General features: G+C 60.2%; 33 protein-coding genes, 1 rRNA gene and 1 pseudogene. 7 read left to right on the forward strand and 28 right to left on the reverse strand.

Annotated features, from left to right (window positions below):
* A pseudogene (locus BMY54_RS30765) lies at nt 1-259 on the forward strand (IS481 family transposase); the annotation flags it as partial.
* Nucleotides 260-329: 70 nt separating this feature from the next.
* Here BMY54_RS30765 and BMY54_RS29050 read toward each other — a convergent pair.
* The 7 genes from BMY54_RS29050 to BMY54_RS29080 all read right to left on the reverse strand — a co-directional run bounded on the left by BMY54_RS29050 (nt 330) and on the right by BMY54_RS29080 (nt 7,447).
* Nucleotides 330-698: a glyoxalase superfamily protein gene (locus BMY54_RS29050; protein WP_038357449.1), complete on the reverse strand. Its 369-nt coding sequence runs from the start codon at nt 696-698 to the stop codon at nt 330-332.
* 117 nt (nt 699-815) lie between these two features.
* Nucleotides 816-2,273, reverse strand: a complete 1,458-nt coding sequence (locus BMY54_RS29055) for an N-acyl-D-amino-acid deacylase family protein (protein WP_093442297.1) — start codon at nt 2,271-2,273, stop codon at nt 816-818.
* A gap of 1 nt (nt 2,274) precedes the next feature.
* On the reverse strand, nt 2,275-3,135 hold the full coding sequence (locus BMY54_RS29060; protein WP_093442302.1) for a MurR/RpiR family transcriptional regulator: 861 nt from the start codon (nt 3,133-3,135) through the stop codon (nt 2,275-2,277).
* Between the two features lie 15 nt (nt 3,136-3,150).
* Nucleotides 3,151-4,500, reverse strand: coding sequence for a GntP family permease (locus BMY54_RS29065; protein WP_093442405.1), 1,350 nt, complete (start codon nt 4,498-4,500; stop codon nt 3,151-3,153).
* 339 nt (nt 4,501-4,839) lie between these two features.
* Nucleotides 4,840-5,733, reverse strand: a complete 894-nt coding sequence (locus BMY54_RS29070; protein ID WP_093442307.1) for an NAD-dependent epimerase/dehydratase family protein — start codon at nt 5,731-5,733, stop codon at nt 4,840-4,842.
* A gap of 103 nt (nt 5,734-5,836) precedes the next feature.
* Nucleotides 5,837-6,748, reverse strand: a complete 912-nt coding sequence (locus BMY54_RS29075; protein WP_093442312.1) for a LysR family transcriptional regulator — start codon at nt 6,746-6,748, stop codon at nt 5,837-5,839.
* 108 nt (nt 6,749-6,856) lie between these two features.
* The gene (locus tag BMY54_RS29080) at nt 6,857-7,447 is read right to left on the reverse strand and encodes an NADPH:quinone oxidoreductase MdaB (protein WP_093442316.1); all 591 of its coding nucleotides are present in this window, start codon (nt 7,445-7,447) and stop codon (nt 6,857-6,859) included.
* A gap of 184 nt (nt 7,448-7,631) precedes the next feature.
* Here BMY54_RS29080 and BMY54_RS29085 point away from each other — a divergent pair, with 184 nt between their 5' ends.
* Complete coding sequence (locus tag BMY54_RS29085; protein ID WP_093442320.1) at nt 7,632-7,946, forward strand: putative quinol monooxygenase; 315 nt, start codon at nt 7,632-7,634, stop codon at nt 7,944-7,946.
* On the opposite strand, the gene BMY54_RS29090 is transcribed toward BMY54_RS29085, so the two are convergent.
* Nucleotides 7,936-8,700, reverse strand: coding sequence for a sulfite exporter TauE/SafE family protein (locus tag BMY54_RS29090; RefSeq protein ID WP_093442324.1), 765 nt, complete (start codon nt 8,698-8,700; stop codon nt 7,936-7,938). The genes BMY54_RS29085 and BMY54_RS29090 overlap by 11 nt on opposite strands.
* A gap of 216 nt (nt 8,701-8,916) precedes the next feature.
* Between BMY54_RS29090 and BMY54_RS29095 the strand changes: the two genes are divergently transcribed.
* The 3 genes from BMY54_RS29095 to BMY54_RS29105 all read left to right on the forward strand — a co-directional run bounded on the left by BMY54_RS29095 (nt 8,917) and on the right by BMY54_RS29105 (nt 11,039).
* Nucleotides 8,917-9,798 carry a LysR substrate-binding domain-containing protein gene (locus BMY54_RS29095; RefSeq protein WP_093442329.1) on the forward strand — a complete coding sequence of 294 codons (882 nt, stop codon included), beginning with the start codon at nt 8,917-8,919 and terminating at the stop codon, nt 9,796-9,798.
* Between the two features lie 55 nt (nt 9,799-9,853).
* Entirely contained in the window at nt 9,854-10,429 is a 576-nt protein-coding gene (locus tag BMY54_RS29100; protein WP_016984258.1) for an NAD(P)H-dependent oxidoreductase, read from the forward strand.
* Nucleotides 10,430-10,628: 199 nt separating this feature from the next.
* Nucleotides 10,629-11,039 carry a MerR family transcriptional regulator gene (locus tag BMY54_RS29105; protein ID WP_034154373.1) on the forward strand — a complete coding sequence of 137 codons (411 nt, stop codon included), beginning with the start codon at nt 10,629-10,631 and terminating at the stop codon, nt 11,037-11,039.
* A gap of 69 nt (nt 11,040-11,108) precedes the next feature.
* Here BMY54_RS29105 and BMY54_RS29110 read toward each other — a convergent pair whose 3' ends face one another.
* From BMY54_RS29110 to BMY54_RS29160, 11 genes are read right to left on the reverse strand one after another with little or no spacing between them, the layout of a single operon-like run.
* Complete coding sequence (locus tag BMY54_RS29110) at nt 11,109-13,724, reverse strand: efflux RND transporter permease subunit (protein ID WP_093442408.1); 2,616 nt, start codon at nt 13,722-13,724, stop codon at nt 11,109-11,111.
* A 33-nt stretch (nt 13,725-13,757) separates the two neighbouring features.
* Nucleotides 13,758-14,594: an outer membrane lipoprotein-sorting protein gene (locus tag BMY54_RS29115; RefSeq protein WP_093442334.1), complete on the reverse strand. Its 837-nt coding sequence runs from the start codon at nt 14,592-14,594 to the stop codon at nt 13,758-13,760.
* A 57-nt stretch (nt 14,595-14,651) separates the two neighbouring features.
* Nucleotides 14,652-15,950 carry a DUF1302 family protein gene (locus BMY54_RS29120; protein WP_093442337.1) on the reverse strand — a complete coding sequence of 433 codons (1,299 nt, stop codon included), beginning with the start codon at nt 15,948-15,950 and terminating at the stop codon, nt 14,652-14,654.
* A 2-nt stretch (nt 15,951-15,952) separates the two neighbouring features.
* Nucleotides 15,953-16,717, reverse strand: coding sequence for an SDR family NAD(P)-dependent oxidoreductase (locus BMY54_RS29125; protein ID WP_077570926.1), 765 nt, complete (start codon nt 16,715-16,717; stop codon nt 15,953-15,955).
* Nucleotides 16,714-17,451, reverse strand: a complete 738-nt coding sequence (locus tag BMY54_RS29130; RefSeq protein ID WP_093442345.1) for a 3-oxoacyl-ACP reductase family protein — start codon at nt 17,449-17,451, stop codon at nt 16,714-16,716. Before BMY54_RS29130 ends, BMY54_RS29125 begins: the two co-directional genes overlap by 4 nt.
* A 9-nt stretch (nt 17,452-17,460) precedes the next feature.
* Nucleotides 17,461-20,331 (reverse strand): aminotransferase class III-fold pyridoxal phosphate-dependent enzyme, encoded by a 2,871-nt coding sequence (locus BMY54_RS29135; protein WP_093442350.1) that lies wholly within the window; start codon nt 20,329-20,331, stop codon nt 17,461-17,463.
* 54 nt (nt 20,332-20,385) lie between these two features.
* Entirely contained in the window at nt 20,386-21,594 is a 1,209-nt protein-coding gene (locus tag BMY54_RS29140) for a beta-ketoacyl synthase N-terminal-like domain-containing protein (protein ID WP_093442353.1), read from the reverse strand.
* Nucleotides 21,591-22,886, reverse strand: coding sequence for a beta-ketoacyl-[acyl-carrier-protein] synthase family protein (locus BMY54_RS29145; protein ID WP_093442356.1), 1,296 nt, complete (start codon nt 22,884-22,886; stop codon nt 21,591-21,593). Before BMY54_RS29145 ends, BMY54_RS29140 begins: the two co-directional genes overlap by 4 nt.
* Nucleotides 22,883-23,941: a beta-ketoacyl-[acyl-carrier-protein] synthase family protein gene (locus tag BMY54_RS29150; protein WP_093442360.1), complete on the reverse strand. Its 1,059-nt coding sequence runs from the start codon at nt 23,939-23,941 to the stop codon at nt 22,883-22,885. Before BMY54_RS29150 ends, BMY54_RS29145 begins: the two co-directional genes overlap by 4 nt.
* Nucleotide 23,942: 1 nt before the next feature.
* Nucleotides 23,943-25,217, reverse strand: a complete 1,275-nt coding sequence (locus BMY54_RS29155; RefSeq protein ID WP_093442363.1) for a beta-ketoacyl-[acyl-carrier-protein] synthase family protein — start codon at nt 25,215-25,217, stop codon at nt 23,943-23,945.
* Nucleotides 25,218-25,225: 8 nt separating this feature from the next.
* Entirely contained in the window at nt 25,226-25,795 is a 570-nt protein-coding gene (locus tag BMY54_RS29160) for an acyl carrier protein (RefSeq protein WP_093442366.1), read from the reverse strand.
* 512 nt (nt 25,796-26,307) lie between these two features.
* Here BMY54_RS29160 and BMY54_RS29165 point away from each other — a divergent pair.
* A complete protein-coding gene (locus BMY54_RS29165) occupies nt 26,308-26,652 on the forward strand; it encodes a cupin domain-containing protein (protein WP_003177747.1) in 345 nt (114 codons plus the stop codon).
* A gap of 163 nt (nt 26,653-26,815) precedes the next feature.
* On the opposite strand, the gene mmsB is transcribed toward BMY54_RS29165, so the two are convergent.
* Both mmsB and BMY54_RS29175 read right to left on the reverse strand, forming a co-directional pair.
* The gene (gene mmsB, locus BMY54_RS29170; protein ID WP_093442369.1) at nt 26,816-27,718 is read right to left on the reverse strand and encodes a 3-hydroxyisobutyrate dehydrogenase; all 903 of its coding nucleotides are present in this window, start codon (nt 27,716-27,718) and stop codon (nt 26,816-26,818) included.
* A gap of 10 nt (nt 27,719-27,728) precedes the next feature.
* Nucleotides 27,729-29,255 carry a CoA-acylating methylmalonate-semialdehyde dehydrogenase gene (locus BMY54_RS29175; RefSeq protein ID WP_093442372.1) on the reverse strand — a complete coding sequence of 509 codons (1,527 nt, stop codon included), beginning with the start codon at nt 29,253-29,255 and terminating at the stop codon, nt 27,729-27,731.
* Nucleotides 29,256-29,404: 149 nt separating this feature from the next.
* Here BMY54_RS29175 and BMY54_RS29180 point away from each other — a divergent pair, with 149 nt between their 5' ends.
* A complete protein-coding gene (locus BMY54_RS29180; protein ID WP_093442376.1) occupies nt 29,405-30,352 on the forward strand; it encodes a LysR family transcriptional regulator in 948 nt (315 codons plus the stop codon).
* On the opposite strand, the gene BMY54_RS29185 is transcribed toward BMY54_RS29180, so the two are convergent.
* From BMY54_RS29185 to rrf, 7 genes are all read right to left on the reverse strand, one after another.
* A complete protein-coding gene (locus BMY54_RS29185) occupies nt 30,349-30,801 on the reverse strand; it encodes an outer membrane lipoprotein YfiB (RefSeq protein WP_093442412.1) in 453 nt (150 codons plus the stop codon). The genes BMY54_RS29180 and BMY54_RS29185 overlap by 4 nt on opposite strands.
* A gap of 47 nt (nt 30,802-30,848) precedes the next feature.
* Nucleotides 30,849-32,117, reverse strand: a complete 1,269-nt coding sequence (locus BMY54_RS29190) for a diguanylate cyclase DgcN/YfiN (protein WP_093442383.1) — start codon at nt 32,115-32,117, stop codon at nt 30,849-30,851.
* On the reverse strand, nt 32,114-32,689 hold the full coding sequence (locus BMY54_RS29195; RefSeq protein WP_093442386.1) for a regulatory sequestration protein YfiR: 576 nt from the start codon (nt 32,687-32,689) through the stop codon (nt 32,114-32,116). The genes BMY54_RS29190 and BMY54_RS29195 overlap by 4 nt, the downstream gene beginning before the upstream one ends.
* A gap of 119 nt (nt 32,690-32,808) precedes the next feature.
* The gene (gene recD / locus BMY54_RS29200) at nt 32,809-34,917 is read right to left on the reverse strand and encodes an exodeoxyribonuclease V subunit alpha (protein WP_093442390.1); all 2,109 of its coding nucleotides are present in this window, start codon (nt 34,915-34,917) and stop codon (nt 32,809-32,811) included.
* Nucleotides 34,914-38,603, reverse strand: coding sequence for an exodeoxyribonuclease V subunit beta (gene recB, locus BMY54_RS29205; protein ID WP_093442395.1), 3,690 nt, complete (start codon nt 38,601-38,603; stop codon nt 34,914-34,916). Before recB ends, recD begins: the two co-directional genes overlap by 4 nt.
* A complete protein-coding gene (recC, locus tag BMY54_RS29210; RefSeq protein WP_093442400.1) occupies nt 38,600-42,052 on the reverse strand; it encodes an exodeoxyribonuclease V subunit gamma in 3,453 nt (1,150 codons plus the stop codon). Before recC ends, recB begins: the two co-directional genes overlap by 4 nt.
* A 154-nt stretch (nt 42,053-42,206) precedes the next feature.
* Nucleotides 42,207-42,294, reverse strand: a 5S ribosomal RNA gene (rrf, locus tag BMY54_RS29215); the annotation flags it as partial.

Raw genomic sequence — 42,294 nt, forward strand, 5'->3', positions numbered from 1 at the left:
GGCATCTGTCTATCGCCCGTCGATACGCGCTTATCCCGGTTACTTGCCTGCGCTTGAATACGGTTCCGATGTTGAAGTACGTAAGGTTCGGTCAAATGGGGAAATTAAATGGAAAGGACAGCTGATTTTTCTAGGAGAGGCTCTAATTGGAGAGGACATCGCGTTGAAGGAAGTGGCTGATGACGCTTGGGAACTGTACCTTTGCAGCCACTGTTTAGGCAGGCTTGAAAGAGGCGCCAAACGCGTTTCAAGCCTGTAAAGGTGTAAACGATGTCCCCGGTCTAATTTGTAAAGGATGTACCGGTCTCTACAGTGAGGGGCTTTTCAGCTCAGAGACAAATCGCGTTGGTAAACACCAGCCGATTACCAAACGGATCAACGATCGTCATGTCCTGACTCCCCCACGGCATCGCCTGAATGCCCGGATGCGAAAACTTGTAATCCTTGGCCTCCAACTGCTGCTGAAACGCCTCCAGCTCATCCGTCTCGATCCGCAGCGCCGAACCCGGACACGCGTCGCCATGATGCTCGGACAAATGCAGCACACACTCGCCACGCGACACCTGCAGATACAACGGAAAATTCGCCTCGAAGCGATGCTGCCAGTCGATCTTGAAACCCAGAAAATCGACGTAAAACTCGACAGCTTTGGCTTCATCGAAGATCCGCAGGATCGGGGTGGTTTTGCCGAAGCTCATGGGGTGCTCCCTGACTGGTTGGCCCGACAGTGTAGACGGGGTGGATGTCAGCAATTCGGCCTGTTGATGACTTTCTTTAATCTCAGAGTGCCACCATGAGACGTGGCGCCATCAGAATCAATGAAACCCTTGGCGCAAATCACCCTCGCGTGCCAGAAAACGCCCTTCTCTCCTGCCATTCGCCTGTCCATCGCGGTAACTCAACACGCCATTGATCCAAACCCCATCAATCCCCTGCGCAGCCCGCTGCGGATCACTGAAGTCCGCGACATCACGCACGGTCGCCGGATCGAACAGCACCAGATCCGCCCAATAGCCTTCACGAATCTCACCGCGTTCCTTCAAACCAAATCGCGCCGCCGACAATCCGGTCATCTTGTGCACGGCGGTGTGCAGCGGGAAAAGCCCGACGTCACGACTGAAATGTCCGAGCACCCGTGGGAAAGCGCCCCACAGGCGCGGATGCGGGAACGGATCTTCGGGCAGTCCGTCAGACCCGACCATCGACAACGGATGGGCGAGGATTCTTCGTACATCCGCCTCGTCCATGCCGTAGTACACCGCGCCGGCCGGTTGCAGGCGTTTCGCGGCATCGAGCAGCGGCAGATTCCATTCGGCAGCGATGTCGATCAGGTCGCGACCGCTGACCTCGGGGTGCGGCGTCGACCAAGTGATGGTGATGCGATGCGCATCGGTGACTTGCTTCAAATCCAGTGTCGATGAACTCGCCGCATACGGGTAGCAATCGCAGCCGACCGGGTGAGTTTTGGCGGCCTCTTCCAATGAGGCGAGCAGTTGCGGACTGCGCCCCCAGTTGCCGACGCCAGCACACTTGAGGTGGGAAATAATCACCGGTGAACGCGAGTGACGACCGATGCTGAACGCTTCATCCATCGCCTCCAGCACCGGGGCGAATTCGCTGCGCAGGTGCGTGGTGTACACCGCGCCGAATGCCGTCAGTTCTTCGGTCAGTTGCATCACTTCATCGGTGGAGGCGTTGTAGGCGCTGGCGTACGCCAGACCTGTGGATAAACCCAACGCACCGGCCTCAAGGCTTTCGCGTAACTGTTCGCGCATCGCCGCGATTTCTTCTGGCGTCGCGGTACGGAACAAATCATCCAGATGATTGCTGCGCAGCGCCGTGTGGCCGATCAGTGCCGCCACGTTCAGCGTGGTATTGGCCGCTTCCACCGCCGCGCGGTAATCGCTGAAGCGCGGATAAACAAACGCCGCCGCTGTGCCGAGCAGGTTCATCGGATCCGGTGGATTGCCCTTCAATGTCACGGGCGAAGCGCTGATCCCGCAGTTGCCGACAATCACCGTGGTCACGCCCTGGCTGAGCTTGGGCAGCATCTCTGGCTGACGAATCACCACCGTGTCGTCGTGGGTGTGCACGTCGATGAAGCCCGGCGCCAGCACGCGGCCGGCGGCGTCGATTTCTTCGGTTGCCGTGGCGTCGTGCAAGTCACCGATACGCTCGATGCGGCCCTCGCGAATCGCCACGTCGGCGCGGTAACCAGGCACGTTGCTGCCGTCGATGATCAGGGCGTTGCGAATCAGCGTGTCGTACAGCATGTCAGTCTCCCAGCGGCAGGTGATCGTCGCCGCCACGGTATTCGTCGAGGGCGAGTTTGATCCGCCGCAAACGTTCTTGATTGTCTTCAGGATTGGCCAGCGCCAGCTCGGTCGCCAGCACATCGATGGCGAGCAGCATGCCGTAGCGGGCCGCCGTCGGTTTGTAGATGAACGAGGTTTCCGCGCCTTGCAGCGGCAGGACGATGTCGGCCAGTTCTGCCAGTGGCGAGTCGGCGCGGGTGATCGCCAGAATGCGCGCGCCGTAGTTGCGCGCCAGCTCGACAGTCTCGAGCAATTCCGGGGTGATGCCGGTCAGCGAGCAGACGATGAGCACTTGCTCGGCGTTCAGGCTGGCGGCGGTGACGCGCATCATCACCGCGTCATGGCACACGGCAATCGGGTAGCCGAGGCGCACCAGGCGTACCTGCAATTCGTCGCTGCACAGGGTCGAGCAACCGCCCATGCCGAAGGCGTGAATCATCCGTGCCTGACCGAGCATTTTCACCGCATCGGCAAAGCGCGATTCGTCGAATCCGGCCAGGTGCTGGCGCAGCGTGGTTTCAATGTCGCCGACGATCTGCCCGTAAAACGCCGACTGCTCAGGCGTGCCCGCCGGGTCGAGAAAACGGCTGCCGACGCCGCTGGCCTGAGCCAGTTGCAGGCGCAGATCACGCAGGTCGCGGCAGCCCACGGTGCGGGCAAAACGCGACAGCGTGGCGGTGCTGACTTCGGCGCGTTGCGCGAGGTCTTCGAGGCTGGCGCTGGCGGCAAAACCGACGTCGTCGAGCATCAGCCGGGCGATGCGACCTTCGCCGGCGCTGAAGGAATCCTGGCGGGCGCGGATCTGATAAAGGATGTCCATGGCGACAGGCTCCGGTTACAGCAGGTAAGAAAGGCCGACGGTCAGGCCGAACGCGACCAGCGAGATCAGCGTCTCGAGCACGGTCCAGGTCTTGAACGTCTGCGCGACCGTCATGTTGAAGTATTCCTTGATCAACCAGAAGCCGCCGTCGTTGACGTGGGAAAAGATAACCGAGCCAGCGCCGGTCGCCAGCACCAACAGTTCAGGGTGTGGATAACCCAGACCAATGGCCACTGGCGCGACCACGCCGGACGCGGTGGTCATGGCCACGGTCGCGGAACCGGTGGCGACACGCATCAACGCCGCGAACAACCAGCCCATGATCAGCGGCGACAGGTGGAATTCGTGGGCGAGACCGACAATCTGATCGGTGACGCCAGCCTCCACCAGAATGCGGTTCAAGCCACCGCCAGCACCGACCAGCAGGGTGATACTGGCGGTAGGTGCCAGACATTCGTTGGTGAATTTCAGAATCGATTCACGGTTGAAACCCTGGGCGATACCCAGCGTCCAGAAGCTCAACAAAGTCGCCAGCAGCAGCGCAATCACCGAGTTGCCGATGAACAACAGAAACTGATTGAAACCGCTGCCCGGGGTAGAAATCAGGTTGGCCCAGCCGCCGATCAGCATCAGCACCACCGGCAACAGAATGGTCGCCATGGTGATGCCGAAACCCGGCAGTTTGTCGCGCGGTTCGCGGTCGAGAAATTGTTTTTCCAGCGGGTTATCCGCCGGCAATTGAATGCGCGGCACGATGAATTTGGCGTACAGCGGACCGGCAATGATTGCGGTCGGAATGCCGATGGCGATCGCATACAGCAACGTCTGCCCGACCGATGCCTGATAAGCCTGCACCGCGAGCATCGCCGCCGGGTGCGGCGGCACCAGCGCATGCACCACCGACAGGCCGGCGACCATCGGCAGGCCGACCATCAGAATCGACACGCCAACGCGCCGTGCCACGGTGAACGCGATCGGCACCAGCAAGACAAAACCGACTTCGAAGAACAGCGGCAAGCCGACCAAGAAGGCGATGCAGACCATCGCCCAGTGCGCGTTCTTCTCGCCGAATTTATCGATCAGCGTGCGCGCCATCTGCTCGGCGCCGCCGGACTCGGCCATCATCTTGCCGAGCATCGTCCCCAACGCAACCACCAGCGCAATATGCCCCAGCGTCTTGCCCACCCCGGCCTCATACGCCCCCACTACACACGACGGCGGCATCCCCGCCACCAGTGCCAGGCCGATGGAAATCAAGGTGATGACGATGAACGGATTGAGCCGGTAACGGGCGATCAACACGATCAGCGCAATGATGGCGACGGCGGCATAGACCAGCAGCCAATAGCCGAAGGAAGGCGTCATGCGGTACTCCTCGAAAGGGTCACGTTCGAATGGGTTGTGAAACTCATAAATCATTTCGAGATCGAGATTTCAAACCGCATGAAAGTAATTTTCGTGGAGAGGCAAGGCGTGTCGCTAATGGATATGTCTTGTCGTGATTAATGAAAATTTCGGGGTGGGATTTACATACTTTTTCGGTGAACGAGAAACCAATGTGGGAGCGAGCCTGCTCGCGAAGGGGGCTTCACATTCAACATCTTTGCCGACTGATCCAGCGCTTTCGCGAGCAGGCTCACTCCTACAGTTTGATCGCATTCTTCCAGACAGAATGCGCAAAACCTGTGGGACGTAGCGTACGGATCACACCATTTCGTTACGAATCCATTCAACCACCGACGTGCGTTTCGGTGCCCAGCCCAGCAGTTCGCGGGCGTGTTTGCCGCTTACGCGGCTGTTGGAGCCGAGGCCGTAGTTGGCCATTTCGTAGCCCCATTCGGCTTCGGCGTCTTGCAACGGCCAGTCTTGCGGTTGACCCAGGTTCAGGGCTTCGGCCATGGCGGTGGTCATGTCGATGAACGATGCTTCGCCGCTTTCGACGAAGTAGAAAGTACCCGGTACGTTCTTGGTCAGCGCCAGCAGGTACAGGGCGACGACGTCTTCGATGTGCACGTTGGACCAGATGTTCTGGCCAGTGCCAACGTGGCGCACCACACCGCTTTTACGCGCCTGTTTGAGCAGACGCGGCAATTGCACGCTGTCGCGGATAACGCCCAGGCTGTGGCCGTAGATCAGCGTGTTGCAGATCACCGCCGAGTTCACGCCGTCCTGCGCCGCTGCTAGGATCAGGTTATCGATTGCCACGCGCGCTGCTTTGTCGACAGTCGGCTCTGGCAAGTTGTCTTCGTAGTAGATGACATCGCTGGACTTGCCGCCCGATGCATCGCCGACGATGCTCGAACCGCTGGTGTGCAGGAACACTTTGCTGGAACCGCGCAAAGCATCGAGCAATGCTTCGACGGCGCCGCGATGGTCGCTGCTGGCGGCGTTGATTACAGCGTCGGCAGCACGGGCCTGTTCGGCGAGCAATGCTTTGTCGTCGAGGGTGCCGATGACCGGGCTCATGCCCAGTGCCTTGAGCTCAGCCGCTTGTTCAGGGTTGCGCACCAGACCGGTGACTTGATGCCCGGCCTTGACCAGACCGCTAGCGATGGAGCCGCCGATAAAACCGGCAGCGCCGGTGACGAATACGTTCATGGAGAAACTCCCTGCGTGAATAAGTGATGGGTCGAGTATCGGCCTGTGAGTCCGAGGGAAAAACCCGCCCTCGACCAATTCACTCTTGCGCAGAGGTCACGAATCAGCCCTTGAAATCGGCGCTGGCGTAAGCGGCGAGTTTGCTCTGGATAAAGTCGAGAAAACACTGAATGCGCAACGCCAGTTGCGAGTTCCGGTAGTACACGGCGTTGATCGGCTGGCGATAACCGCTGTTGAATTCAGCGAGCAAGACTTTCAGGCGCCCGGCCCGAATGTCATCGATGGTCATGAAGTGCGACAGGCAGGCGATGCCCTGCCCTTCCAGCGCCAGATGGCGCACGGTCTCGCCGCTGGAGGCGCCGATCGCCGGGTTGATTGGCCAGCGGTCACCGTGCACGTAGCGCAGCGGCCATTGGTTGAGGCCTTCGTTCTGGGTGAAGCCGAGCAAGGTGTGTTCGCTCAAGTCCGCGACTTGCTGCGGCGCGCCATGTTTTTTCAGGTAAGCGGGACTGGCGACGATCAGCAGCGGACTGCAACCGAGCGAGCGCGCATGCAGCGTCGAGTCAGCGAGGGTGCCGATACGGATGGCGATGTCGGTGCTTTGTTCCAGCAGGTCAATGATCAGGTCATTGCTGTTGAGTTCGAGCTGGATGTCCGGATAGAGGCGGCGGAATTCGTCGATGTACGGGACCACTGCGTGGAGCATGAACGGTGACGCGGCGTTGATCCGCAGGCGCCCGGACGGCGTTTGCTGGCGCGAGGACAGGCGTTCTTCAAGTTGTTCCATCTGATCGAGAATCAGCTTGGCCTGCTCGAAGAAATACTTGCCCTCTTCGGTCAGATCCATGCGCCGCGTGGTGCGGTTGATCAGTGTGGTGTCGAGTTTGGCTTCCAGCTTCGACAGCGTGCGGCTGACCGCCGACGGCGTTTGCCCGACCTGTTCGGCGGCAGCGGAAATCGAACCGCATTCGATCACGCAGACGAAAATCTGCAACTCATCGGATCTGGCTTTCACGGGTGTCCTCTTTGAAATCGCCAAGATCGCAGATGACTGCAACTCTCTGTAGGAGCTGCCGCAGGCTGCGATCTTTCGCTGTTACCACCGATAGTAGCCCGAAACCATTCAGGCCTTCAGACCAAACACCTCGCTCAGATGCTGCTCATAACGCGCCACATCAGCCTCGATGTTCGGCCGCTTCATCACATCCACACAAAGGAACGTCGGCAACCCGGTCATACCGAGAAACTCGTTGGCCTTGTGGAATGGGAAGTACACCGCGTCGACGCCTTTAGCCTCAAAGAAATCCGTCGGGTCATCGAAGGCTTGCTGCGGTGCGTTCCAGGTCAGCGACAGCATGTATTGCTTGCCCTGAATCAGACCGCCGCTGCCGTACTTCTGCGACGCATCGGAACGGGTGCGGCCATCGCTGGCGTAGAGGCTGCCGTGACCTTCGGTGAAGACTTCGTCGAGGTACTTTTTCACCGTCCACGGTGCGCCCATCCACCAGCCCGGCATCTGATAAATGATCACGTCGGCCCAGAGAAATTTCGCCACTTCTTCGGCAATGTCGTAGCCCTCGTCGATGAAGGTGGTTTTCACATCGAAGCCGCCGCGATCCAGCACGCTCAACGCGGCTTCGTGCAGGGTGGCGTTGTAGCGACCGTCAGAGTGGGCGAATTTTTTACCGCCATTGAGCAACAGCACTTTTTTCATGAGAAAGCCTCGGCGCAGCCATTGGGCTGGATGGAGAAGGGAAACTGGAATGGCGGCAGATTAACGATCCGCCTCGCGCGGAATAAGGCCTGATTGTGCAAAATACATTTGATTAAAAAGCACGAATCCATCACCGATTGTTGCAATAAAATCCGCGGCATTCTGAATGTGAGGAGTCGTTGTGATGAGTGAACGCTTGGGTTTTATCCTGCACGCCAAGACCCGCCCGGAACAATCCGAGGCTTTCGAAGCGCTGTTTCGCGCCTACGTCGAACCGAGCCGCGCCGAGCCAGGTTGCATCGAGTACCACATGCTGCGTGATAAGGAAGATCCGACGCTGTTTATCTTCTACGAGATCTGGGCCTCCCAGGCGCACCTGGATGTGCATTCGAATTTGCCGCACATGAAGGCTTTCTTTGAACAGCGCATGGACTATCTGGAGCGCGATTTCGATATCCGCCAGATCGAAATGCTCAGCGAAGCCTCAGCTAACCGCTGATCAACAAGTGCGCGCCGAGCGCGCCCATACCGACAAAGAACACCCGTTTGAACAACACGGCGCTGATCCGTTCGCGCAGCCATTGGCCCAGCAACATACCGAGAATGGCCGGGATCAGCGCCAGCAGCGAAGCACTCAGTTCGCCGCCACCGAGGGCGCCACGCCAGAGCAATCCTGCGGCCAATGCCAGCGTCGAAACGGTGAATGACAGGCCCAGTGCCTGCACCAGTTGATCGCGGTTCAAGCCCAGCGCTTGCAGGTACGGCACCGCCGGAATCACGAAGACGCCGGTGGCCGAGGTGATTACGCCAGTGATCAAACCGCACGCCGGACCCAGCCAGCCTTCATGGCGCGGATTGACGCTCAGCGTTGGCAGAAACAAACCACTCAACGCATAGAGCAATAACGCCGCGCCCAACCCGCGCACCACCCAATGCCCGCCCGCCATGCCGATCGATAACGTGCCTATTCCGCTGCCGAGGAAAATCATCAGCAGCATCGGCCAGAGGCGTTTGCTCAGTCCTTTCAAGTGCCCGCCGAATGCCAGTTGCCAGACATTGGTCAGTGTTGCCGGGATGATCAGCAACGCGGCTGCCTGCGACGGTGCCATAGCCAGACCGAGCAAGCCCATGGCGACGGTGGGCAGGCCGAGGCCGATCACGCCTTTGATCAGGCCGGCGAGGATGAACGTCAGGATGACCAGTAAGGACAGGGCCAGACCGAGGTTTTGATAGAATTCCGCGAGTGTGTTCATGGCGCTACTGTGCGCCAGTCGGGGTTGGCTGAAAATCTGCCATATACTGAGAGTGCCTCTCTTTTAGCAAGAGGCTGATTATTCCATTGAGGCTTCTGGCCCATTCGCGAGCAGGCTCGCTCCCACATTGGATGTGTGTCGTACGCAACTCCCTGTGGGAGCGAGCTTGCTCGCGAAGGGGCCAGCCCGAACACCCTAAAACCAGAGGCCACCCTCATGCACTTCGACCTCACCGACCTGCGCCTCTACCTGCACATCCTCGACACCGGCAACATCACCGCCGGCGCCGTCCGCAGCCATTTATCCCTGGCCGCCGCCAGCGCCAGAATCCGCGCAATGGAAGCCTCGCTCGGCATCGATTTCCTCGAACGCGGCCGTCGTGGCGTCACCCCGACGCCGGCCGGTAAAGCGTTGGCCCAACACGCACGCATCCTCCTGCAACAAGCCGAACGCCTGCAGCAGGATCTGGCCGACTATGCCCAAGGCGTCAAAGGTCAGGTGCGTTTGCTGTGCAACACCACGGCGATCACCGAATACCTGCCGGAAGTACTCGCGGACTTCCTGCGCGATCATCCCAATCTCGACATCGACTTGCAGGAGTTGCCCAGCGCGCGCATCACCCATGCCTTGCGCCAAGGCGCGGCGGACCTCGGGATCGTCTCCGATGCGGTCGACACCCACGGTCTGCAGACCCGGCCCTTTCGCGACGATCCATTGGTGCTGATCCTGCCCCCTGAGCATGTTTTGGCGAGTCAGGCGTCGCTGACGTTTGGTGAAACCCTGGCGCACGACTACGTAGCGCTTGGCAGCCACAGCGCGTTGGCGATTCACCTGGAGGAACAGGCGCTGCACATCGGCCAGCGCATGTCGATCCGGATCCGTGCCGATGGCTTCGAGGGCGTCATGCGCATGGTGGCGCGAGGTGCGGGGCTGGCTATCGTGCCCAAGGTGGCCATCGAACGCTGGGCGGCGGTGCACTCGGTAACGTGCCGGCCGCTGGACGAAGTCTGGGCGCATCGCACCTTGCAACTGTGCGCACGGGACTTCGACCACCTGCCCGGTTACGCCCGGGCCTTGTTTGATGCGCTGGTGCCTTGACTCTACCGCTAGGGGCAGACTCTATCCTGTGAGCTTCATTTCAGGAGTACACACAATGAGCAAACGAATGCTCGTGATACTGGGTCACCCCTCCACCGACAGCTTTTGCGGGGCATTGAGTGAGACTTACGTTCAGGCCGCCAAGGACGCCGGGCATGACGTGCGGCTGCTGCGTCTGGATGCGCTGGAGTTCGACCCGGTTCTACACGAGGGTTACAACAAGGTGCAGCCGCTGGAGCCGGACCTGCTGCAAGCCCAGGCCGATATCACCTGGGCCGAGCACCTGACATTCGTCTATCCGATCTGGTGGGGCGGGATTCCGGCGCTGTTGAAAGGCTTCGTCGACCGGATTTTCCTGCCGGGTTTCGCCTTCAAATACCGCGAAGGCAAAGCCTTCCCCGACAAGCTGCTCAAAGGCCGCACCGCGCATTTGCTGGTGACCATGGACACGCCGTACTGGTACTACAAATGGATCTATGGCATGCCGGGGCTGAATCAGATGCGCAAGACCACGCTGGAATTCTGCGGCATCAAGCCACTGAAGACGCTGACCTTCGGGCCGATCCTTGGCTCCAAGCCAAACCAGCGCGATGCCTGGCTGGAAAAGGCGCGCGTGACCGCCGCCGTCTAAGGCTTTCCAGCCGCCTCAACTGACGGCGCACAAGCCGCCGTCAGTGCCTCTTCGGGCTCCCTTCTCGAGCCCGTCCGTCGCCTGTGCACGTCATTTACGCGCAGTTGCCATTTTCAGATGGTATTGGACATATAATCGCCGCCGATCCGGCATGACGCCCGATCGCGCTACGCTATGTTTGACCATCGAGACGGACCTTATGTATATCGGCAAAGCCGCCCAGCTGTCGGGCACCACAGTCAAAAGCATTCGCCATTACGAAGAAATCGGCCTGTTGCCCGAGCCCAAGCGTGAAGGCAAATACCGTATCTACAGCCAGCAAAGTGTCGAAGTGTTGACGTTCATCAAGTGCGCCCAGCAACTGGGCTTCAAGCTCAAAGAGCTGCAGGTGATCCTCAACAACTACCGCGGCGACGAATTCCCGTGGGACATGGCGCAACGAGCCATTGCCGAAAAAAAAGCCGAACTGGTGACCCAGATCGGCGATTTGCAGCAATTGCATGATGGCCTTGAGGCGTTTGAACACAACCTCAACGACGCCCGCCAGGAATGTCAGTTCGAGCGCATCGCCCGCTATGGCGAAAAAAACCCGGTCAATACACTGAACTGAAAACCCTGCTGCGCCGCATGACCGGGTTCGCCCGTCGTCTCAGGGCAGGCGCGCCCGGTCGTTGGCGAATCAGCCCGGTACCGCCTCCCCTTCTGTGCGCAGCGCTTGAACCGGCGCATGCACCGGCGCAATCGCCGCAAAGAACCACGGCGATACCAGTGTCACCAGGACAATGGTCATGACCCCGCTGGAAAACAGCGCCATCGCCACCAGTGCGCCGAGATCGACAATCGGCTTGAAGTCGGAAAACAGCAGCGCCATGAAGCCTACGGAGAAGATCACCACGTTGATCACCGTCGAGCGGCCAACGCTGTGCATCGCCTGCAAAATAGCCGCGTCGATCTCAATGCCCTGCTGCACCAGCAACTTGATGCGCGACAGCAGGTGCACCGCGTAATCCACCACGCCGACCACCAGGAACGTCACCAGCGTCGTGCCGATGTTCAGCTCAATGCCGAACAGGAACATGAAGCCATAGACCGTCACCGACGTGGTCAGCAAGGTCAGCATGCCGAGCACACCGAGGCGCACCGACTTGAGCCAGTACATCATCATCAGCGTGACGACCAGCAAGGCCAGGGAAAAACTCAGCACCTGGCCCTGAGTGATTTCCTGCAGGACGCCCGTCCAGATCAACGGCGTGCCGGCGTGGGTCACCTCCAGGTTGGCCGGTTTATTGACCAGCAACCAGGCATCGAGGCGGTCGAGCATGCCCTGATAGTCGCTGGCGACGGACGAGGTCATGGTGTACAGGGTCAAGGCCTTGGAGAAATCGGCGTTGAGCACGTTGTTCAGGTCCGAACCGCCGCCGTTTTCGAACAGCATCACGTGCTGCTCGATCAGCGAATTGCCCGGCACTTCAAACTGCTCGACCTGCCCGTCGTCATTGACCGAGGTGACCTTCTCCACGGCATTCGGCACCCGCAGATACTCCGGGTTCATGTCGTTGAGCACCAGGTTCATGCGCTTGACGTACGTGGCCAGCGAGTAGCCGTAACTGACGTTCGGTTGCTGCTTGATGAAGTGGTCGAGCTTGTCGATGAACTGCACCACTTCGGTGGTCAGCACGCCGCGCGGCTCTTTGCTGTCGATCGCGATCCAGCCCGGCGCCGTGCCCGCTACTTTGGCGTGGTTGATGAACTGATCCGACACGCGAATGTGGCTTTCCGGCTTGAAGTAAGCGATGCCGGAGTCTTCGATATCGACGCGGAAGGTGAACACGGTGGCCAGTGCCAGCAGCGGCAGAATGACCATCAGGATCGGTTTGCGAAAGCGGATCATCCAGGCACAGAACGCCACCAGGTACCGCGAGATGATCGATTCCTTGTGTACTTCAGCCTTGGCCTGCTGCGGCTGATCCTTGCCCCAGATCGCGATCCACGCCGGAATCAGCAGCAGCGAAATGATTAACGCTGCCGTCAGACCGATCGACATGAACACGCCGAAATTGCGGATGCTGACAATGTTGTTGGTGGTGGAAATCATGAACGTGGCGATGGTCGTCACGGTCGTCAACACCACCGGCACCACCATCAGACGCTGGGTTTCACGGTTGGCCTCACGATTGCTCTTGCCTGCGTTTTTCTGCTCGTAATATTCAGCCATCACGTGGATCGCATCGGAGCAGCAAATGGTGAAGAGGAACACCGGCAGCACACTGGTCAACAGGTCGAACGGCACCCGCAACAGCGCCATCAGGCCCAAGGTCCAGATGGTGCAGAACAGAATGTTGAACAGCGGCAGCAGCACGCCCAGTGGTTTGCGGAAGAAGAAAGTCAGCAGCAAGGTAATCAGCAAAAACACGATCGGAAACAGCACGGCCAGGTCATGATCGATGATCTCCTGCTGCGCGGCGATGAAGATCGGCATGCCGGCAATGAAGATTTCGTCCTTGTACTCTGGGTGCTCGGCCTGATATTGCGCGACGATGCCGCGCACGATCTGATAGGCGCGCAATTGCGCCTGAGCGTCGTCCTGCTTGGTGCCAAGTTCGGCCACCAGCATCGCGACTTTCTTGTCCTTGGACACCACCCCGTCGACCATCAATTCGTTGCCCATGATCTGCGACTCGACCAGCGCAGGGTCCATGTCATAGGCATTCAGGGTTTTGTGGATCAACAGCTCGCCGTCGTCGGTCAGGACGATGTTTTCCAGGTCGCCCATCGAGGCCATTTCGCGGATCGGGTTGATCCGCTCGGCGAGAAAAGTCAGGAACAACTGATCATGGGCGTCCCAGTTCTGGCTTTGGGCATGATCACGCAAGGCCTTGGCGTTAGCGTAATCGTTCTGCGAAAAGCCACCCTCGAGAATGTCCCGGGTCAACAACTGCGCACGGCTGTCGTCTGCATGCCGGGCGACGATTTGTGCCAACTGCTCCTTGTCGGCATCGTTGGCCAGAATCATCTTGCGCACTGATTGCGACATCGAAAACAGCGCGTTGAGCGTCGATTTGTTGAACACCGTTTGCGGGTTGTTCAGCGCCACCATGACCGAGTCGAACGTGCCGGTGAACTCACCCTGCAAATCGATGATGGTCTTGCGCGCCGGGTGGCTTTCCTTGAGCAGATAAGGGTTGGTGTCGGACACCAGCGCGCCCAGCGTATAAGTGAAATACGCCGTAATCGCCACCAGCAGGAAAACAATCGCCCGCGCATAGCGCTCGACGAAATTCAGATATCTTTCCATGATCATGCGGTTCCAGGTCGTCGGGGTCGGCGCTTAGCGGGCAGACACGGCAAAGTCCGGCAGGTCACCGGTTTTCAGCCCGCGTTTGATGGCGGTCTGGGTGAAGAGGCGGTCTTCCAGAGAAACGTTGTACTGCAACTGGTTGAAGCGCATTTCCGAACGCGTGCCGTCGATGAAGTGCTCGGTTTCACTGAGCACGATGCTGTCGATCGAGTCGATGGTCGCGACTTTCTGCGTGCGCATCTGCTTGATCAATACACCTTTTACGTCGAAGAAATCCTGACGCATGACCAGGAAATTCTGCTTGTCGATCCACACCTTCAGCTTGTTGTAACCGGTCTTGGCCAGCACTTCGGGGGACGCCGGTTCGCGCTCGATCACGTAGCAGTCGCGGCCCTTGATCTGTTCTTCGCCGACGAGCTTCTGCGAGTAATCCTTGACGCGGATCTTGTCCAGATCGGCGTACGAGTACTCACTGCCCATGAACGAGCCACGCTTGTCGGTGGTGGAGATGCGGCGGGTCTGGCGGCTGACTGGCAGGTACATCCACTGGCTGTCTTCCAGGCCGAGGGTTTCGTGCGGGTTTTCGATGTGGAAGGCCACGTCACGGACGTCAGTCGGCGCGGAAAAGTACATGCTGAACTTGTCGCTGTCCGGGTAATCCTTTTGCAGATAGGTGAACTCGCGAACCCGGGTATTACCTTTCTTGTCATGCAGGATCAGCGAAACCTGGGACATGAAGCTGTTCCCGTCATTGCGATCGCGTACCTGACGGATGATCTCATCAGCATTGCCAGCCTCGGCGGCACTGGCGCAGGCGCTACCGAGGATCAATGCGGCGGTGGTCAGACTTTTCAAAAACGGCAACATAACAACTTCCTTTTCGTTGGATGAGTGCACCTGCGCGAGCGCGGCAGGCGTGATGGGTCAGAACAGATAACCGGCCGACAGCCGCACTTGATCGCGCTTGCTGTACTCGCCAAAAGACCTGTCGGGTTTGCCGAAGAACACATCCACTTCCAGGCCGAGCTTGATGTAGTCCACCGGCTTGTAGGTGAAGATGCCTTGCAGCAATGCGTTGTCCTGAAACGGTGGTGAGGCAGCAGCGACCAGACGACTCTTGAGGCGGTCCTGCCAATGGGTGCCTTCGGCCGACAGGGTGAACAGCGGTTCGCGTTTGTCCTGCAACATGCCGTCCTGCCAGTCGAGCAACACCTGCTCCTGCCATTGCGCGGAGATCAGCCAGTCGCGCAACAGGTAGTCGACACCCAGCAGTGACTTGACCATAGGCGTGCTGTCCGCACCGTAGGCACGCGTCGGATTGGTCACTCGCCAGTTGTCGAAATACGCCACCTCGCTGCGCACCACGATGCTGTGCCCGGCGTCGATCGCCAGCCCGGCACCGCCCATGGTGTAACGGGGAAACTGCCGTTCCAGCCGCGTACGGCCGTCGTCGGCGAGGCCTTCGACCGCGTACACCGGGTCCTGCTGACGCGCGCTCAAGGCGACAAAACTGGTGTCCACCGCGCCGATCCGGCCGTTGGCGCTCAGGCCATAGGAATAGCCCTTGTCGCCGTCATAGCCGGGCTTGGAGTCGAGCAGGAAATACTGCGGGTCCGGCGTAGCAAACAGTGGCGCGGCAAATTCACTGCCCTCAACCGGCGCCTGGTTTTTCACGAAGTCAGTGATCCACAGCGCCTCCAGTTCCCACTCGCCCACCGGTTGCGCAAAACGCACCATGGGCACGGCGATGCGGCTGTCTTCGAGCAGCGGCGTCAGACCGTCGCGATAGTCCAGCGGGTTGATCTGATCGAGCACGCGCAATTCATCCGCGCGGCCCCAGACCACTTGCTGCCAGCCCACCGTCACTTCGCCGTCACCCAGCGAATGGCCGACGTAGAGGTGCCGCCAATCAGCGTCGAAACGGTACTTGTCCCGCGCCCGTTCGCTGTACGGATTGTTGCCGTCATAGCGCGCGTCGTAACGCACGCGCCCCTTGGCCTTGTAGTACCCACCCTCCCAGTTGTCTTCCAGGTTGGCTTTGAAATACACGGCTTTTTGCGTGACCTGATCGTCGCCGTGCAGACGCATGGCCGTGGCCACGCCGACTTCACCGTCGGCGTAATCGGGCTTCAGATCAGCGACGGTAAATTCGGCCATCGCGGCGGGCGCAGTCATGCACGCCCACACCGCACCCACGATGTGACTGTTGTGAAATCGAGGCATCGCTACATTCCCAACCCGACACCGCCATCGATCACCAGACTCTGGGCGGTGACCCCGCCAGCCTCGGGGCTGGCCAGGTAACGCACCATCGCCGCCACTTCTTCGCTCTGGATGAAACGGCGCATCGGCAGTTTCTTCTTCGCGTTGCGTACGATCTGTTCCTGGGTCAGCCCGGCAATCGCCGCTTGCGTCGCCAGTTCACCCTGCAACATCGGCGTGTCGATCCACGCTGGCAGAATCGCGTTGACGGTGATCTGCCGCGAAGCGAGATCCAGCGCCAGCGCCTTGGTCATGCCGACGATGCCGTGTTTGGACGCGCAGTACGCGGTGTTGCGCACCTTGCCGGCACGACCGAGGATCGACGACATGTTGATGATCCGCCCACGGTCGGGCATCAGCGCCAGACACAACGAAGTCACGTAGAACGTGCCGTTGAGGTTGACCGAAATCACCTTGTGCCAGTTGTGCAGATCTTCCGGTTCGTTCTCGTTGCAGATGCCGGCGCTGTTGACCAGCACATCGACGTATTCGACTTGCGAACCGAGGGTTTTAAAGAACGCTTGCATGGCCGGCAGGTCGGCAATGTTCGCCGCATGGGTTTCGACCCGCGCCTTGATCTGCTCCTGTCGCTCGTCGACCCAGCGTTGCAGTTCGGCCAGATCGAGATCCAGCAGGATCAGGCGATTGTCTGCGTCGGCGGCAAAGTTCTCGGCAACCGCGCGGCCGATGCCTTTGGCCGCACCGGTGATCAGAATGGTCCGGCTCATGGCATTTTCAACCCGCCGTTGACCGACAGGACCTCCCCGGTCAGATACAAACCGCGATCGGCGAGGTACAGCACCGCTTCGGCGATTTCTTCCGGTTCGGCGTAGCGTTTGATCAACAGACGCGACTGGATTTCTTCTTCCTGACTGCCGATCAGCGCCGTACTCATCTCGGTCTTGACGATGCCCGGGGCGACCGCGTTGACGCGAATGTTGCGCGGCGCCAGCTCCACCGCCAAGGCACGGGTCAAGGATTCGACCCCGCCCTTGGCGGCGGCATAGTTGCTTTGGCCTTTGCCGGGCTTCTGCGCCGCCACCGAACTGATGTTGACGATGCAACCGCTGCGCTGGCGCAACATGCCCGGCACCACCTGCTGACAGCAGAGCATCGTGCCAATCAGGTTGGTCTGGATCACCTCGACCAGGTCGCGCGCCGACATCGTCGCGAGCAAGCCGTCACGGGTGATGCCGGCGTTGTTGACCAGCAGATCGATACGCTGAAAATGCTGATCGACCCGTTCGAAAAACGCCTTGATGCTGTCGCCGCTGCTGACATCGCACTGCAATGCCAGACAATCGATGCCCAACGCCTGTACCTCATCGCGCAAGGCCATCGCCGCGACTTCATCGCGCACGTAACTGAACGCGATCTGATAACCCGCCCCGGCCAGGGTCTGGACAATCGCCCGACCGATGCCGCGACTGCCACCGGTCACCACTGCTACTTTATTCGGCATGACCGTTCCTTAAAGCGAGTTGTCGGTTTTGAACTGCGCGAGGCTGAAGCCATGAGTCGCCGCCAGTGCACGAATCTGCTGCACTTGCTCGCGGCTGATGTCGCCGTAGGAGTAGTGCTGTTTCATCCCGGACAGGCCCATCAGCACCGACTCGGCCATGCACGCGTACAACTGACCCTGTTTGAGATAGGCGCGAACGTTTTTCACCAGGCCATCGCCCAGCGGCGTCTGCACGATGCCGCCGTGCATGTAGAGCACGTCGGAGCGTTGGCTAGCGAGGTTCTGGTCAACGTTCAGCGGCACGGCGATGTCGCAGATCACGCTGTTTTCGGCGAAGTGTTCGGCAAAGAGAAACGGCTGCGGTGCGTTCGCTGCGCAGAGCACGATGCGTGCCTGTTTCAGCACATCAAGATCGTTGCTGACGGTGATGAAGGCGTTCGCGCCCAAGCGTTCTTCGACCAGTTTCGCTACGCGCAGCCCCAGATCGGCACTGCTGCCGTGGGCCTGCAACAGCGCATCGATTCCATCAATTTGCTGCAGGCGACGGGCGAGGCGATCGTGTTCGGCGACACCCTTGAGGATCGCGCGAGCGGCTTCGGCATAAATCTGTTGAGCGGTTTTTTCCAGACGACGCAGGGAACCGTCGCGGCCGCTGCCGATGAGGATCAGGTGCTCGACACTGGTCGATAACAACGAGGCATAGGTCGAGGCGATGTTGCCCGCCGCACCGACCACCGCAGCGGTCTGCTCGCCCAGCTCAAGGCCTTGCTGCTTGCAGCCCTGTTCGATGGCTTCAAGGCCCATGCCGATGGTCAGTGCATTGCCGGAAGTCAGCGCCATGTCAGGGATCTGCAGCGCTTGGCAGTTGTTGGTGACGATCGAGGTGTACATGCCCAGCCCGGCGACGGTGTAGCCATCGGCGCGGGCATCCTTGATGCGGTTGCCAACTTCTTCGCGGATGGTTTGCAGATCACCGCTAGCGATATACGCCGCCATGGCATCGGAATCCATGCACAGCGGATACAGGGTGAATTCCACGGCGGTGCCGAGTTTCGAGCGAATCTGTACCGGGCCGATTGGCGCGGCACGGCGCTCGGGGGCCATGCGTTTGATGAACTCGCGTTTCTGTTCAGCGCTCAGGGTCGACAGTGAAGGATCGACGTCGCTGAGCATGTCCGAATCAATCAAATGGTTGATGAACGCCACGCGGGCCACCACGCGCACGTTCTCATCAGACTTTGGGCGGGTTTCGGCCTCCTTGAAGCTGACCTCACGCGCCGGTACATCAGCGATGCTGTCGGCGCACACCCCGGCGGCCAGCGGGAAGGCATCGCGGCGGCGCAGCATGTCGCAGACTTTCTGCAAAGAACCGATCAAGCCGTCGATTTCTTCGAAGGTGATGCACACCGGCGGTTCCAGACGAATCACATTGGCGTTGCTGCCCGACGGCGCCACGCGCAGGGATTCGAATTGCAGCAGGTAACCGGCGATGATGTAGCCCAGCGCATCGTTGTACTGCGCCGAGGCCTGAACCAGTGAACTGGTGCCGGTCAGGTCGTGCAGTTCGAAGCCCAGCAGCAAGCCGCGCCCACGCACGTCGGCGATGACGTCCGGGTACGCTGCTTTGAGTTCCAGCAGCGAAGCCTTGAGGTACTCGCCCTTCTTGTTCACGTCCTTGAGCATCGCGCTGTCGTTCTCGAACAGACGGCGCAAGGCCGACAGGGCGATATGGCAGGACGCGTCATCTTCGGCAAAGGTCGAACTGTGGATGTAGCTGAAATCGTTTTCGTAGTGGCTGGCGCGAATCACCGTCGCGGCGATTTTCATCAGGCCACCGCCGAGCGCTTTCGACAGGCAGTAGTAATCACCCTGCAAGTTGAAATGGCTGGCGCCAAGCAAGGTGCCGGTGCGGCCGAAACCCGATTGCACTTCGTCGATGATCAGCGGGCATTGCTGCTCGTTGCACAGACGCCGCAGGCCCAGATAAAACTCATTGGCAAACTCGTTGATGCCGCCCTCGCCCTGAATCGGCTCAAGTAATACGGCGGTGATCGCACTGAACGCTTCACGGCGCACCTGCAGGGTTTCGCCGCTCCATTCCAGGCTCAGCCAATGACGGATATGACGGGCCGGCAGCTCTTGCAATTGCTGGGGTTGCTGCGGGTCGATGAACTCGACGTTGAGGCCGAAACGGGCGAACGGCTTGCGGTACTGCTTGCCATAGGTCAACTGAACGGTGTTCACCAGTTTGCCGTGGAAGCTGCCGCGCACAGCGAGGAACACCGGCTCGACATGCAACTGCGCCAGGTTGTGCTGACGCACAGCTTCGGCCACTTGGCGCACGGTGACGCAGGATAGATTCTGCGGCAGCAGGCCGGCGGGCAAATCGAGATCGTCGATGTCCAGTTCGACGTAAGCCTTGTCGCTGGCAACCAGATTGGCGAGGGCGAAATCACGCTCGTCGAATTGCTTCTGCAGGTTTTTCTGACGACGGTATTCGGCGTGCTTGACGGCGATCTCCACCGACTCGGCGCCACTGTTGGAGAAGGTCGAAATATAGCGTTCGCTGTTGTTCAGCTCACGGTTGAACGCTTCACTGAGCTCACGCCCCAATTGACCGGCCGCACCGCGCACCGACATCTGCGCATTGAACGGCACATCGGCACGCAGCAGGTCGACGAGCTGATCGACAAATTGCGGATCGTTGTGGCCATACAGCGCGGCGCCGTAACCGCCGAGGAAGTCGGTGACGGTCACTTCATCGCCCTGGCGGTCGCGGTAAAACAGTTTGCTGCCCAGCGCTCTGTGGAACTGGCATTCGAGGCCCAGAGCCTGCATCAATTCAACGAATTTCGGCCGTACGTAATCGCGGTAATCCATGACAGTTCTATCCCTTGAGTAAAAAATCAGCTGCGTTTCGTTGCGTGCCGACGGTCAGTCAGCCGCGTGAAATTCGAGTTGGTAACCGGCGCTAAAACCGTTGTCGTCGCGGTTGATGACCAGGCAATCGTGGAGCACGGCATCGCGCGGCCCGCCGATAACGAACGGCAGATGCGCATCCAGTGGTTGCTCCAGGCCACTGACCGGCGGGATGCTCTGCGCCTGCAAAGCCAGCCGGGCAAAGATCAGGTCAACCAGGCTCGGTGCACCACTGAGCATGCCGGTCAGCGGCGTGCTGCTGGTGATGTGCGCGGCGCCGGTTCGCGCCAGCGTGCGGGCCAGATCGGCATCCTTGTGCGGATCGCCAGTGGCGCTGCTGATCAGCAGATCCACCTGTTTGTCCGGCAAGCTCAGCGAGTCCAGACGCGGATGGGCGAACAGTGCTGTCAGGCAGGCTTGCGGCCCGGCCGGCAGATCATCGGCGCGGCGCAGTACCAGCGCCGCCGCACCTTCGCCGGCAATGCCGCCACGGCCCTGGCGATCAAAGGCACGCAGGCTTGGCGAACCGTCGGTGCTGATCACCCCCGCCTCGGCCAGTGCGGCGAGGGCCAGCGGATCCAGTTCACTACCCGCGCCCACCACAATGGCCGCATCGATCCGACCGCTCTGCAACGCCGCGCAGGCTTCGCGCAGCGCCGCCAGATTGCCGGCCACGCCTTGCATGTAGGCGTTGCATTCGCACTCAAGCTTCAAGGCCAGACTGACGACGCCGAGCAAACCGTTGCTCAGGCTCTTGAGCACCAGAAACGGATCGAGCGCGCGCTCCTGCAACACACGTTTGGCCAGACGCTGCATGTCGGCACCGCTCTCGGTCTGACATTCGTGCAGCAGTTCACCGTAAGACGCGAGCGAGGGATGGGTGTAACCGCCCTGGCAGCAATAGAGACCAAAACGCACGTTGTCGCGGCCCGGTTCAAGCTCGGCCTCGGCCAACGCCTGGCGCACCGCACTGACGCCCCAGATCACCGCCGGCGGGCAGTAACGCTGGAGGTTTTGCGCAACGTCCTGACGGCTACGTTGATGATCTCGATCAGCGATGTGCCCGAACGCAGTCACCCGCTCGCTGCGGAACAGCGACGAGTTCAGGGGCGAGATTGCGCTGCGCCCTTCGCGGGCCGCCGCCCAGAAACCCTCAACGCCCCAGCCGGTGGGCAATACACAACCGCTGCCGGCGATCGCGACACGTACAGTGGCGTCAGTCATTTTCCATGCTCCCGATATTTGCCAAGGGCCAGCGAGGTATTGAGGCCACCGAAACCAAAGGAATTGCTCAACGCGTAATCCACTCGGCGGCTGACGGCTTGCCCGGCGCAGTAATCCAGATCGCACTGTTCGTCAGCGTCATGCAGGTTCACCGTTGGCGTGACCAGATCGTTGAGGCAGGCCAACGCGGTGACGATGCATTCAGGGGCGCCAGCGGCCGCGATCAGGTGACCGAACTGTGATTTGTTGGCGCTGACGGCCAGGGTTCGATAATGCTTGTGCTCGGCGAACACGCTTTTGATCGCCAGGGTCTCGGCCACGTCATTGAGCGGTGTCGAAGTGCCGTGGGCGTTGATCAGATCAATCTGCTGCGCGCGCAAACCGGCGTCGTCCAGAGCGGCCTGCATAGCCAGTGCCGCGCCGCGTCCTTGCGGTTGCGGTGCGGTGACTTTGTAGGCATCCAGACTGCTGCCGAAACCCAATACCTCGGCATACGGCGTGGCGCCACGGGCCAAGGCATGTTCGAGGCTTTCCAGCACGACAAAACCACCGCCCTCGCCGGCAATCAGACCGCTGCGGTCACGATCGAACGGACGGCACAGATCCGCGCCCCAGCGCTGCTCGCCCGACGCGGCGCCGAGTAGATACAACGCGGCCATGGTGTCGAGGTTGAGCACCGAGTCGGCGCCACCCGCCAGCGCAACGCTGACTTCTCCGCGACGAATCATCTGGAAGGCATTGCCAATGGCTTGTGAAGCACCGGCACAGGCACTGCTGATATTGATCACCGGTCCTTCACAGCCCAGGTCGTCGGCGATTACCCGCGCCAGACGATCGTTGCTCTGGCGCAGTGAGCCATCGGCATTCACTTGCCCGGCCCGTGGCATCAGGTACGACCAGCTCGGGGTGCCACCATTCGGGGCTTCGGTCAGCAGCATGTCGGCGAGCATGTGCTGCGGTGCTCCCGAGGCACACAGCACCGCCGCGCCCCGCAACTGTTCGGGCTGCAAGCCGCTGTCACCGACTGCCTGCGTGGCAGCCACCCAGCCAAACCGACTGCGCTTTTCCAGCGGCATCGTCCAGGCCGGATGGCTTTGCAGTTTTTCCGGCAACAGGCGCATGTCGACAGGCGCTGCATAACGCACCGCGAACGACGCCTCTTGCAAGTCGTCCGGCTGCCATGCCCGCACGCAATGTTCGGCGCCGAGCATTTTTTCCCAGAGGGTCTGCCATTCGAAACCGAAACCGGTGACGGCACCCATGCCGGTGATCACAATCCGTGTCGCACTCATGCGTGCTTCTCCATGGTTTCACTGGCCAACAGCAATGCGCCCCAGTGACCGGCGCGAGTGTGGCTGACGAGCAGCGTGTAACCCGGTGCCGCCGCCGTATCACCGCTGAGATGCAAAGTCAGTGCGGCCTCTGTCAGCAAGCCGCTGGCGCCCAGTTCGCCGGTCATGGCGCGAGTGCTGCGAATCTCGCGCGGGAAAGCTTCGAGCAACTTCATCACTTGCCCGTCAGCGCAATTGCCGACGATATGCTCGACGTCGCCGACCCGCAGTTTTTCGACGCTCAGGACCTGATCGATGACGCGCCGACCCACCGCCACAGAGCGTTGCGGATCGTTGCTGTAACCGCGCGCAAATCCGGCAATGCGCACGGCGTGTGCCGCACCCGGCGGCGGTGTCGACGCCAGCAACAGCGCGGCGGCGCCCTCACCGAAAATCGCTTCGTTCGCCTGATCGGGCTCGCGCAGATACAGGGCTGGGGTCAGGTTCGGGCTGCTGCTGACCACCAACGCGGCGTCGGCATGTCGCTCGCCAATCTGCTGGCAAGCTTCGATCAGCGCATCCAGCCCGGCGTTGTCCTGAGAACAAAATCCACCCATTGGCCCATGGCAATTCAATGCTTCAGCCACATAGGCCATGACGCTGCTGTTGAGCAGGGTCAGCGCATGCAGGGGCGGTGTGTTGGCCAATAACTGCGCCAGGTGTTTTTGCGGCTGTTCGATGATCGCCTGCACCGCATCCCAGCAAGGACTCGGCGCGTCGACTTCAGGAATGGCCGCTGTCAGGGCAATGCGTGAAGCGGGCAATTGCAGCGCCGCCAGCGCTGGCGCCAGCCGTGCGGCGCAATGCAACAGCCGTAAGCCCTGCGGTTCGACGCTGCGCTGGATCTTGCGATCAAACAGATCACTGGCCAGTCGCGGCGTCGGCAAGGCAAACGCCTGACGCTGTGCGTCAAAGGCCAGCGGTTGCGCCGCGCAGGGTGTGCCGAGCAAGTCAGCACATTCACTGCCCGCCACATTCAGCACCGCAGCGGCATTCAGGTAGATGGCTCGGTTCATGTCATGCCCTCCCCAGAACCAGCGAGCTGTTGATGCCGCCAAAGCCGAACGAGTTAGACATCACCACGCTGATCGGCTGTCGCACCGGCTCGCTCAAGAACTTCAGCGAAGGATATTCGGCACGCTCGGGGTCGTAATTCAGGGTGGGCAACAGCACACCGTCACGCAGGCTCATCAGCGACAGCACCGCTTCGATCGCGCCACTGCCTGCCAGGGAATGCCCGATGGCGGACTTGTTGGCGGTGAAGGTCATGAAGTCCTGGCAGCCGCCGAACAGACGCTGCAACGCCAACGCTTCACAACTGTCATTGGCCTGCGTGGAGGTCCCGTGGGTGTTGACGTGTTGCACGGCGCTGCGCAGCAGCCCGGCATCTTCGATTGCTGCTTCCATGCATTCCTCGTATTTACTGCCATCGCGGCTGCTGGAGGTCATTTTCTGTGCCTCGCAGACATTTGCGTACCCCAACACCCGGCCCAGGGGCGCAGCCTTGCGCCGCTGTGCGTGTTCAGCAGATTCGAGAATGACCATCGCCGAGCCTTCGCTGAGGACAAAACCGCTACGGTCAGGCATAAACGGGCGGCTTTGTTCGCTCGCCGGCAAGTCGGCCTGACAGAGCGCGCCGAGGCTGTTGAACATGTAATAAGGCAGTTCGTTGGCCATCAGTTCGACGGCGCCGCAGATAGCCAGATCGATCTCTCCGCGCTCGATCGCCCGGTAAGCACTGCCGATGGCCATGGTGCCGGCGGCACAGGCATCGGAATGGGTCGAGATGTGATCGCGGATGCCGAGCCGATCGGCCAGGTGCTGCGTCTGTTGATCGACCCGCCGGGTGAAAGTCGCGCTGGACGCTGCCGGACTGTCCAGCAGACGGTCGAGGTCGACGCGTCCGGCCTCATCCATGCACCGGCTGAGCCGCTGCAGGTCGTGGCTGTCGGCACAGTACTTGTTGGCGCCCAGAAACAGACCGCTGCGACTGTGGGCAAAGTCTGCCGGTGTCAGACCGGCATGCTCCAGCGCCTGTCGGGCAACGTATTCGGCCAGCACACTTTGCCGTGGGTGCAGCGCCGCGTTGCCACCGAAACCGGCCCCGATGCGCTGCCACTGCGTATCGTCGATAAAACCGGCGGCGCTGTTGTTGAATCCCAGCGCCTTGAACCGAGGATGTTCGCGGACACAGGATTGCTTCCGGCAAATCCGCTCGAACAACGTGGCAGCGTCCAGCGCCATGGGCGCCACCAGACCGAACCCGCTCACATAGACTTCTCGTGCCCGCATGAGAACTCCTACACCGCTTCTTTGGTGTGAGTGGTGACAAACTGCTCAACCAATTGACGCGACACTTCATCGCCATCCGCCGGCACCAGACGTGCACTGCACGCGCCGCAGACCACTTGTTGGCGCTCGTTCAGAACCGCTTGGTGAGCGTTGCAATCCGGGCACGCTGCCGGCAGATAGTTGAAAAGATTGCGGCACTGGTTGGCCCAGTTACGCACGGTGGTCGCCGCGAAGACCTGAGCCGGTTGCATGCCTGCCTTCAGTTGATCCGGGGTGTAGGCGCTGAGGCTTTGCTCAAGCAGGTGCTTGCCACTTTCGGTAATGCGACCGTTGGCGAGAAACTCGCTGGCATCCCCGCAAACCGCCACCGCATGGTCAAGCACGCTGGTTTTCGGCAGTGTGCAGCCATATTGGCGGCCCAGCTGGAAGCTCAGGTCGACGATGTCCAGCGAGTCGGCACCGAGGTCTTCGACGATGCTGCTGTTTTCTTCGATGTCAATCGCATCCATCACCAACAGCTGTGCGAGGATTTCGCGAGTGCTGGCAACGACATGTTCCAAGTCCAATGGATTGTTCATTTCTATCTCCCTATATGTCGTGACTACTTCATGAATTCGACTTATGAAAAGTAACTTTTCCCACAGCAACTTCTCACGCGGCGGGAATCTAAACTCTGCCCTTAAGGGGAGAGTCAACGAACTATTCAAGGTTTTTTTACAACTCGAAAAAAGTCTGCAAACCCCCACTGAAACCGCACCTCCTTGTTGCGGTGAGCGACTTATTTACTTAACAAAGACGGGGTATGGTGGGGCGCCCGCGGTATCAGGCAGGTTGACTATCGAAAGCAACTAAGGACGCAACGGAACAGACGTACTAAAAGTAAAAACCAGACAAGTAAAATAGTTATAACTTCATAGCCTTTGTTTTAGATCAATACTGCCGTTAATTGATTTTGCTGGAAGGTTTACGTCTCCATTCGTAAAACCTGGCAGCGTTTCTGGATATCTGCATGTCGAGCACAGACATCTGGGCCAAGGCACGGCGCTATAGGGTGCAGCTTCCGTTTGATCGCCTTGTCTGGAGCCGACACATGACCGCCCCTATCACCGTTCTACGCGACACTCATCCGCTGCCGGTACTCGATGCCTGCAAATGGGAAAAACTCGAAGGCGACCCGCACACCGTCAACCTCAACGCCTACACCAGCGAAGACGGCAGCAAGATCATGGGCACATGGATCTGCACACCGGGCAAATGGCGCGTCGATTATGTGAAGTGGGAGTACTGCCATTTCCAGGAAGGCTACTGCGTGATTACTCCGGACGGCATGGCGCCGATTCATCTGCGCGCCGGCGATATTTTCGTGGTTGAGCCGGGGATGAAAGGCACGTGGGAAGTGGTCGAGACCGTGCGTAAATATTTCGTGTTCGCCTGATGCAAAAAAGCCGGGAGATCACCCGACGTGATTTCCCGGCAAACAATGTCTGATATACGCAAATCCCCTGTGGGAGCGAGCCTGCTCGCGAAAGCGGACCGTCAGTCACTTCCTTGTTGAAGCAACCGCCGTCATCGCGAGCAGGCTCGCTCCCACAGTTTGTTCAGCGCTGCCCTTCAATTGCAGGCTTGCGATAGCTGTTGATGATCGCCGAGAAGTCTTTCCCGCCGTCACCGCGCTGACTCATCGCCTGATACAACTGCTGCGCTACCGCGCCGAGCACCACCGGTTGGTGCGCCTGACGCGCCGCTTCGGTCGCCAGCCCCAGATCCTTGAGCATCAGTTCCGCACCGAACCCACCGGTATAACCACGCGAGGCCGGCGCCGTTTCGACGATGCCCGGCCACGGGTTGTACATCTCCGAACTCCAGCAACGCCCGGTCGAGCTGTTGATGATCCCGGCCAGCACCGAGGTGTCGATGCCCAACGCATCGCCCAGCGCCATCGCTTCGCTGACACCGACCATCGAGATCGCCAGTAGCAGGTTGTTGCAGATCTTGGCGATCTGCCCGGTGCCGACTTCGCCGCAATGCACAATGTTGCGGCCCATTTGCGCCAGCACCGGTTGCAGGGTGGCGAACAGTTGCGGGGTGGCGCCGACCATGAAGGTCAGCGTCCCCGCCGTCGCGCCACCGGTGCCACCGGACACCGGCGCATCGGCCATGGCCACGCCTTGTTTCGCGGCAGCGGCCGCTACATCGCGGGCAGTCTGCGGATCAATGGTGCTGCAATCCACCGCGGGCACACCTTGGCGGATGCCAGCCAGCACACCGTCCTCACCGAGCCAGACACTGCGCACATGCACCGCCGCCGGTAGCATGGTGATCACCAGTTCAGCATCCTCAGCGGCTTCGCGGGCCGAGGCACGAATGCTGCCGCCCAGTTGCTCCAGCTCAGCCAGCACGGTTTTGTTCAGATCGACCAGACTCAGCGAGTGGCCAGCCTTGATCAGATTGCGCGCCATCGGTGCGCCCATGTTGCCCAGACCGATAAATGCGATTTTCATGGTCGATTCCTCAGCGCAGGTTGATGGTGGTGTTCACGCCGTCGTTGACGCTGTCGTCATCGAACCAGCGCGCCGTGACCGTTTTGGTCTGCGTGTAGAACTGCACCACTTGTTTGCCGTACGGACCGAGGTCGCCGAGTTTCGAACCGCGCGAACCGGTGAAGCTGAAGAACGGTACCGGCACGGGGATAGGGATGTTGATGCCGACCTGGCCGACGTCGATTTCCGTCTGGAATTTACGCGCCGCCGCACCGCTCTGGGTGAACAGGCCAGTGCCATTGCCGAACGGGTTGGCGTTGACCAGCGCAATCGCCTGATCAAGGGTGTCGACTTCCAGCACCACCAGTACCGGGCCGAAGATTTCCTGGGTGTAGATCTGCATGTCGGTGGTCACGCCCGAGAACAGGGTCGGGCCAACAAAGTTGCCTTGCTCGTAGCCCGGCACCTTGATGTCGCGGCCGTCCAGTTCCAGCTTGGCGCCTTCCTTGATGCCGCTTTCGATCAGGTCGAGAATTCGCGCCTTGGCTTTCTTCGAGATCACCGGGCCGACGTCGGTGCCCGGCTCATTACCGGCGTTGACGGTGAGTTTCTGCGCCAGCACTTTCAAATCTGGCAGCCATTGTTTCGCCGCGCCGACCAGCACCACCACCGAGGTGGCCATGCAACGTTGCCCGGCGGCACCGAAACCGGCGCCGACCAGCGCATTCAGCGCCTGCTCGCGATTGGCATCGGCCAGCACCACGGCGTGGTTCTTCGCGCCCATCATCGATTGCACGCGTTTGCCGTGCTTGCCGGCCAAGTCGTAAACGTGAGTGCCGACAGCGGTCGAACCGACGAAGGACACCGCTTTGATGTCCTTGTGCGTGCACAGGCCATCGACCACATCTTTACCACCATGAACCACGTTCAACACGCCCGCCGGAACGCCGGCCTCAATGGCCAACTCCACCAGCAACATGGTCGACAGCGGATCCTGCTCCGAAGGCTTCAAAACGAAAGTGTTGCCGCAAGCGATGGCCATCGGGAACATCCACAGCGGAATCATTGCCGGGAAGTTGAACGGGGTGATGCCGGCACACACGCCGATTGGCTGACGCAGGGTGTAGGTATCGACGCCGCCGGCGACGTTTTCAGCGAACTCGCCCATTTGCAGGCTGCCGATAGAGCACGCGTGCTCGACCACTTCCAGACCACGGAAAATATCGCCCTCGGCGTCGGCAATGGTTTTGCCCTGCTCGGCACTCAGGACGACGGCAATACGTTTGGAGTGCTCGCGGATCAGCGCTTGCAGCTTGAGCATGATGCGCATGCGCGCGCCGATCGGAGTCAGTTTCCAGGTCTGGAAAGCACGCTGGGCGGCGCTGACGGCGGCATCGACTTCAGCGGCGGTGGCAAACGGCACTTTGGCCAGCACCTGTTGGGTGGCCGGGTTGACGATGTCGTGCCATTCGGTGGTCTGCGACTCGACCCACTCGCCGTCGATCAGCAGTTTGACCTTCTGCAGCGTGGTGTCGTTGGGCGTAAGCGATGCGTTCATGCTGGTCTCCGAAACTTGTTTTTATCGTAGGAGCCAAGGCGAAGGGTTCGCCTTGAGATGAGGCGTGTGTCACGAATTGGTTGTCGGACTGTTTTTGGAGTATAGATGTGCAAACTTCTAATAAGAACGCACATATAAGCCCGTCCATCATGCAAAAAAACATCACCTCCCTCGGTTCGCTGAACTGGGACGATCTCAAGTTTTTCCTCGAAGTCGCCCGCACCCGCAAGGCCAGCACTGCTGCCAAACGGCTGGCTGTCGACTACACCACGGTGTCGCGGCGGATCAGTTCGCTGGAAGCGGCACTCGGCACGCTGTTGTTTGAAAAGTCGCGGACCAGCGGCTTCGTCCTGACCAGCGAAGGCCAGCGCTTGCTCGGTTATGCCGAGTCGATTGAAAGCACATTGCACATGGCCTGCGAGCAGGTATCAGGTTCCGGGGTGGCGTTGTCCGGGCATGTGCGCATGGGCTGCACGGAGGGCTTCGGCAGCTTTTTCATCACGCCGCAGCTGAGCCATTTCGTCGACGCCTACCCGGCGATCTCGGTGGACATCCTGCCACTGCCGCACTTCATCAGCCTGTCCAAGCGCGAGGCCGATATCGTCATTGCTCTGGAACGCCCGGAGCATGGTCCCTACGTGTGCTGCAAACTCTGCGACTACCGTTTGCAGCTCTACGCGACTCAGGAATATCTCGACAAACATCCACCGATCCGCCGCCCGGCAGACTTGGGCAAGCATCAATTCATCAGTTATGTGGATGACCTGGCGTTCAGCTCGGAGCTGCTGTACCTGGCGAACGTGTTGCCGGGCGCCAGCGCGCATTTGCGCAGCACCAGCGTGATCGCGCAGTTCGTCGCGGCGCAGCAGGGGCGTTCTCTGGCGATTCTGCCGTGCTTCCTCGCCGCACAGGATCCGCGCCTGCTGCCGGTATTGCCGAAGGACATCGACATCACCCGGCAGTTCTGGATGTACTGCCGGGAGGATCTGCGCAAGTTGAAACGGATCACCCTGTTGTGGGATTACATCCGTGAGGTGACTGAGCGTAATCAGGGCCTGCTGATGGGGCAAACCCGCGACATGCAGTTCGCCGATTAGTCGGCGCTGACCACAATCGAGACCCGGCGGTTTTCCGTGCGACCCGCTGCCGTATCGTTGGACGCCACCGGCTCTTTGCTGCCCAGGCCCTGCAGCTGGATGTTATCGTCCTTCATGCCGACTGTGCGCAGGACGTTGGCGACACTTTTCGCACGGCGCAGGGACAGTTGCTGGTTGTAGGTTTCCTTGCCCGATGCATCGGTGTGACCATCGACGCGCACGCGCTCGATACCGACGCCCAGCAATGCCTTGCCGATGCGTTCAACGATCTCGGTGCTTTGCGTGTTCAGGCTTTCGACGTCGCTGCCAAACAGCACTTTGCCGGACAGGCCAAACTCCCAGCCCTCGTCAGTCAGTTCAAAGCCCTGTTGTTTGAGGACCGCAACTTGCGCCGGGGTCAGGCCTTTTTGCGGCGCTGTCTGGCAACCGGTCAGGGCCAGTACGGCCATCAACAGCACAGCGTAAAAAGATCGAATGGTCAGTGTGGACACGAGAGTCAGCTCCTGGTTTGCACGGAATCGACCGGGTGCTCCGCCCCGGCCGTGAATTGGGCGCCGCGCGACAGGCGCTTGGCTTGATACATCGCCGCATCGGCGGCATCGAGCAAGGCCCCCGGCGTGGCACCATGATCGGGAAAAACCGCAATGCCGATACTGAGCGAGGTCACCACACTGGTGTCGCCCGGCAACGCGATGGGCATGTCCATGCTGGCGAGGATCTTGTCGGCAATCCGCTCGGCATCTTCGACCTTGTGCAGCGGCGTGAGCAGAACCGCGAACTCGTCACCGCCCAGACGCGCCACCAGATCCTCTTCGCGCAATTGCGCACGGACGCGGTTGGCCACGGCCACCAACACCGCATCACCGGCGGCGTGGCCGAAGTTGTCGTTGATGCCTTTGAAACGGTCACTGTCGAGAAACAACACGGCCACGCGCTCATCGTGTTTGCCGGCATTGCGCAACGCGCGGATCAACCGCCCTTCGAAAAAGGCGCGGTTTGGCAAACCGGTCAGGCTGTCGTGACTGGCTTGGTGAGCGAGGGTTTCATTTTCGTTTTGCAGATGGGTTTGCCACGACTCCAGTTCGTCGAGCAAGGCGTTGAAGTCATTGCCGAGGTTGTCGAGTTCGGCGATCTGCGCCGGCGGCACGCGGCGGTCCAGCGCGCGTTCACTGCGTGCGGCGTGCGCCACGGCGGCCAGGCTGCGCAGGGGGCCGGTGATGCCGCGTAACTGGCGCCGCGCCAGGTAGAGCGCGACCCAGGCGCTGATCGCGGTACAGAGGATGATCCCCGCCAGACCACTGAGCAGAAAGCGCATCAGGCTACCGCCATGACCAGTGAGCAATACGCGACCAATTTCACGGTCCTGATGCTCGATCGGCAGGCTGATGGGTTTTTCCAGGACGGCGCGGGTGATCTGCATTTCCAGCTCGGAGAACAAGCCGTTTTCCGGTCGCTGCCAATGCGCGAGCAGTTGTCCCTGGCTGTCCAGCACCTGGGCATCAGCGACCTCTTCGGCGGAAGCAATCAGCGCCAGCGATTCGTTGGCGGCCGTCTTGTCGTTGAACACCACCGCAGCTTCCACGGTGTAGCTGATCGAACGGGCGATCAAGTGCAGGTTATGGTCGGCGTAAACCCGTAACGCCAATACACCGAGCAATGTCAGCGAAACACTGGCCATCGCCACGCCCACCAGCGCAACAATCAAATGCCCTCGGCCGATGACCGACCCCAACGTCGGGCGTTTTTCCGCTCGGAACAGTTTCATGGCGCCGCCGGTTTGCGACGCGACAATTGCAGCACGCTTGGATGAATACGCACGCCGCTGCGGGCAACAGAGTCGAGGTTGACCTCGAAAGACACCTGTTCATCGCCAACGCGTAGACAGAACAGACTGCCGACCGTGCACTGATCGCCGCCTTCGCTGATGCTCAGCACCGGATGACCGATCAGTGAAGCGAACAAGCGAGCGCGTTCATCCACCGTGAGTTTGCCGATGTACACCGCATCGCAGTCGCTGACGATGGCCGGGTTGTCGGCCAGCAGGCGACGTACGGTCACCGGCCGGCCGGTGGCTTGAGTGGTGCCTTTGACCAGATCATCGGTGTATTCGGTGGGGCCGACGATGCACAAGCGCAATTGCGCCGGTTCCACCGGCCAGCGCGCGTAGCTGAGAATGCCAAGAACAACCTGAGTGACAGATTTGGCCCGTTGTTCGGCCATGCCCGTCGGCGCTTGCGACTGTGCGACAGCCGCCCCCGTCAACAACCAGAGCAGACCGACAAGCAACGCGTGCTTGCAGACAACTACGCGCTCTGTCGCCCAGACAGACACCTTCATGCAGGGATTCTCTTGGATCGTAGCGAAATGATGCCGCAACGATAGCACAGCACTGGAACGCCAGCGAGACAGCGACCCCTGACCGGTCGGTCAGTAATCGCCGTCAATCGTCTGGATTTTCACCCCCGAGGCACGGCGCCCTCTTCCAGTTCCAGCATCAGCCCACTCAGGCGTTTGACCTTGCGCTGCACTGCTTCCTCGAACACCCCCGGGCGGGATTCGATCAGGGTGAACCAGTGCTTGGCGCGGGTGATACCGGTGTAGATCAATTCTTTGGTCAGCACCGGGTTCAAGGCATCCGGCAGGATCAGCGCCGTGTGGGCAAACTCCGAGCCCTGGGACTTGTGTACCGTCATGGCGTAGACGGTTTCAACGTCGTTCAGGCGGCTGGGCAGTACAAAGCGCACGCCGCCCTGGCCGTCGTTGCGCGGGAACGCCACGCGCAATACCGGTTTTCCCGCGTCCGGCCCTTCGCGCTCGGGCAGCTTGAGGGCGATCCCGATGTCGCCGTTCATCAAGCCCAGACCGTAATCGTTACGAGTCATCAGAACCGGACGGCCTTCGTACCATTGCTGATCGTTTTCAATCAGACGTGCTTTGAGCAATGCGGCGGTGATGCGTTGATTCAGGCCTTCGACACCCCATGGCCCTTTGCGCACGGCGCACAGCAACTGGAAAGTGTCGAAAGCTTGCAAGACTTCGCGGGCCCAAACGACCCAGTCCGGATGTTCGAGGGGCCGGCCCGAGGGTGGACGCTGATCACGCAGCACACTCAGATAATGGCGGTAACCCTGCGGGCCGTCGCCGTGCCCTTCCAGCAGCAGGCGCTCCAGCTTGTGATCCTGTTCGCCCTTAAGCGGCAACGAATACACGTCGTCATAGTGTCCGGCGGTGAGCAACTGACGCGCTTCATCCGGCAACTGTTGATTGACCCGACGCGCGAGCTGACCGATCCCGCTGCCCTCGCCGAAGCGCCGGGAGTGACGCAGCATGACCACCTGCTGCGCCAGCGGGTGAGCGCCTTCGACGTCTTCATGCAAGCCGCTGCCCTGCAACGACTCACCGCTGACCGACTCCAGCCACTGTCGGGTCTGCGGGCTGTACCAGCCACCCTCGGCGTCACGGCACAAATCCCCCAGCACAGCGCCGGCCTCCACAGAGGCCAGTTGGTCCTTGTCGCCCAACAGAACCAGGCGTGCATGGGGTGGCAAGGCATCGAGCAGATTGGCCATCATTTCCAGGTCGATCATCGAGGCTTCGTCGACCACCAGCACATCCAGTGGCAAGCGATTGCCGGCGTGGTGGCGGAAATGGCGGGTGCCGGGACGGCTGCCCAGCAGGCGATGCACGGTGGTGACGTCACAAGGAATCTTCGCCCGCACCTCTTCGGTGACTTTCAACGACTGCACCTGCTGGCTGATGGACTCGGTCAACCGCGCCGCGGCTTTGCCTGTCGGTGCCGCCAGACGAATCCGCAGCGGATGACCGGTAGCGACTGCCGGTGCTTGCAGCAGGGCCAGCAAACGTACGACCGTGGTGGTTTTGCCGGTCCCCGGCCCCCCGGTGACGATGCTGAAGGCACCACGAGTCGCAATGGCGCAGGCGAGTTTCTGCCAGTCGATCACCTCACCCGTTCTCGCTGATCCGAACAGTTCGTTCAAGCGCTGCGGCAGATCGTCCGGTGTTGGTTCGACTTGCTGCAGGCGCTCGCGCAACGCCGTATCAATGCGCCGTTCGTAGGTCCAGTAGCGTCGCAGATACAGACGTTTGCCCGACAAGACCAGCGGACATTGCTGTGCGAAATCGCTGGAATCCGCCGCCAGTGCGACCAAAGAGCTGCCGGCCAAAACCTTGCACCAGTGAGCACCGTCGAGCGCCTCAAGCAATTGCGACGGCAGCAACAGCACACCGCCTTGCACGTCGCCTTCGGGGGGCAGCGACAGCGCGAAGTCAGGAGCCTTCAGGGTTTCGTACAGATCAAGACAGACATGACCGTGGCCCAGTTGATGGCTGGTCAGGGCGGCAGCCAGCAGCACCAGCGGATCCGTATCACGCTCAAGTTCGTGCAGGAACGCGACGAACGCTTTGTCCAGCGCACGTAACCAACCACGCTCGACCCAACGAGTCAGCAATATCAACAGGTCATCGGCGCGAGTCAGCGGCGAAAGCCTCGACAGGCTGTCGGCTGCCAACGGCGTGGGGAGCAAATCGGCAAAGGTGCGGCTCATAGCAGGACTCCCTGTTCCCAGGCGGGTTCGGACTTGGGTTCAGGTTTTCCTTGAAACATACGGTCGAGACGCTCGATCAGTTCACGGGGTGGACGGGCGAAATACACACCACGACTGTCAGCACGCGTGCCACGCAGGAACAGATACAACGCGCCGCCGACATGTCGGTCGTAATCGTAATCAGGCAGCCGCGCCTTGAGCTGGCGATGCAACGCCAGCAGGTACAACACGTATTGCAGGTCATAGCGGTTGTCGAGGATTGACTGTTCCATGGCCTGCTCGGTGTAGGCCTGATCATCCACACCTAGCCAGTTGGATTTGTAGTCCGCCACGTAATAACGGCCATCGTGTTCAAAGGTCAGGTCGATGAAGCCTTTGAACATGCCGTTGAGTTGCACCGGTTCGGCTGCCACGCGGGCCACGCCCCTGTGCGTGTGCTGACGCACCAGTTCGTCGAGTTTGACTACATCGACTTTATGACTGGCGAACCAGAACTCCATCTCGACCCGATACTGCTTCAGTTGTTCGAGTACAACCGGTGGCTGCCCGCCGGCAATCGGCAGTGGCGATTTGAGCAAATGCTGCAACCAGTCACTCAAGGTGGTGATCCAACCCTCCCAACCGCGCAGGTTGCAGCGTCGGGCAATCGCATCCTCCAGCGCCTCGCGGGAAACGGCAAAGCCGTCATCTCCGGCCCATTCCAGCAAACCGTGGAGAAACGTTCCGGGATTGGGGCCGCGCGGAAAGCGGTGAATATCGGCACCGCCGGCAATGATTTCCCGTGGAGCATCGGGGTCGAGGCGTTCGTCATCAAACAGCTTTTGCGCTTGCGGGCTGTCCGGTGCTTCATCGCTGCCGCCACTCAACACGTCGCTGATGCGCAGAGCGCTGTAGGAGGCGATCCACCAGTTTTCGCTGGCCTTGCGCTTGGGCAACAGTGTGGCACTCAGCACGGCGTCATTGCGTGGCGGCTGGTAATGCTCGTCAGTGGGTTGGGGCATTTCATCGATATGGATAGCCGGGCAATCCTGTTGCAGATCTTGCAGCCAGCGTTTCAGTTCGCTGGACTCGCCAAGCGATGCGCCACCACCAAGCAGATAACCCAGCGCCGAGAGGTGCAGCACCGAGCTGTTGTTATTGCCCCGTTTGAGATCCGTCACGCCCAACCAGCAGGCATGTTGTGCGCGAGTCAACGCAACGTAGAGCAAGCGCAAGTCTTCGGCCAGACGCTCATCGTCCGCTTGCGCTACCAACTCGGCAGTTGGTTTCAAACTCATCTGAGCCTTGCCCTCTGCATCGTGGTAATGCAGTGGCAGGCGACTGCCATCCACGGGTTTTGCCGAACAAATGAACGGCAAGAACACCAATGGATATTCCAGGCCTTTGGACTTGTGGATGGTCACGACCTTGACCAATTGCTCATCACTTTCCAGACGCAGAATCTGCTCTTCGCCGGCCTGGCCAGACACTGCCAGCAGTTCAGCCAGATGGCGAATCAGCGCTTGTTCACCGTCCAGCTCCGCTGCTGCTTGCTGCATCAATTCCGACAGGTGCAAAAGGTTGGTCAGGACACGCTCGCCATCGGTGCGCGTCATCAAGGTTTGCGGCAGATGGAAGTCGTGCAGCAGGCGGCGCAACATCGGCAGCACGCCTTGCTTGCGCCATAGCTCGCGATAGCCACGAAACTGCATGACCCGGGTTTCCCAGACCAGTTCGTCCTGGTTCAGACGTTCCAGTTCGGCCAATGGCAGGTTCAGGGTGATGCAAGCCAATGCCGCTTTCAGGGAGCGTTCGACATCCGGCTCGGCACAGGCCTTGAGCCAGGACAACAAATCGTGGGCTTCTTGTGCCGCGAATACCGAATCCTTGTCCGACAGATAAACGCTGCGCACGCCACGGGCGGCGAGTTCTCCACGTACGGCCTGGGCCTCTTTACCATCGCGCACGAGAATCGCGATGTCGGACGGCCTCAGGCCTCTGAAGTCTTTGCCGTCCTGAATAAACCCTGCGCTAGCGTTTTGCCCACCATTGAGCAGCGAGGTGATTTCGCTGGCGCACGCTGCCGCCAACTGCTGACGATAGACCGCACCTGACAGTGGCTGGTCGGTGGACAAGTGCCAGACATTCAACGCCGCGACAGCTTGCCCGGCAACTTGCAGCTGTTCCTTGCGACCTTGAGATTCGACGGGGAGGAACGGCACCGGGTTGTCGCCGTTTTTCTCGCGGAACAAAAACGCTCCGCGGCCCTGCTCTCGGGACTCGGCGCGTGCGAAAACATGATTGACCGCGTTGACCATGCCGTGGCTGGAACGGAAGTTGGTGCCCAGCGTATGCAGCCGGCCAGTGGTGGCCTGACGCGCGCGCAGGTAGGTATAGATGTCTGCACCACGGAAAGCGTAGATCGCCTGCTTCGGATCACCAATCAGGAACAGGCCGGTCTCAGGACTGTTGTCTTCGATGCGATAGATACTTTCGAAGATTCGGTACTGCACCGGGTCGGTGTCCTGAAACTCATCGATCAGCGCGACCGGGAACTGCTCGCGAATCAACGTCGCAAGACGTTCGCCTCCGTCGGATTGCAGAGCGGCATCCAGGCGCAACAACATGTCGTCGAAGCCCATCTCGGCGCGACGCCGCTTCTCTTCTTCAAAGCGCGCGCCTACCCATTTGGCGGCATGCTGCAGCACAGCGGCATCAGGAGTGGGCAATGCATCGAGACTCGACTTGAGCTTCGGCATCGCGTCCAGGCCGGGGTGACTGGGAGCTTGGCCTTTCCACGCTTCGGCCATCCCGTCGGGAGTCAGTCGGGTGAAACCGGTGCCGATATCCAGTTGCTCCAGGGACTCATCTTCGGCCCATGCCTTGAGCTTTTCGAACCACGGTTCGAAGTAACGCGCCTGCATCTTGCGACCGTCGACAGTTTTGCTCGCAACACCTTGATGACAGATGGCGAGCAATTCGTCTGCCCACTGACGCCATGGCATTTTCAGCTCGATCAGCGCGGCACGGCGTTCTTGCAGACATTCATCGATCAGCTCCGCAGGCGCCTTGCCCTCGTCGCTGTCACGCTCGCTGGCGAACAGGCCGCGCACGCGAGGCAACAACGCCGCCGGCCCACCCCAATTGCTGCGAACCCAATTCAAGGCATCGCCCTGCATCGGGTAACAGAACAGCCGCCAGTAATCGCGCAGCACTTCGCCGAGCAACTCGCTGTGATCGGTTTCCAGGGATTGGGTGAACAAGCTGCCGCTGTCGAACGCATGCTCACGCAGCATGCGCTGACACCAACTGTGGATCGTCGAGACAGCTGCCTCGTCCATCCATTGCGCGGCGACATCGAGGCGGTTGGCGCAACCGGGCCATTGTGGGGAGTCGAATTGATCACGCAATTCGGCGATCAGCGCGTCGGGCGCAGGCGTTTCGTCACGAAAGAATCGCGCGGCCTCAGCCAGACGCGTGCGTATGCGTTCGCGCAGTTCCTTGGTCGCGGCATCGGTGAAGGTCACCACCAGAATCTGTGGTGGCAACAATTCTCGGCCGAATCCACACGCCTCGTCACCATGCCCGAGGATAAGCCGCAGATACAAAGCCGAAATGGTAAAGGTTTTACCGGTACCGGCACTGGCTTCGATCAACTGGCTGCCCTGTAGCGGGAATGCCAGTGCGAGGGGTGTCTTGGTACTCATGCGCGAGCCCCTTCGGTGGACAGCGAACGCCAGGGCGCTTCAAACAACGGGCGATACAAGGCGTCACACCAACCGGAGAACGTCTCTTCGGCAAGCAATGCGTCAAAATCGGCAAATTGCCGTGACAACGCAGGGCTCTCGCGGCGCTCGCCTTCGCTGGTCTGCCCGTCACCTTCATAGGCTTTACGCGCGGCCGCTTCGGCCTTCAGCGGGTCGCTCTGAGCGAGCCACGCGAAGGCAGTTTTTACCGCGATCGGCAGTGGCTGACGCATCCCGGCCTGCCAGGCGAGGAGCAAATCGCCGAGGAAACGTACCGCTCGATCCGGCTCCATCGGTTCAAGCAGCAGCGTGTCATCGCTGGCCACCAATGCGGTGCTCAGGGAAAGTCCACTGGCGCAGGCCACCAGATGATTGACCCAGGGTTTGATCAGACGATGCCATTTACGGCTTTTTATCGAGCCAATGCTGTTGGGAATGGTCGTGACCGACAACAGGCCTCCGTCAGCACGCTGATGCAAACCGGCGAGCCAGCCTTCGAGTCGCAAGCCCTGTAATTCAAGGTTGACCGGCGTGGCACTGCTCAACGGGGTCGGCCACAGTGTCAGCAGTTGCTGATAACGCTGCAGTAGATCCGGCAGAGGTTCGATCAGCTCTCGCTGCAGGCACTCGCCAAACCCCGCCATTGGCAACAGACCGCTGTTTTGCAGACGTCGTGCCTGGGCAGTCAGCGCCTGTTCGACATTGTCCGGTTGCCTGAGAGCAGCTTCGAGCAGGCTGTCGCTGAGCGTGTAACGCTGCAATGCGTCCAGCACGAAGGGCTCTTCATCGGCCAGGGGGGCTTCGGCCGCTTCGAAATACACCTTGAGACGTTGGGTAAAAAAGTGCCGGACCGGGTTGCGCAAAAAGTCCTGCAACAACGCCAGGCTCAGCGGCTCATCTTGTACATAAGGCGTCAGCACCTGCGCTTCGTTTTGAGACTCATGCTGTTGATGCAGAACCTGCCATTCGCTGGCATAGCTGAAGAGTTGATCGCCCTCATGAAAATAGCGCGCACTGAACGGCTGCAGCGGGTGCTCTTGGGTCATGGCACTCAGCAGATCGCGGTTTTCATCGAGCAATCGCCAACCGCTGGCGAGGTGATCGCGCAGTTGGCCAATCAACACGGAGGCAGGTCGCTCACTGTTATCGCGGATGCTGCGTCCCACCCAGCTGATGTACAGCTGATTGCGCGCCGACAAAAGCGCCTCAAGTAAAAGATAACGGTCATCTTCACGTCGTGAGCGATCTCCCGGACGGTAGTCGCTGCCCATGAGGTCGAAGTCCAGCGGCGGCTGTGCGCGTGGATAGTCGCCGTCGTTCATTCCCAGCAGGCAGACCAGTTTGAACGGTATGGCACGCATGGGCATCAGCGTACAAAAATTCACGGCACCAGCCAGAAAGCGCTGAGACAAACGCCCCTGGTCCAGGCCGGCGAGCCAGGCTTCACGAACCACGGTCAGTGGTAGCTCATCCGCCAGACCTACGGCGTCACAGGTTTCCAGCCAGGTTTCGCGCAGCTCTTCGAGTTGGGTCAACAAGTAGTCGTCATGCTCGTTACTGGCCTTGAAGAACAGTTGCATCAGGGCCTGCAAACGGTATCCCCACTCCTTGGGTTGAGCGGGTTGGGTGAGCTGTTGATGGGCGAGTTCCAGCGCATCGAGCAGAGCCACCAACGGCCCGATCAGTGCGGCGTCGAGCCCGCCAATCTCATCGTAGGGTTCAATCCCTTCACATGCATTGGCACTGCCGACGGCGTAGCCCAGAAGCATGCGACGCAGGCCGAAATGCCAACTGTTTTGCTCAAGCTCGTCGGGTAAACCCAGACCCGCTCGCTGCTCGGCACTCATGCCCCAACGCACGCCCGCGCCTTCGATCCAGCGATGCAGTGTCGGCAGGTCGCGCTCTTCTACACCAAAGCGAGCGCGGAGTGCGGGAACGTCGAGCAGGTCGAGAATTTCACTGACCGGGAAACGACTGTCGGGAAGCTTGAGCAGGTGTTCGACCGCGATCAGCAGTGGATCACGGCCACGTTGTCCCTGGTCCGCCAATGTGAAGGGGATAAACCGCGAATCATGCCGGTCAAGCTGACCAAAAACCGCGCGGATATGCGGGGCATAGCTATCGACGTCAGGCACCATGACGATCACATCGCGCGGACGCAGATCCGGATTGGCACTGAAGCGTGCCAGGAGCTGGTCATGCAGTATTTCGACTTCACGTTGAGCGCTGTGGGCAATATGAAAGCGGATCGACTCGTCCTGTGCCAGATCGACAGCAGGCCAGTGCTCACGGGTTTCATTGAGTGGGCGCAACTCCAGGATATCGTCCTGTAGTTGATTGAGCAGATTGTGCGGCTGAGTTTCGCTGAACAGGTCTATGCGGCCGTCGCGAAAAGCCGCCCGATAGCTATTGGGATCGTCATAACTGTCGAGCAGGTTGATGTAGTCCCGGCCCTGTTTGCCCCACGCAGCCAACAGTGGATGGGCGTGTTGATGCAGTGTTTCAGGATCCAGCACTGCTGGCATTCCGGTCTTGCGCGATTGCCGTTTGTATTGATGCCGCAGCAGATCCTTGTCGGCGACGATATCGGCCCAATGGTGGCGGCACGGGTTGTGTACACACAGCAGAACCTGACTGAAACGTGCGAGCCCGGCCAGCGCTTCAAGCACTTGGGCTGGCAGCGAAGAAATCCCGAAAACGATCACTCGCGAAGGCAATCCCGCAGGTGCTTCGTTGAGGTTATTGATGCGTTCGAGAAACCGTTGATGGACTCCAGCACGACTCTGCGCCATGCCCTGTTCGCCTACGTCATCCAGCAGCGCGCGCCACAGTTCTGCCTGCCAGCAACTGGTCGGGGGCAGTGGTTTTACTTCACCTCTGACCGTGCGTAATTGATGCCGGCCTTCGGCCCAGTCTTCCAGCCAGTCGGCCCGGTAGACCTGATATTGGTCGAACAGATCCGCCAAGCGTTCGGACAATTGATAGCGCTTGCGCAGGTCGGTGTCATGGGTAAGGAAGCGTTGCAACGGCTCGAAATGCGGGCGATCAATGACCTGTGGCAGCAGACGCATAAGGCGCCAGGTCAGCGGGGCCTTATCGAGCAGGGATTTGGGAGGAATTTCATCTCGACCCAATACCATACGGTAAAGCTGCCACATGAAACTGCCCGGCAGTTGCACATCTATCGCGGCAGCAATACCGCAACCTCCGAGATCGTCGTCCTCTGGATCTTCAGCCAAGGCCAATTTGAGCCACTGGGCAATACCGTTGCTCTGCACCAGAGCGATTTCGTTTTCCAGCGGGGCCAGTGGATAGCGCCGCATTATGCTGATCACAAGGCTGCGCAGTTCGTCCAGACTATTGCTCTGGACCACCATGAATGCAGCGTTGAGGGACTGGGCGTCCGGCATAAGGGTTTCCTTGGAGAAGTACAAAAGCCAGGGCAGAACCTTAGCATTGTCGACAGGGTATGACAGCCGGACGACATCCTTGAATGCTGTACGAACTTTCCTGCGGGCAAAACAAAACCCCAACTGCTTTCGCAATTGGGGTTTCGGAATTTAATCTTGACGATGACCTACTCTCACATGGGGAAACCCCACACTACCATCGGCGATGCATCGTTTCACTGCTGAGTTCGGGATGGGATCAG

Origin of the sequence: Pseudomonas sp. ok266 (assembly GCF_900110195.1) — a bacterium.
GTDB classification, from domain to species: Bacteria; Pseudomonadota; Gammaproteobacteria; order Pseudomonadales; family Pseudomonadaceae; genus Aquipseudomonas; species Aquipseudomonas neuropathica.

Coding starts and splice junctions, on each gene's coding strand:
- BMY54_RS29120 (WP_093442337.1), bottom strand. CDS start 15,950: ATGCCTCGATTTCACAACAGTCACATCGTGGGTGCGGTGTGGGCGTGC.
- BMY54_RS29140 (WP_093442353.1), bottom strand. CDS start 21,594: ATGACTGACGCCACTGTACGTGTCGCGATCGCCGGCAGCGGTTGTGTA.
- recD (WP_093442390.1), bottom strand. CDS start 34,917: ATGAGCCGCACCTTTGCCGATTTGCTCCCCACGCCGTTGGCAGCCGAC.
- recB (WP_093442395.1), bottom strand. CDS start 38,603: ATGAGTACCAAGACACCCCTCGCACTGGCATTCCCGCTACAGGGCAGC.
- BMY54_RS29070 (WP_093442307.1), bottom strand. CDS start 5,733: ATGAACGTATTCGTCACCGGCGCTGCCGGTTTTATCGGCGGCTCCATC.
- recC (WP_093442400.1), bottom strand. CDS start 42,052: ATGCCGGACGCCCAGTCCCTCAACGCTGCATTCATGGTGGTCCAGAGC.
- BMY54_RS29190 (WP_093442383.1), bottom strand. CDS start 32,117: ATGAAACTGTTCCGAGCGGAAAAACGCCCGACGTTGGGGTCGGTCATC.
- BMY54_RS29150 (WP_093442360.1), bottom strand. CDS start 23,941: ATGAACCGAGCCATCTACCTGAATGCCGCTGCGGTGCTGAATGTGGCG.
- BMY54_RS29195 (WP_093442386.1), bottom strand. CDS start 32,689: ATGAAGGTGTCTGTCTGGGCGACAGAGCGCGTAGTTGTCTGCAAGCAC.
- BMY54_RS29065 (WP_093442405.1), bottom strand. CDS start 4,500: ATGACGCCTTCCTTCGGCTATTGGCTGCTGGTCTATGCCGCCGTCGCC.
- BMY54_RS29125 (WP_077570926.1), bottom strand. CDS start 16,717: ATGAGCCGGACCATTCTGATCACCGGTGCGGCCAAAGGCATCGGCCGC.
- BMY54_RS29110 (WP_093442408.1), bottom strand. CDS start 13,724: ATGGAAAGATATCTGAATTTCGTCGAGCGCTATGCGCGGGCGATTGTT.
- BMY54_RS29080 (WP_093442316.1), bottom strand. CDS start 7,447: ATGAAAAAAGTGCTGTTGCTCAATGGCGGTAAAAAATTCGCCCACTCT.
- BMY54_RS29135 (WP_093442350.1), bottom strand. CDS start 20,331: ATGGATTACCGCGATTACGTACGGCCGAAATTCGTTGAATTGATGCAG.
- BMY54_RS29100 (WP_016984258.1), top strand. CDS start 9,854: ATGAGCAAACGAATGCTCGTGATACTGGGTCACCCCTCCACCGACAGC.
- BMY54_RS29105 (WP_034154373.1), top strand. CDS start 10,629: ATGTATATCGGCAAAGCCGCCCAGCTGTCGGGCACCACAGTCAAAAGC.
- BMY54_RS29060 (WP_093442302.1), bottom strand. CDS start 3,135: ATGGACATCCTTTATCAGATCCGCGCCCGCCAGGATTCCTTCAGCGCC.
- BMY54_RS29130 (WP_093442345.1), bottom strand. CDS start 17,451: ATGCCGAATAAAGTAGCAGTGGTGACCGGTGGCAGTCGCGGCATCGGT.
- mmsB (WP_093442369.1), bottom strand. CDS start 27,718: ATGAAAATCGCATTTATCGGTCTGGGCAACATGGGCGCACCGATGGCG.
- BMY54_RS29090 (WP_093442324.1), bottom strand. CDS start 8,700: ATGAACACACTCGCGGAATTCTATCAAAACCTCGGTCTGGCCCTGTCC.
- BMY54_RS29160 (WP_093442366.1), bottom strand. CDS start 25,795: ATGAACAATCCATTGGACTTGGAACATGTCGTTGCCAGCACTCGCGAA.
- BMY54_RS29085 (WP_093442320.1), top strand. CDS start 7,632: ATGAGTGAACGCTTGGGTTTTATCCTGCACGCCAAGACCCGCCCGGAA.
- BMY54_RS29175 (WP_093442372.1), bottom strand. CDS start 29,255: ATGAACGCATCGCTTACGCCCAACGACACCACGCTGCAGAAGGTCAAA.
- BMY54_RS29165 (WP_003177747.1), top strand. CDS start 26,308: ATGACCGCCCCTATCACCGTTCTACGCGACACTCATCCGCTGCCGGTA.
- BMY54_RS29145 (WP_093442356.1), bottom strand. CDS start 22,886: ATGAGTGCGACACGGATTGTGATCACCGGCATGGGTGCCGTCACCGGT.
- BMY54_RS29185 (WP_093442412.1), bottom strand. CDS start 30,801: ATGGCCGTACTGGCCCTGACCGGTTGCCAGACAGCGCCGCAAAAAGGC.
- BMY54_RS29050 (WP_038357449.1), bottom strand. CDS start 698: ATGAGCTTCGGCAAAACCACCCCGATCCTGCGGATCTTCGATGAAGCC.
- BMY54_RS29180 (WP_093442376.1), top strand. CDS start 29,405: ATGCAAAAAAACATCACCTCCCTCGGTTCGCTGAACTGGGACGATCTC.
- BMY54_RS29055 (WP_093442297.1), bottom strand. CDS start 2,273: ATGCTGTACGACACGCTGATTCGCAACGCCCTGATCATCGACGGCAGC.
- BMY54_RS29155 (WP_093442363.1), bottom strand. CDS start 25,217: ATGCGGGCACGAGAAGTCTATGTGAGCGGGTTCGGTCTGGTGGCGCCC.
- BMY54_RS29115 (WP_093442334.1), bottom strand. CDS start 14,594: ATGTTGCCGTTTTTGAAAAGTCTGACCACCGCCGCATTGATCCTCGGT.
- BMY54_RS29095 (WP_093442329.1), top strand. CDS start 8,917: ATGCACTTCGACCTCACCGACCTGCGCCTCTACCTGCACATCCTCGAC.